The sequence below is a fragment of the Pseudonocardia sp. ICBG1293 genome, assembly GCF_020131355.1.
Lineage (GTDB): Bacteria > Actinomycetota > Actinomycetes > Mycobacteriales > Pseudonocardiaceae > Pseudonocardia.
The window spans coordinates 112,127-166,878 of sequence record NZ_JAHLEL010000038.1; the positions used below are offsets into that span (position 1 = coordinate 112,127).

At 74.4% G+C, this 54,752-nt stretch carries 59 protein-coding genes and 4 pseudogenes (2 of these 63 running past the window's edge); 31 read left to right on the forward strand and 32 right to left on the reverse strand.

The window, feature by feature from the left end:
* Positions 1-410: the 3' portion of a GyrI-like domain-containing protein gene (locus KPF47_RS14235; protein ID WP_224389284.1), read on the forward strand. The gene continues 208 nt to the left of window position 1, outside the view; the window shows 410 of its 618 coding nt (coding positions 209-618); the start codon falls outside the window, past its left edge; the stop codon is at positions 408-410.
* Between the two features lie 67 nt (positions 411-477).
* On the opposite strand, the gene KPF47_RS14240 is transcribed toward KPF47_RS14235, so the two are convergent.
* Both KPF47_RS14240 and KPF47_RS14245 read right to left on the reverse strand, forming a co-directional pair.
* Positions 478-972, reverse strand: coding sequence for a hypothetical protein (locus KPF47_RS14240; protein WP_224389285.1), 495 nt, complete (start codon positions 970-972; stop codon positions 478-480).
* 8 nt (positions 973-980) lie between these two features.
* A complete protein-coding gene (locus KPF47_RS14245; RefSeq protein ID WP_224389286.1) occupies positions 981-1,580 on the reverse strand; it encodes a TetR/AcrR family transcriptional regulator in 600 nt (199 codons plus the stop codon).
* A gap of 85 nt (positions 1,581-1,665) precedes the next feature.
* On the opposite strand from KPF47_RS14245, the gene KPF47_RS14250 reads away from it, so the two are divergent.
* A complete protein-coding gene (locus tag KPF47_RS14250) occupies positions 1,666-1,872 on the forward strand; it encodes a hypothetical protein (RefSeq protein WP_224389287.1) in 207 nt (68 codons plus the stop codon).
* A 5-nt stretch (positions 1,873-1,877) separates the two neighbouring features.
* Here the strand turns inward: KPF47_RS14250 and KPF47_RS14255 are convergent, their stop codons facing one another.
* Complete coding sequence (locus KPF47_RS14255; RefSeq protein WP_224389288.1) at positions 1,878-2,231, reverse strand: VOC family protein; 354 nt, start codon at positions 2,229-2,231, stop codon at positions 1,878-1,880.
* Positions 2,232-2,248: 17 nt separating this feature from the next.
* Between KPF47_RS14255 and KPF47_RS14260 the strand changes: the two genes are divergently transcribed.
* The gene (locus KPF47_RS14260; protein ID WP_224389289.1) at positions 2,249-2,800 is read left to right on the forward strand and encodes a GrpB family protein; all 552 of its coding nucleotides are present in this window, start codon (positions 2,249-2,251) and stop codon (positions 2,798-2,800) included.
* 6 nt (positions 2,801-2,806) lie between these two features.
* Here KPF47_RS14260 and prcB read toward each other — a convergent pair whose 3' ends face one another.
* Entirely contained in the window at positions 2,807-3,598 is a 792-nt protein-coding gene (gene prcB / locus KPF47_RS14265; protein ID WP_224389290.1) for a proteasome subunit beta, read from the reverse strand.
* A gap of 174 nt (positions 3,599-3,772) precedes the next feature.
* On the opposite strand from prcB, the pseudogene KPF47_RS14270 reads away from it, so the two are divergent.
* A pseudogene (locus KPF47_RS14270) lies at positions 3,773-4,630 on the forward strand (NAD(P)H-dependent flavin oxidoreductase); the annotation flags it as partial.
* 126 nt (positions 4,631-4,756) lie between these two features.
* Here the strand turns inward: KPF47_RS14270 and KPF47_RS14275 are convergent.
* A complete protein-coding gene (locus tag KPF47_RS14275; RefSeq protein ID WP_374108859.1) occupies positions 4,757-5,089 on the reverse strand; it encodes a DUF397 domain-containing protein in 333 nt (110 codons plus the stop codon).
* 85 nt (positions 5,090-5,174) lie between these two features.
* On the opposite strand from KPF47_RS14275, the gene KPF47_RS14280 reads away from it, so the two are divergent.
* Positions 5,175-5,471 carry a hypothetical protein gene (locus KPF47_RS14280; protein WP_224389960.1) on the forward strand — a complete coding sequence of 99 codons (297 nt, stop codon included), beginning with the start codon at positions 5,175-5,177 and terminating at the stop codon, positions 5,469-5,471.
* Between the two features lie 21 nt (positions 5,472-5,492).
* Here KPF47_RS14280 and KPF47_RS14285 read toward each other — a convergent pair whose 3' ends face one another.
* Positions 5,493-5,717, reverse strand: coding sequence for a hypothetical protein (locus KPF47_RS14285; protein WP_224389291.1), 225 nt, complete (start codon positions 5,715-5,717; stop codon positions 5,493-5,495).
* Positions 5,718-5,908: 191 nt separating this feature from the next.
* Here KPF47_RS14285 and KPF47_RS14290 point away from each other — a divergent pair, with 191 nt between their 5' ends.
* From KPF47_RS14290 to KPF47_RS14300, 3 genes are all read left to right on the forward strand, one after another.
* Positions 5,909-6,214, forward strand: coding sequence for a hypothetical protein (locus KPF47_RS14290; RefSeq protein ID WP_224389292.1), 306 nt, complete (start codon positions 5,909-5,911; stop codon positions 6,212-6,214).
* Between the two features lie 156 nt (positions 6,215-6,370).
* The gene (locus KPF47_RS14295; RefSeq protein ID WP_224389293.1) at positions 6,371-7,192 is read left to right on the forward strand and encodes a Bax inhibitor-1/YccA family protein; all 822 of its coding nucleotides are present in this window, start codon (positions 6,371-6,373) and stop codon (positions 7,190-7,192) included.
* Positions 7,193-7,339: 147 nt separating this feature from the next.
* Positions 7,340-7,783 (forward strand): hypothetical protein, encoded by a 444-nt coding sequence (locus KPF47_RS14300; protein ID WP_224389294.1) that lies wholly within the window; start codon positions 7,340-7,342, stop codon positions 7,781-7,783.
* 143 nt (positions 7,784-7,926) lie between these two features.
* Here KPF47_RS14300 and KPF47_RS14305 read toward each other — a convergent pair whose 3' ends face one another.
* Positions 7,927-9,147 carry an acetyl-CoA C-acetyltransferase gene (locus tag KPF47_RS14305; protein WP_224389295.1) on the reverse strand — a complete coding sequence of 407 codons (1,221 nt, stop codon included), beginning with the start codon at positions 9,145-9,147 and terminating at the stop codon, positions 7,927-7,929.
* A gap of 114 nt (positions 9,148-9,261) precedes the next feature.
* Between KPF47_RS14305 and KPF47_RS14310 the strand changes: the two genes are divergently transcribed.
* Genes KPF47_RS14310 through KPF47_RS14320 form a run of 3 tightly spaced genes read left to right on the forward strand, consistent with a single transcriptional unit; the run spans position 9,262 to position 12,307 of the window.
* Complete coding sequence (locus KPF47_RS14310) at positions 9,262-9,723, forward strand: pyridoxamine 5'-phosphate oxidase family protein (protein ID WP_224389296.1); 462 nt, start codon at positions 9,262-9,264, stop codon at positions 9,721-9,723.
* A 29-nt stretch (positions 9,724-9,752) separates the two neighbouring features.
* Positions 9,753-11,123 carry a cystathionine beta-synthase gene (locus tag KPF47_RS14315; RefSeq protein WP_224389297.1) on the forward strand — a complete coding sequence of 457 codons (1,371 nt, stop codon included), beginning with the start codon at positions 9,753-9,755 and terminating at the stop codon, positions 11,121-11,123.
* Positions 11,124-11,161: 38 nt separating this feature from the next.
* Positions 11,162-12,307 (forward strand): cystathionine gamma-synthase, encoded by a 1,146-nt coding sequence (locus KPF47_RS14320; protein WP_224389298.1) that lies wholly within the window; start codon positions 11,162-11,164, stop codon positions 12,305-12,307.
* Positions 12,308-12,325: 18 nt separating this feature from the next.
* Here KPF47_RS14320 and KPF47_RS14325 read toward each other — a convergent pair whose 3' ends face one another.
* Positions 12,326-12,553 (reverse strand): hypothetical protein, encoded by a 228-nt coding sequence (locus KPF47_RS14325; protein ID WP_224389299.1) that lies wholly within the window; start codon positions 12,551-12,553, stop codon positions 12,326-12,328.
* 129 nt (positions 12,554-12,682) lie between these two features.
* Between KPF47_RS14325 and ilvA the strand changes: the two genes are divergently transcribed.
* Positions 12,683-13,867 (forward strand): threonine ammonia-lyase, encoded by a 1,185-nt coding sequence (gene ilvA / locus KPF47_RS14330; protein ID WP_224389300.1) that lies wholly within the window; start codon positions 12,683-12,685, stop codon positions 13,865-13,867.
* A gap of 63 nt (positions 13,868-13,930) precedes the next feature.
* Here ilvA and greA read toward each other — a convergent pair whose 3' ends face one another.
* The gene (gene greA / locus KPF47_RS14335) at positions 13,931-14,419 is read right to left on the reverse strand and encodes a transcription elongation factor GreA (protein ID WP_224389301.1); all 489 of its coding nucleotides are present in this window, start codon (positions 14,417-14,419) and stop codon (positions 13,931-13,933) included.
* Between the two features lie 473 nt (positions 14,420-14,892).
* On the opposite strand from greA, the gene mca reads away from it, so the two are divergent.
* Together mca and KPF47_RS14345 are read left to right on the forward strand one after the other, a co-directional pair.
* Positions 14,893-15,840: a mycothiol conjugate amidase Mca gene (gene mca, locus KPF47_RS14340; RefSeq protein WP_374108847.1), complete on the forward strand. Its 948-nt coding sequence runs from the start codon at positions 14,893-14,895 to the stop codon at positions 15,838-15,840.
* A 98-nt stretch (positions 15,841-15,938) separates the two neighbouring features.
* A complete protein-coding gene (locus KPF47_RS14345; protein ID WP_224389302.1) occupies positions 15,939-16,241 on the forward strand; it encodes a hypothetical protein in 303 nt (100 codons plus the stop codon).
* A 61-nt stretch (positions 16,242-16,302) separates the two neighbouring features.
* On the opposite strand, the gene KPF47_RS14350 is transcribed toward KPF47_RS14345, so the two are convergent.
* The gene (locus KPF47_RS14350; RefSeq protein ID WP_224389920.1) at positions 16,303-16,929 is read right to left on the reverse strand and encodes a hemolysin III family protein; all 627 of its coding nucleotides are present in this window, start codon (positions 16,927-16,929) and stop codon (positions 16,303-16,305) included.
* A gap of 116 nt (positions 16,930-17,045) precedes the next feature.
* Here KPF47_RS14350 and KPF47_RS14355 point away from each other — a divergent pair, with 116 nt between their 5' ends.
* A complete protein-coding gene (locus KPF47_RS14355) occupies positions 17,046-17,816 on the forward strand; it encodes an isoprenyl transferase (RefSeq protein WP_224389303.1) in 771 nt (256 codons plus the stop codon).
* 133 nt (positions 17,817-17,949) lie between these two features.
* Here KPF47_RS14355 and KPF47_RS14360 read toward each other — a convergent pair whose 3' ends face one another.
* Positions 17,950-18,375 carry a hypothetical protein gene (locus KPF47_RS14360; RefSeq protein ID WP_224389304.1) on the reverse strand — a complete coding sequence of 142 codons (426 nt, stop codon included), beginning with the start codon at positions 18,373-18,375 and terminating at the stop codon, positions 17,950-17,952.
* A gap of 995 nt (positions 18,376-19,370) precedes the next feature.
* Positions 19,371-19,739 (reverse strand): hypothetical protein, encoded by a 369-nt coding sequence (locus KPF47_RS14370; protein ID WP_224389305.1) that lies wholly within the window; start codon positions 19,737-19,739, stop codon positions 19,371-19,373.
* A 629-nt stretch (positions 19,740-20,368) separates the two neighbouring features.
* Here KPF47_RS14370 and KPF47_RS14375 point away from each other — a divergent pair.
* Both KPF47_RS14375 and KPF47_RS14380 read left to right on the forward strand, forming a co-directional pair.
* On the forward strand, positions 20,369-21,325 hold the full coding sequence (locus KPF47_RS14375; protein ID WP_224389306.1) for a hypothetical protein: 957 nt from the start codon (positions 20,369-20,371) through the stop codon (positions 21,323-21,325).
* Between the two features lie 364 nt (positions 21,326-21,689).
* Positions 21,690-23,060: a PhoH family protein gene (locus KPF47_RS14380; RefSeq protein WP_224389307.1), complete on the forward strand. Its 1,371-nt coding sequence runs from the start codon at positions 21,690-21,692 to the stop codon at positions 23,058-23,060.
* Positions 23,061-23,112: 52 nt separating this feature from the next.
* Here the strand turns inward: KPF47_RS14380 and KPF47_RS14385 are convergent, their stop codons facing one another.
* Positions 23,113-23,937, reverse strand: a complete 825-nt coding sequence (locus tag KPF47_RS14385; RefSeq protein WP_224389308.1) for a class II aldolase/adducin family protein — start codon at positions 23,935-23,937, stop codon at positions 23,113-23,115.
* A gap of 43 nt (positions 23,938-23,980) precedes the next feature.
* The gene (locus KPF47_RS14390; RefSeq protein ID WP_224389309.1) at positions 23,981-25,426 is read right to left on the reverse strand and encodes a GuaB1 family IMP dehydrogenase-related protein; all 1,446 of its coding nucleotides are present in this window, start codon (positions 25,424-25,426) and stop codon (positions 23,981-23,983) included.
* A gap of 134 nt (positions 25,427-25,560) precedes the next feature.
* On the opposite strand from KPF47_RS14390, the gene KPF47_RS14395 reads away from it, so the two are divergent.
* Positions 25,561-26,295: a UTRA domain-containing protein gene (locus KPF47_RS14395; protein ID WP_224389310.1), complete on the forward strand. Its 735-nt coding sequence runs from the start codon at positions 25,561-25,563 to the stop codon at positions 26,293-26,295.
* Here the strand turns inward: KPF47_RS14395 and KPF47_RS14400 are convergent.
* The 4 genes from KPF47_RS14400 to glpX form a co-directional block, all read right to left on the reverse strand.
* Positions 26,226-27,755, reverse strand: a complete 1,530-nt coding sequence (locus KPF47_RS14400) for an ATP-dependent DNA ligase (protein WP_224389311.1) — start codon at positions 27,753-27,755, stop codon at positions 26,226-26,228. The genes KPF47_RS14395 and KPF47_RS14400 overlap by 70 nt on opposite strands.
* A gap of 46 nt (positions 27,756-27,801) precedes the next feature.
* Entirely contained in the window at positions 27,802-29,043 is a 1,242-nt protein-coding gene (locus KPF47_RS14405; protein WP_224389312.1) for an EAL domain-containing protein, read from the reverse strand.
* A gap of 138 nt (positions 29,044-29,181) precedes the next feature.
* Positions 29,182-30,582, reverse strand: coding sequence for a class II fumarate hydratase (locus KPF47_RS14410; protein WP_224389313.1), 1,401 nt, complete (start codon positions 30,580-30,582; stop codon positions 29,182-29,184).
* Between the two features lie 54 nt (positions 30,583-30,636).
* The gene (gene glpX / locus KPF47_RS14415; protein ID WP_224389921.1) at positions 30,637-31,623 is read right to left on the reverse strand and encodes a class II fructose-bisphosphatase; all 987 of its coding nucleotides are present in this window, start codon (positions 31,621-31,623) and stop codon (positions 30,637-30,639) included.
* Positions 31,624-32,157: 534 nt separating this feature from the next.
* On the opposite strand from glpX, the pseudogene KPF47_RS40955 reads away from it, so the two are divergent.
* Both KPF47_RS40955 and KPF47_RS38745 read left to right on the forward strand, forming a co-directional pair.
* Positions 32,158-32,388: pseudogene (locus KPF47_RS40955) on the forward strand (DUF4245 family protein); the annotation flags it as partial.
* A gap of 31 nt (positions 32,389-32,419) precedes the next feature.
* Positions 32,420-32,755: pseudogene (locus KPF47_RS38745) on the forward strand (DUF4245 family protein); the annotation flags it as partial.
* A 47-nt stretch (positions 32,756-32,802) separates the two neighbouring features.
* On the opposite strand, the gene KPF47_RS14425 reads toward KPF47_RS38745, so the two are convergent.
* The 4 genes from KPF47_RS14425 to KPF47_RS14440 form a co-directional block, all read right to left on the reverse strand.
* Positions 32,803-33,972 carry a S9 family peptidase gene (locus KPF47_RS14425; protein ID WP_224389314.1) on the reverse strand — a complete coding sequence of 390 codons (1,170 nt, stop codon included), beginning with the start codon at positions 33,970-33,972 and terminating at the stop codon, positions 32,803-32,805.
* A gap of 229 nt (positions 33,973-34,201) precedes the next feature.
* Complete coding sequence (locus KPF47_RS14430; protein WP_224389315.1) at positions 34,202-34,426, reverse strand: exodeoxyribonuclease VII small subunit; 225 nt, start codon at positions 34,424-34,426, stop codon at positions 34,202-34,204.
* Complete coding sequence (gene xseA, locus KPF47_RS14435) at positions 34,426-35,664, reverse strand: exodeoxyribonuclease VII large subunit (protein WP_224389316.1); 1,239 nt, start codon at positions 35,662-35,664, stop codon at positions 34,426-34,428. The genes KPF47_RS14430 and xseA overlap by 1 nt, the downstream gene beginning before the upstream one ends.
* Positions 35,661-36,278, reverse strand: coding sequence for a lipid droplet-associated protein (locus tag KPF47_RS14440; RefSeq protein ID WP_224389317.1), 618 nt, complete (start codon positions 36,276-36,278; stop codon positions 35,661-35,663). Before KPF47_RS14440 ends, xseA begins: the two co-directional genes overlap by 4 nt.
* Positions 36,279-36,392: 114 nt before the next feature.
* Between KPF47_RS14440 and KPF47_RS14445 the strand changes: the two genes are divergently transcribed.
* Positions 36,393-37,370 (forward strand): 4-hydroxy-3-methylbut-2-enyl diphosphate reductase, encoded by a 978-nt coding sequence (locus KPF47_RS14445; protein WP_224389318.1) that lies wholly within the window; start codon positions 36,393-36,395, stop codon positions 37,368-37,370.
* A 74-nt stretch (positions 37,371-37,444) separates the two neighbouring features.
* Here KPF47_RS14445 and KPF47_RS14450 read toward each other — a convergent pair whose 3' ends face one another.
* From KPF47_RS14450 to KPF47_RS14460, 3 genes are all read right to left on the reverse strand, one after another.
* Entirely contained in the window at positions 37,445-37,993 is a 549-nt protein-coding gene (locus tag KPF47_RS14450) for a L,D-transpeptidase (RefSeq protein WP_224389319.1), read from the reverse strand.
* A 192-nt stretch (positions 37,994-38,185) separates the two neighbouring features.
* Complete coding sequence (locus KPF47_RS14455) at positions 38,186-39,016, reverse strand: DUF6542 domain-containing protein (protein ID WP_224389320.1); 831 nt, start codon at positions 39,014-39,016, stop codon at positions 38,186-38,188.
* Positions 39,017-39,092: 76 nt separating this feature from the next.
* Entirely contained in the window at positions 39,093-40,688 is a 1,596-nt protein-coding gene (locus KPF47_RS14460; RefSeq protein ID WP_224389321.1) for a DNA recombination protein RmuC, read from the reverse strand.
* Between the two features lie 239 nt (positions 40,689-40,927).
* On the opposite strand from KPF47_RS14460, the gene KPF47_RS14465 reads away from it, so the two are divergent.
* Positions 40,928-41,461 (forward strand): hypothetical protein, encoded by a 534-nt coding sequence (locus KPF47_RS14465; protein ID WP_224389322.1) that lies wholly within the window; start codon positions 40,928-40,930, stop codon positions 41,459-41,461.
* Between the two features lie 114 nt (positions 41,462-41,575).
* Here KPF47_RS14465 and KPF47_RS14470 read toward each other — a convergent pair whose 3' ends face one another.
* The 3 genes from KPF47_RS14470 to KPF47_RS14480 all read right to left on the reverse strand — a co-directional run bounded on the left by KPF47_RS14470 (position 41,576) and on the right by KPF47_RS14480 (position 44,079).
* Positions 41,576-42,073, reverse strand: coding sequence for a methylated-DNA--[protein]-cysteine S-methyltransferase (locus tag KPF47_RS14470; protein ID WP_224389323.1), 498 nt, complete (start codon positions 42,071-42,073; stop codon positions 41,576-41,578).
* Positions 42,070-43,563 carry an AlkA N-terminal domain-containing protein gene (locus KPF47_RS14475; protein ID WP_224389324.1) on the reverse strand — a complete coding sequence of 498 codons (1,494 nt, stop codon included), beginning with the start codon at positions 43,561-43,563 and terminating at the stop codon, positions 42,070-42,072. The genes KPF47_RS14470 and KPF47_RS14475 overlap by 4 nt, the downstream gene beginning before the upstream one ends.
* Positions 43,564-43,632: 69 nt before the next feature.
* A complete protein-coding gene (locus tag KPF47_RS14480; protein WP_224389325.1) occupies positions 43,633-44,079 on the reverse strand; it encodes a hypothetical protein in 447 nt (148 codons plus the stop codon).
* A gap of 180 nt (positions 44,080-44,259) precedes the next feature.
* Between KPF47_RS14480 and KPF47_RS14485 the strand changes: the two genes are divergently transcribed.
* From KPF47_RS14485 to KPF47_RS14515, 7 genes are all read left to right on the forward strand, one after another.
* The gene (locus tag KPF47_RS14485; RefSeq protein WP_224389326.1) at positions 44,260-45,774 is read left to right on the forward strand and encodes a cell wall metabolism sensor histidine kinase WalK; all 1,515 of its coding nucleotides are present in this window, start codon (positions 44,260-44,262) and stop codon (positions 45,772-45,774) included.
* Positions 45,771-46,442, forward strand: a complete 672-nt coding sequence (locus KPF47_RS14490) for a response regulator transcription factor (protein WP_224389327.1) — start codon at positions 45,771-45,773, stop codon at positions 46,440-46,442. The genes KPF47_RS14485 and KPF47_RS14490 overlap by 4 nt, the downstream gene beginning before the upstream one ends.
* Before the next feature lie 25 nt (positions 46,443-46,467).
* Entirely contained in the window at positions 46,468-47,541 is a 1,074-nt protein-coding gene (ychF, locus tag KPF47_RS14495) for a redox-regulated ATPase YchF (RefSeq protein WP_224389328.1), read from the forward strand.
* A gap of 83 nt (positions 47,542-47,624) precedes the next feature.
* Positions 47,625-48,086, forward strand: a complete 462-nt coding sequence (locus tag KPF47_RS14500) for an SRPBCC domain-containing protein (protein WP_224389329.1) — start codon at positions 47,625-47,627, stop codon at positions 48,084-48,086.
* A 154-nt stretch (positions 48,087-48,240) separates the two neighbouring features.
* Positions 48,241-48,705 (forward strand): hypothetical protein, encoded by a 465-nt coding sequence (locus tag KPF47_RS14505; protein WP_224389330.1) that lies wholly within the window; start codon positions 48,241-48,243, stop codon positions 48,703-48,705.
* Positions 48,706-48,769: 64 nt separating this feature from the next.
* Positions 48,770-49,102: a hypothetical protein gene (locus KPF47_RS14510; RefSeq protein WP_060713221.1), complete on the forward strand. Its 333-nt coding sequence runs from the start codon at positions 48,770-48,772 to the stop codon at positions 49,100-49,102.
* 156 nt (positions 49,103-49,258) lie between these two features.
* Positions 49,259-49,696: a BLUF domain-containing protein gene (locus KPF47_RS14515; RefSeq protein WP_224389331.1), complete on the forward strand. Its 438-nt coding sequence runs from the start codon at positions 49,259-49,261 to the stop codon at positions 49,694-49,696.
* A 6-nt stretch (positions 49,697-49,702) separates the two neighbouring features.
* On the opposite strand, the gene KPF47_RS14520 is transcribed toward KPF47_RS14515, so the two are convergent.
* Positions 49,703-50,164: a nuclear transport factor 2 family protein gene (locus tag KPF47_RS14520; RefSeq protein WP_060713219.1), complete on the reverse strand. Its 462-nt coding sequence runs from the start codon at positions 50,162-50,164 to the stop codon at positions 49,703-49,705.
* 90 nt (positions 50,165-50,254) lie between these two features.
* Between KPF47_RS14520 and KPF47_RS14525 the strand changes: the two genes are divergently transcribed.
* Positions 50,255-50,815: a TetR/AcrR family transcriptional regulator gene (locus KPF47_RS14525; RefSeq protein ID WP_224389332.1), complete on the forward strand. Its 561-nt coding sequence runs from the start codon at positions 50,255-50,257 to the stop codon at positions 50,813-50,815.
* Positions 50,816-50,821: 6 nt separating this feature from the next.
* On the opposite strand, the pseudogene KPF47_RS40960 reads toward KPF47_RS14525, so the two are convergent.
* Both KPF47_RS40960 and KPF47_RS14535 read right to left on the reverse strand, forming a co-directional pair.
* Positions 50,822-51,645: pseudogene (locus tag KPF47_RS40960) on the reverse strand (MarR family transcriptional regulator).
* An 85-nt stretch (positions 51,646-51,730) separates the two neighbouring features.
* The gene (locus KPF47_RS14535) at positions 51,731-52,213 is read right to left on the reverse strand and encodes a GNAT family N-acetyltransferase (RefSeq protein WP_224389333.1); all 483 of its coding nucleotides are present in this window, start codon (positions 52,211-52,213) and stop codon (positions 51,731-51,733) included.
* A 673-nt stretch (positions 52,214-52,886) separates the two neighbouring features.
* Between KPF47_RS14535 and KPF47_RS14540 the strand changes: the two genes are divergently transcribed.
* Positions 52,887-53,516 carry a hypothetical protein gene (locus KPF47_RS14540; RefSeq protein WP_224389334.1) on the forward strand — a complete coding sequence of 210 codons (630 nt, stop codon included), beginning with the start codon at positions 52,887-52,889 and terminating at the stop codon, positions 53,514-53,516.
* Between the two features lie 88 nt (positions 53,517-53,604).
* Here KPF47_RS14540 and KPF47_RS14545 read toward each other — a convergent pair whose 3' ends face one another.
* Positions 53,605-54,752, reverse strand: the 3' portion of a protein-coding gene (locus KPF47_RS14545) for a TetR/AcrR family transcriptional regulator (RefSeq protein WP_224389335.1). Its footprint extends 70 nt past the window's final position; the window shows 1,148 of its 1,218 coding nt (coding positions 71-1,218); its start codon lies off the right edge, out of view; the stop codon is at positions 53,605-53,607.

A 54,752-nucleotide genomic window follows, 5' to 3' on the forward strand; every position in this document is an offset into this window, starting at 1 on the left:
ACCACGTCGTGATGCCGCTGGAGGGGCTCTGGTGGGCCGAGGACATGGACGCGTTCACCCTGGCCCGCGACAAGAGCCGCTGGTCCTGGACCATGATGATCATGATCCCGGACTGGGTGCCCGAGGCGATGGTCGACGACGCCGTCGCCACCGTGCGGCGGAGGAAGGCGCCGCAGCGGATCGACGATGTCCGGTTCGCGACGCTGTCCGAAGGGCGCTGCGTCCAGGCCCTGCACGTCGGCCCCTACGACGACGAGGCCCCGCTCCTGCACCGCATCCACACGGAGTTCGTCCCGGAGCACGGGCTGCGCATGACCGGCCGCCACCACGAGATCTACCTCGGTGACCCGCGCCGGACCGCCCCGGACATGCTGCGCACCATCCTGCGTCAGCCCGTCACCGACGCGTGACCACCGGGTGCGGAGCGCAGCGTCCGCGAGACGGGCGCCGCGCTCCACAGCCGGTGAGCACCCTCGCTCAGGCCGGGCGGTAGCGATAGCGCGCCAGGTACACGCAGTACCCGACGATCCCGGCGACCAGCAGTGCCAGCACCACCCAGACCGGCCCGACCGGCAGCCGTGGGGGCTGGACGCGGGTCGCGTACACCGCCGTCACCGGGACCGCGGTGAGCAGCAGCAGCGTCCCGCCGAAGATCCGTCCCATGTCCTCGGCGAGCATGTGGCGCAGCCGCCCGACCCGCTGCGGCGCCGTCCAGTACTCCCGGTGCGGCACCGAGATCCGCGTCAGCGACCCGGTCGTGACCAGGCGGTGGAGCCCCGCGCCGATCCCGGCCACGAGCAGCCCGAACAGCGTCCCGAGCGTCAGGAACCGGGTACGGCTGCCGAACGCGGTCGGCGCGCCCGTGGGGTCGAAGTGCAGCGGCACCCCGTCGTCGGGCAGCTCGCCGGCTGCCCACACCAGGGCGAAGGCGTAGAACACCGAGCCGGCGAGGAGCGGGAACCAGGGGCGCACGGCCCGGATCATTCCGGGTCGCCGACCGGCCCGCGCGCCGTGGCGGGGGCGAGCCGGTCGAGCATCGCGGTCAGCGTGCGCCGGGCCCGGTCGACGGGGGCGCCGTGCAGCGCGACCTCCGTGCTGAGCCCGGAGGTGAGTGCCAGCAGCGCGTGGGCGTCGGTTTCCGGGGTGGCGGAGCCGGCGTCGGTGACGACCCGGACGGTCAGGGCGTGGATCTCCTCGTCGCCGTCGGTCAGGATCGCCCGGGCCCGCTCGTCGACCTCGCGGGTGGCGAAGGCGGCGTGGATGCGCAGCGCGTCGCGGGTCCGCGGGTGCGCGCCGAGCAGCTCGTCGAGGATCGTCGCGAGGACGGTCCGCTCGTCGCCGCCCGCGGCCCGGGCCCTGGCCTCGATCCGTGCCTCCATCTGCCGGTGCGACCGGTCCAGGGCGTGCAGCAGCAGCGCGTCCTTGCTGGCGAAGTAGTGCTGCACGCGGCCCATCGAGATGCCGGCCTCGGCCGCGACCGAGCGCAGCGAGACCGCCTCGGTGCCCGACCGGGCGACGAGCGCGAGCACGGCGTCGGCGATCTCGGAGCGGCGGGCGTCGTGGTCGACGGAGCGGGGCACGACGCCACCGTAGCAATGCGGTCGCATTGACAACGCACGCCGGGGACTGTTGCAATGCGAGTGCATCGCAAACCAGGGAGGGCATGTGAAGACGGCACAGAACATCGCCGGGTTCCTCGGGGTGGTCCTCGGCGTGATCCCGCTGCTGCAGTACCTGATCACCGGCCGGATCGGCCTGTGGTCCTTCGTGGTCGGCGACGCGCCGGCGCTGCCGTGGGCCTACCCCGCGGTCCTGCTCGTGGTCACCGCGGTCGTGGTCGTGGTGGCCGACCGGCGGGAGAAGGCGGGCTGATCCGGTCAGTCCTGCCGCGGCGAGCCGTAGCGCAGCAGGTTGTTGTCCGGGTCGTGGTGGGCGCCCTCGCGCAGCCCGTAGGACGTGTCGACCGGGGCCACCTCGCGACCACCGGGCACCGCCGACCAGCGGGTGTGGAGGGCGTCCGCGTCGTCCACGTGCAGGTAGGCGCAGCCCGCGGTCCGCGCCGGGTCGTGGTCGGGCAGGAGCGAGACGTGCAGCTCGACGCCGCCGAGGACGGCGAAGCCGTAGCCGTCGTCGGAACGCTCCACGGTGAACCCGAGCGCGCGGTAGTGGTCCAGCCACCGGTCGAGATCGGTGGTGGCGAAGACCGGGGCGACCGAGCGCAGCGTGGACACCGAGGCAGTCTGCCCGCATGCTCGCCACCGTGACCAGTCGCGAGGAGCAGCTGAGCCGGGCTCTCGTCCACGGGATGCGGCCGGTCCTGGTGGAGCTCGCCGAGCCCGACCCGGAATGGCCCGCCGCCTTCGACGCCGCGGCCGCCCGGCTGCGCGCGGTGCTGGGGGAGCGGGCGCACCGGATCGAGCACATCGGCTCCACCTCGGTGCCGGGCCTGGCCGCGAAACCGGTGATCGACGTCGTCGTCGCGCTCGAGGACCCCGACGACGAGCCGGCCTACCTGGCCGCCCTGCTCGCCGAGGGCTACGACCTGCGGGTCCGCGAACCCGGGCACCGCTGCCTGCGCGGCGCCGTCGGCGACCTCGCGGTGAACCTGCACTGCTACCCCGACGGCAGCCCGGAGATCACCCGCTACCTGGTGTTCCGGGACCGCCTGCGGACCTGCGCCGAGGACCGGGAGCGCTACGAGGCCCACAAGCGCGGGCTGGCCGGGCGCGTCTGGCCGGACATGAACCTCTACGCCGACGCCAAGGGCCCGGTGATCGAGGAGATCATCGCCCGGGGCTGAACCCCCTCAGCCGCCCGGACGTTCCGCCCGCTCGGCGAGCATCCGTCCGGTCGCCGCCCGGACCTCGTCCTCGCCGACCTCCTCGGCCCCGCGCGCGGTCACGGTGATCAGGTTCGGGAACAGCGAGCGGGTCAGGTCGGGACCCGCGGTGGCGGTGTCGTCGTCGGCGGCGTCCCACAACGCGTTCACCGCGAGCGCGATCGCCCCGGCCCGGTCGACGCCCGGGTCGTGCCGCTTCTTCAGCGACGCCTCGGCGAACTGCGAGCCCGACCCGATGCCGACGTAGCCGGACCGGGCGCGCTTGGTGCTGCCGGTCGGGTCGTAGGTGACGATGCGCACCGGGTCGGGGTCGGTCGGGTCGTAGCCGACGAACAGCGGCAGCGCGACGAAGCCCTGCATCGCCGCGCCCAGGTTCTCCCGCACGATGCTCGACAGCCTGCGGACCTTGCCGTCCTGGCTGATCGGGGCGCCCTCGACCTTCTCGTACTGCTCCACCTCGGCCGCGAACAGCTTCAGCATCTGCAGCGCGTGCCCGACCGAGCCGGCGAACCCGGCGGCGGAGGTGTCGTCGATGCCGACGACCTTCACCAGGTCCTTCTGCGCGATCAGATTGCCGGAGGTGGCGCGCCGGTCCCCGGCGAGCAGCACGCCGTCGGCCCAGGTCAGCGCGATGATCGTGGTGCCGTGCGGGACGTCCAGGTCGGCCGGCACCCGCCGGTCGGGGTCGCGCGGGAGGTGCGAGGGCAGCAGCTCGGGGGCGTGCGCACGCAGCTGCTCGAGGAACGAGGGTCCGGTCATGAGGGGGAGCGGGCTCCTTCGCACTGCGGGACGGGGTCGGACCCGATCCTTCCCGCCCGCGGCGCGCCGGTCCACCCGCGGTGGAGTGGCACACTCGCGACGGTGAGCGCACGGAGCCGGGCCGAGTCCTTCTGCACCCGTCACGGGCTGCGCGTGCCCGTCCTGGAGGCCCCGATGGCCGGGGCCTGCCCGCCGGAGCTGGCGGCCGCGGTGGCCGCGGCGGGCGGCATGGGCGCGGCGGGCGTCGTCAACGACACCCCGGAGACGATCGCCGGCTGGGCCGCCCGCTTCCGCGCGCTCGCCGGGCCGGCGCCGTTCCAGCTCAACCTCTGGGTCCCCGACCCGCCCGCCGACGACGACGTGGGCCTGCAGACCGCCTACCTCGACACCCTCGGGGGTACGCCCGCCCCGGCGGGCGGCCCCGGGCCGTCGTTCGACGAGCAGCTGGCCGCCGTCGTGGCGGCCCGGCCCACGGTCGTCTCGACCATCATGGGGCTGCTCACGGCCGAGCAGGTCACGGCGGTGCACGGGGCCGGCTGCGCCTGGTTCGCCACGGTCACCACCCGTGCCGAGGCCGTCGCGGCGCAGCGGGCGGGGGCCGACGCGGTCGTGGTGCAGGGCATGGAGGCGGGCGGGCACCGCGGTACCGCCGACCCCGCGGACGCCGAGGCCGTCTCGGTCGGGCTGCTCGCGCTCCTGCCCTGGGTGGCCGATGCGGTCGACGTCCCGGTGGTCGCCGCGGGCGCTGTCGGCGACGGCCGGGCGCTCGCCGCCGCGCTCACCCTCGGCGCGAGCGCGGTGCAGGTGGGGACGGCACTGCTGCGCAGCCCGGAGGCCGGGATCGACGAGGGCTGGTCCGCCCGGCTCGACGGCCTGGACCCCACCGGTACGACGACCACCCGCGCCTACACCGGACGGCTGGCCCGCGGGATCGCCACCGACTTCGTGCGCGCCTGGACGCTGCCGGGCGCTCCGCCCCCGGCCCCCTACCCCCATCAGCGACGCCTGGTGGCCCGCTACCGCGCGGGCGAGCCCGGCGCGGTCGACCGGGTCAACCTCTGGGCCGGGCAGGCCGCGGGCCGCGCGACGACGGACCCGCGTCGGAGGTGGTCGGCCGGATGTGGCGCGATGCGGAGGCGCTGCTGCCGTGAGCCCGGCTCAGTCCCGGGTGGGGTCCACCATGTCGTCGAACTCCCCCTTCTTGGCGCCGTCGACGAACGCCGAGATCTCGTCCGGGGTGTAGACCAGCACCGGCCCCTCGGGGTCGCGGGCGTTGCGGACGGCGACCTGGCCGTCGTCGAGTACGGCGAACTCCACGGTCCGCCCGTCCGTGGTCCCGGCCGGGCGACGCCACGTCACGGGGCCCAGATCTGCTGCGCGCGTGCCGTTCGGGTGGGTCATGGGGGACCTCCGGATGTGTCCGCTGCGTCCGTTTGACTGCGGAGAGTATCGAAAAGACTGTGCAGGCGATCTTGCATCCGCACGTGTCATCCGTGACGATGGAAGGACCGACACGCCGAGGGAGCCAGGAAATGCGCCGGTCGACGCACGGATCTGCCGTCGGGTGGACCTCGTCGTGACCGCCGGACGGCTGAACGACGACGGCGGCCCCGACGTCCTCACGTTGACGTCCGTTCTCGACGGTCGTGCACACAAGGTGACCGACTCGGAACTCTGTGCGCCGCACTCGATGCGCACCGGCCGGTACGCGGCGCTGTGCGGGCACCTGGTGGCCCCGGCCCCGCTCGTCGAGGCCGCCGGGGTGCCGTGCGGCCGATGCGTGCAGCTCGACCCGACGCCCCCGGCGGAAGAGGCGACCCGACGACCCGGCCGCCGTCGCGGCTGGGGTCTGCGCCGGATGCTGCCGGCCTGAGCCGGCACCGCACCCGATCCGTCAGCGGGCCAGTCGCTCCGGGTCGGGCTGCTCGTGACGGCGCAGTGGTCCCCGCGTGCGTCGCTCCAGGTACCGGCGTCCCGCGCGGGTCAGCTTGCTGAACGTGTTGGGGCCGCGACGGCGCTCGACGGCATCACCGATCTTGCCCAGTAGCCACGCCAGCAGCGGCGCACCGACCGCCAGCAGCAGCCACACACGCAGATGCCGGGAGAGCAGGACCCACATGGCCGGACCGTCCTTTCGCCAGGTCGCGACGGGGCACCGTCGCCGGACGCGCCGACAGTAGTGCGGCCCGCCGTGCCGCGCCCGTTGCGAGGTGACGGCCCGTGACCGACTCCGTACGGGATCGTTGTACGACGTGAGGGTGGGTCCGGCTGCCCCCGGCCGGGCGCCCGCTTCTGCGAGGAGGTAGGCCCGTGTCCGCTCCGGGTTCCGGCAGCGTGGTGGTCGTGGCCGTCGCGCTGCTCGTCGTCGCCGTCCTGGTCAGTCCCGCCGGTCGCCGCGCCGCGGTCGCCGCGCTCGGCTCGGTCGGGCGCTGGCCCGCGTTGATCCGCGCCGAGATGCGCGGTGACGCGCCGCTGTCCGGCGGGCGGGCCGACCCCGTCGACCCCGCCGATGCCGACGACCGTCGCTTCGACACCACGCCCGAGCTGCCGGCGGTGCGGGCCGAACCGCTGCCGCCGACCTCGACGTTCCCGCAGGTGCGACACCCGCGGAGGTGATCACCACCCGTTGTGGGGGACGGGACTGCCGCCGGACGGTCCGGACGCGGTAAATTTTCTTTTACCAGCGGGAACCCCCGGCGCTCCCTCGGCGTTGCACACGTGTGAGGGCCTGCCAGAGGTGGGCCCCGCACACGTCCGTCGAGGAGGATCCAGGTGCGCTCCACGAGCAACCCGGCGTTCCGCAACCTGCCCACACAGCAGCAGGGCGGCTACGCCACGTTCGACCGCTCGGGTGGCGGCATGATGGGCGGGGGCGCCGCCATGGCCGGCTCCCAGTCGTCCTACGTCGACCCGACCCAGGCCACCCAGGACACGGGCCGGCCGATCACGGTCGACGACGTCGTCCAGAAGACCGCGATCAGTGCGGGTCTCGCTCTGGTCGCCGGCATCCTGACCGTGATGTCGGGGCTGTACATCCTGGCCCTGCCGGCGTTCATCGTCGGACTGGTCGTCTCGCTGATCGTCATCTTCAAGCAGAAGCCCAGTGCTCCGCTCACGCTGGTCTACTCGGGCGCGATGGGTGTCGCCCTGGGTGGCATCACCGGGATGATGCAGCAGAGCCCCGCCATGCAGGGGATCGGCATCCAGGCCGTCATCGGCACCGCCGGTGTCTTCTTCGGGATGCTGGTCGTCTACAAGACCGGCGCCGTGCGGGTCACGCCGCGCTTCACCAAGTGGATGATGGGCGCCCTGATCGGCGTCGTCGTTCTCATGCTGGCCAACCTGGTCGCGAGCTTCTTCATGGAGGGCGGCTTCGGCCTCCGTGACGGCGGCCCGCTGGCCATCCTGTTCAGCATCGTCGTGATCGGTGTGGCGGCGTTCAGCCTGCTGCTCGACTTCGACGCCGCGGACAACGCGGTCAAGGCCGGTGTCCCGGCGAAGTACTCCTGGTACCTCGCGTTCGGCCTGATGACCACGATCGTCTGGCTCTACATCGAGATCCTGCGCCTGCTGAGCTACCTGCGTCAGGACTGACCCGGGCACCCACGACCCGGCCCGTGAGGGCCGGGTACGGCCGGAATCGCCCCCTCCGGTCGTGCGCGCCGCGGACACCTCAGGTGTCCGCGGCGTCGTCGTGTCCGGGGGTGGCCGGATCGGTGCGGGCGTCGTAGCGTCGGTGCCGTGCCCGGGAACGACCCGGTCGTCACCGGGATCGCCGTCCTCCTGGGGATCGCGTTCGGGCCCGCGGTGCTGGTGGGGCTGCTGGTACGGCTGCCCCGCCTGGTGCGACGGGTCGCCGCGCGGCACCGCCGTCCCGGGCCACCGCGCCCGGCCGGGCCGCCGCTGGAGCGGCTCGTCGCCGACCTGCGACGCCTCGACCGGCTGCGTCGCGGGCCGCAGCCCGCCGTCCGGGTCCGGCGGCTGGCGCTGCTGGCCGCCTACGACGACGTCCTGCTCGACGTCTGCCGCGCCGTCGGCATCGAGGATCCGCCGTTGCGCGCCCCCGTCGAGGCGGGCGGGACGCAGGGCGCCCTCGACGCCGCCCGGGAGCTCGCCCGGCTGCGCACCGAGGCCGCGATCGAGGCCACCGGCGTCCGCATCGAGCCGCCCGGCCACGCGGCCTGACCGGTCGTCGTGGCCCGCGCGGGCCCGTCACGACCTCCGCGGCGGGGCGACGGCGACCCGGCGGGTGGACGGCTCCCGGGGGCGGAACGGGGACGGGCCGGCCCGCGCGAGGCGGACCGGCCCGTTCGTCGGACAGGGGTGGGTCAGGCGAGGTTCTCGATGACCAGGGCCATGCCCTGGCCGCCGCCGACGCACATCGTCTCGAGCCCGTACCGGCCGCCGGTGCTGCGCAGGCCGTTCATCAGGGTGGTGGTGATCCGGGCGCCGGTCATGCCGAACGGGTGGCCCAGCGCGATCGCACCGCCGTGCACGTTCAGCTTCGCCTCGTCGATACCCAGGTCGCGGGCGCTCGGCAGCACCTGCGCGGCGAAGGCCTCGTTGATCTCCACCAGGTCGATGTCGTCGATCGTGAGCCCGGCGCGGCGCAGGGCCTGCTGCGAGGCCTCGACCGGGCCGTAGCCCATGATCTCCGGCGACAGCCCGGTGACCCCGGTCGAGACGACCCGGGCCAGCGGCGTGACCCCGAGCTGCTCGGCCTTGGTGTCGGACATGACCACCAGCGCGGCCGCGCCGTCGTTGAGCGGGCACGCGTTCCCGGCGGTGATCCGTCCGTCAGGACGGAAGACCGGCTTGAGCTGCGAGATCTTGTCGTAGGTGGTGCCCGGACGCGGGCCGTCGTCGGTGTCGACGACGGTGCCGTCGGGCAGCGTCACCGGGGTGATCTCGCGCGCGAAGAAACCGTCGGCGATCGCGGCCTCGGCGCGGTTCTGGGACTGCACCGCGAAGCGGTCCATGTCCTCGCGGGACACGTCCTTGTACCGGGCCAGGTTCTCCGCGGTCTGCCCCATCGAGATGTAGGCGTCGGGCAGCAGGCTCTGGTCGCGGGGGTCGGTCCAGCTGTCGGCGCCCTTCTCCGCGGTCTCGGCGGTGCGGGCCTCCGCGTCGGCGAACAGCGGGTTGTGGGTGTCCGGCCACGAGTCCGAGGTGCCGCGGGAGAAGCGGGAGACGGCCTCGACACCGGCGGAGACGAACACGTCGCCCTCGCCGGCCTTGATCGCGTGCAGCGCCATCCGGGTCGTCTGCAGCGACGACGAGCAGTACCGCGTGATGGTGGTGCCGGGCAGCGAGTCGTAGCCGAGCTGGATCGCGACGATCCGGGCCAGGTTGTTGCCCTGCTCCCCACCCGGCAGGCCGCAGCCGAGCATCAGGTCGTCGATCTCGGCCGGGTCCAGCTGCGGGACCTGGTCGAGGGCGGCGCGGACCATCTGCACGGCCAGGTCGTCCGGGCGCATCCCGGCCAGGGACCCCTTGTTCGCGCGGCCGATCGGGGATCGGGCCGCGGCGACGATCACGGCTTCGGGCATGGGGACGTCCTCCTCCATCGCAGGTACCTCTCGGTCCGGACCGTACTCGTGGGTAACAGGTGATCGGGAGACGGCGTGACGAAACAGTCAGGGGTGCCCGGCATCCTGTGCCCCATGACGTCGTGGGGAGACTTCCGGCGGGCCGAGCCCGCGTTCGCCGACCTGTCCGAGCGGATCCTGCGGCGGGGGATCGCGCTCGTGATCGCGACGCTGCGCGCGGACGGCTCGCCGCGGGTCTCGGGGATCGAGGTGGTGCTCGACGACGCCGCCGGCGACACCGAGCTCTCCTTCGGGTCGATGCCGGGTGCCCGCAAGGGTGCCGACCTGCGGCGCGACCCGCGGTTCGCGCTGCACGCCACACCCGCCGACCAGTCCGGCGGGGACCTGGGGGACGGCGACCTGAAGGTGTCGGGCCGGGCGGTGCTGCAGGGGCCGCTGTCCGGCCCGGTCACCGGGGACGCGTTCCGGGTGGACCTGGCCGAGGTCGTGTGGACCGGGCTGAACGAGGACCGGAACCGCCTGGTGGTGCGGTGGTGGACGCCCGGCGGCGGGGCGCACGAGGTCTCGCGCGGGTGAGTGCGGGCGGGCGGTGCGAGGATGCGTCCATGCGTTACGTCGAGCACGTCGTCGACCTGGTCGGGAACACACCCCTCGTCCGGCTGGGAGCGACGGCCGAGGGCATCGCCCCGCCGGTCCTGGCCAAGGTCGAGTACCTGAACCCCGGCGGATCGGTGAAGGACCGCATCGCCCTGCGGATGGTCGAGGCCGCCGAGGCCTCCGGCGAGCTGCGTCCCGGCGGCACGATCGTCGAGCCGACCTCGGGCAACACCGGCGTCGGGCTCGCCATGGTCGCGCAGCGCAAGGGCTACCACTGCGTGTTCGTGTGCCCGGACAAGGTGGGCGAGGACAAGCGGAACGTCCTCAAGGCCTACGGCGCCGAGGTCGTCGTCTGCCCGACGGCGGTCGATCCCGAGCACCCGGACTCCTACTACCGGACCTCCGACCGGCTGGTCCGCGAGATCGAGGGCGCCTGGAAGCCCAACCAGTACGCGAACCCGGCCAACCCGGAGTCGCACTACCACTCGACCGGCCCGGAGATCTGGGAGCAGACCGAGGGCCGGATCACGCACTTCGTGGCAGGGATCGGCACCGGCGGCACCATCTCGGGAATCGGCCGCTACCTCAAGGAGCGGTCGGACGGGGCGGTGAAGATCATCGGCGCCGACCCGGAGGGCTCGGTCTACTCCGGCGGCTCCGGCCGTCCCTACCTGGTCGAGGGTGTGGGCGAGGACTTCTGGCCGACCACCTACGACCGCGACATCTGCGACGAGATCGTCGCCGTCTCCGACGCCGACTCCTTCGAGATGACCCGCCGCCTCGCCCGCGAGGAGGCGCTGCTCGTCGGCGGCTCCTGCGGGATGGCGACCGTCGCGGCCCTGCGGGTGGCCGCGACCCTGCCCGCGGACGCCGTGGTCGTCGTGCTGCTGCCCGACGGCGGCCGCGGCTACCTCGGCAAGGTCTTCAACGACCGCTGGATGGCCAGCTACGGCTTCCTCCCGCCGTCGCAGGGCGCGACCATCGGCGACGTGCTGCGCCGCAAGGACGGCGCGCTACCCTCCCTGGTGCACGCCCACCCGAACGAGACCGTCGCCGACGCCGCGCTCTACCTGCGCGAGTTCGGCGTCTCGCAGATGCCCGTGGTCAAGGCGGAGCCGCCGGTCATGGCGGCCGAGGTCGCCGGGTCGGTCAGCGAGCGCGACCTGCTCGACGCGCTGTTCACCGGGCGGGCCAAGCTCTCCGACCGGCTCGAGGACCACATGTCCGACCCGCTGCCGACCCTCGGTGCCGGTGAGTCGGTGCAGGACGCGATGGAGGCGTTCGCCAAGGCCGACGCCGCGCTGGTGCTGGAGGACGGCAAGCCCGCGGGCGTCGTCACCCGGTCCGACGTGATCGCCTTCCTCGGCGGCAACGCCTGATCCGGCCCGCGTGGGCGCCGGGAGTAGCCTCGGCGCCCATGCAGGGCTTCTCCACGCGCGCCATCCACGCCGGCCAGGTGCCGGACCCGACGACCGGTGCGGTCACCACGTCGATCCACACCAGCTCCACCTACGCCCAGGACGGTGTCGGCGTGACCCGCGGGGGCTACGAGTACTCCCGCAGCGCCAACCCGACCCGGACCGTGCTGCAGGAGCAGCTGGCGGCGCTGGAGGGCGGGCGGCACGCGTACGCGTTCGGCTCCGGGATGGGCGCCACCGACACGCTGCTGCGGATCCTGCTGAAGCCCGGTGACCACCTGGTCATCCCGCACGACGCCTACGGCGGCACCTTCCGCCTGGTCGACAAGGTGCTGTCCGGGTTCGGTGTCGAGCACACCCCGGTCGACCTGGCCGACCACGACGCGCTGCGTGCGGCGCTGCGCCCCACGACGAAGCTCGTGTGGTGCGAGACGCCGACCAACCCGCTGCTCGGCATCGCCGACATCGCCGCCCTGGCCGGGGTCGCGCACGCCGCCGGGGCGCAGCTCGTCGTCGACAACACCTTCGCCTCGCCGTACCTGCAGACGCCGCTGGCACTGGGCGCCGACGTGGTCGTCCACTCGACGACCAAGTACGTGGGCGGGCACTCCGACGTCGTCGGCGGCGCGCTGGTCACCGACGACGACGCGCTGGCCGAGCAGATCGCGTTCGTCCAGAACTCCACCGGCTCGGTGCCCGGCCCGTTCGACGCCTGGCTGACCCTGCGCGGCGCGAAGACCCTCGCGGTGCGGATGGAGCGCCACTGCGACAACGCCGAGCGCATCGCCGAGATGCTCGCCGCGCACCCCGCGGTGTCCTCGGTGCTCTACCCGGGCCTGCCCGGGCACCCGGGCCACGAGGTCGCGGCCAAGCAGATGCGCCGGTTCGGCGGCATGGTGTCCTTCCTCGCCGCGGGCGGGCGCGACGCGGCGCTGCGGATCTGCGCGGGCACCCGGCTGTTCACCCTGGCCGAGTCGCTCGGTGGGGTGGAGTCGCTGATCGAGCACCCGGGCGAGATGACCCACGCGTCCACGGCGGGTTCGATGCTCGAGGTGCCGGACTCGCTGGTCCGGCTGTCGGTCGGGATCGAGGACGCCGACGACCTGCTCGACGACCTGCGCGCCGCCCTCGACGCCGTGCGCTGAGGCCGGCGCCGGCGCGGGTCAGCTGCGGGACTGCTCCGGGGACGGCGCGGGCTCCCGGACGACGGGCGGTGGCGGGACCACCAGGTCACCCGGGTCCACGCAGCCGCCGACCAGCGACCACGTGCCGTCGCCGCGGGCCTCGTAGCGGCCCGGGTCCGCGCAGCCCGCGTCGTGCACGGTCGCCACCGCGAGCGAGGCCAGTGCGGCGGCCAGCAGCAGGGGTGCTGTCGTGCGCAGACGCGTCATTCGCGAGTCCCTCCCGACACCGGGCGCGCAGGAGACGTCACGCCCGGTGAGACACCGGCGAGGTTACCCGGGGCAGTGCGAGACTGCCGGAATGGCCGCCCCCGTCATCCCCCGGTCACCGCCGACGACGTGCTCTCCGCCCGCGAACTGCTGTCCGGGGTCGTGCGCACCACGCCCGTCGCCGGTGCCCGCGCCCTGTCCGACCTGACCGGAACCCCGGTCAGGCTCAAGTGCGAGAACCTGCAGCGCACCGGGTCGTTCAAGATCCGCGGTGCCTACACCCGGATCGCCCGGCTGTCCGACGACGAGCGCGCCGGTGGCGTCGTCGCGGCGTCGGCGGGCAACCACGCCCAGGGAGTCGCGCTCGCGGCGCAGCTGCTGGGCGTGCGGGCCACCGTGTACATGCCCGAGCGCGCGGCGCTGCCCAAGGTCGACGCGACCCGTGGCTACGGCGCCGAGGTCGTGCTCACCGGGCGCACCGTCGACGACGCCGTCGAGGCGGCCGTCGCGGCCGCCGAACGGTCGGGTGCGGTGGTCGTGCACCCCTTCGACCACCCCGACATCATCGCCGGGCAGGGCACCGTCGGCTGCGAGATCCTCGAGCAGGTCCCCGACGCCGGCACCGTGCTCGTCTCCGCGGGCGGCGGTGGGCTGCTCGGCGGGACCGCGGCGGTGCTGCGTGCCGCCCGGCCGGACATCCGGATCGTCGGGGTACAGGCGGCGGGCGCCGCGGCCTGGCCGTCGTCGCTGGCGGCGGGTGAGCCACTGCCCGTCGGCGGGATGCGCACCATGGCGGACGGGATCGCCGTCGGTCGACCGGGGGACATCACGTTCGCCCAGGTCAGCAGCCTGATCGACGAGATGGTCACGGTCTCGGAGGACGCGTTGTCCGCAGCCCTGCTGCACTGCCTGGAGCGGGCGAAGATGCTGGTCGAGCCGGCCGGCGCCGCGTCCGTCGCGGCGCTGATGGAGCATCCGGACCGCTGGCCGGGTCCGGTCGTGTGCGTGCTGTCCGGCGGCAACGTCGACCCGCTCGTGCTGCTGCAGGTCATCCGGCACGGGCTGGTCGCGTCGTCCCGCTACCTCACGCTGCACCTGCGGATGCCCGACCGTCCCGGCGCGCTCGCCGAGCTGCTGGCGCGGGTCGGGCGGCTCGGGGCCAACGTCACCGACGTCGCGCACTCGCGGATCAGCGGTGCGCTGGCGGTGGGGGAGGTCGACGTGGAGCTGAGCGTGGAGACGCGCGGGCCCGAGCACCGCGACGCGATCGTGGCCGACCTGCGGGAGGCCGGGCACGCCGTCGCGACGCCGTGAACGGGCCCGGACACGCGAACGGGCCCGGCCGACCGGCCGGGCCCGTTCCGCGGGCGGGGTGGATCAGCCGGTGAAGGCCTCCACCGACACCAGCGTCACCTTCATGCTGCCGCCGTCGGGCAGCTGGTACTCGCGGGTGTCGCCCGGCTTCGCGCCGAGCAGCGCCGCACCGAGCGGGGAGTTCGGGGAGATGACCTGCAGGTCGCCGTGGCTGCCCTCCTCACGGGAGCCGAGCAGGACCTTCTCGGTCTCGTCGTCGTCCTCGTAGCGGATCTCGAGGACGGTGCCGGGGGAGGCCTCGTCGGAGCTGGACGGCGTGGTGCCGACCTGGGCGGTGCGCAGCAGCTCCTGCAGCTGGCGGATCCGGGCCTCCTGCTGGCCCTGCTCCTCGCGCGCGGCGTGGTAGCCGCCGTTCTCCTTCAGGTCACCCTCCTCGCGGCGGGCGTTGATCTCCGCGGCGATGACGGGCCGGTTCTCGATCAACCCGTCCAGCTCGGCCTTCAGCCGGTCGTAGGCGTCCTGGGTCAGCCAGGTGGCCTGGGTGTCCGTCACCGTCATCAACTCCTCCAGGAAAGCAGGACGTGTCGCCGCCGGGACGCCTGGCGCCCGGCGGGCACACGGGGGTGGCGGCTCCGAGCAGCACGCCCCGAGTAAGGAAAAACACGACCCGCCTGCGGGTCGTGTGGGGCTCACCTTACCACGGAGCGTGCCGCTCGTCGCAGCCTTTCGATGAACGGGCACCGGTCCCGGATAGTTCCCTGTGTAGCAATATTCGCAGGTAGCAGGGTTACCGTCGGGGCCGCTCCGCTCCGGCGGCCCGCACGTCGACCGCCCGTCGCAGGCCGGTGCCCGGGTGGGAACAGATGGTGCCGGTGACGGCGTTGCCGCTGCCGGAGCCCGTGCTCGGCGCGGTTCCTGTCGGTCCCCTCTGCCAGGATCGTCCCTGAGCACGACCTCGCCGCCCGGCGCCGGCCGACCGACCGGCGCGGGACCCGAGTCCGGTGACCGTGGAGGAACCCGCCCCGATGGCTACGCAGCACACCCCGTCCGCCCCGCGTCCGGCCCAGCCGCCGGCGCCCGGCGAGCGTCCCCGGCTGATGACGGTGCACGCCCACCCCGACGACGAGTCGTCGAAGGGCGCGGCCACCACCGCCCGGTACGTCGACGAGGGTCACGAGGTCATGGTCGTGACCTGCACCGGCGGCGAGCGGGGCAGCATCCTCAACCCCGCGATGGAACGGCCCGACGTCCTGGAGAACATGACCGCGGTCCGCAACGCCGAGATGGCGCGCGCCGCCGAGATCCTGGGCGTGCAGCACGTGTGGCTCGGCTTCGTCGACTCCGGCCTGCCCGAGGGCGACCCCAAGCCCCCGCTGCCCGAGGGCTGCTTCGCCCTCGGCGACGTCGAGGAGCAGACCGCCGCGCTGGTGAAGGTCATCCGGGAGTTCCGCCCGCACGTGATCGTCACCTACGACGAGAACGGCGGCTACCCGCACCCGGACCACATCCGTACCCACGTGATCTCGATGGCCGCGTGGGAGGCCGCCGGCGACCCGGCGCGCTTCCCCGAGGCCGGCGCCCCGTGGCAGCCGCTGAAGCTCTACTACGGCCACGGCTTCTCCAAGGCCCGGCTGGAGGCGTTCCACGACGCGATCGTCGAGTCCGGTCAGGAGTCGCCGTACGCCGAGTGGCTCGAGAACTGGAAGAGCGACCGCCCCGACCCCGGTACCCGGGTCACCACCAAGGTCCCGTGCTCGGACTGGTTCGCCCGTCGTGACGACGCGCTGCGGGCGCACGCCACCCAGATCGACCCGGAGAGCCGGTTCTTCTTCACCCCGCTCGAGGTGCAGGCCCGGGTGTGGCCCACCGAGGACTACGAGCTCGTGCACTCCCTGGTCGAGACCGAGGTGCCGGAGGACGACCTGTTCGCCGGCATCCCGGTCGAGGCGGGGGAGCGCCGTCGCGCCGGGTGAGGGCGCACGGGGCCCACGGGTAGCCTGGTCACCGGCCCGTCCCGAAGCTGCGGGGTGGTGCCGGTGACCCGGGAACCGGAGTACGGAGGCGCGCGGCGGTGCAGGTCGAGAACGTGACGGCTGTGGTGAACCAGGTCGTGACGGGCCTGCTCGTCCCGATGCAGGACCGGCCCCCGCCCCCCGGGCAGCTGCCGGAGTTCGGCAATGCGGCGCCCGCCGGGCTCGCGATCGTGCTGCTCCTGCTCCTCGCGACGGTGTTCCTCATCCGGAACATGAGCAAGCGGATCACCCGGCTCCCCGAGTCCTTCGACGACGGCGCCGACGGCACGGGCGGTGCCGACGGCACCGGTTCGGCGTCGGGTGCGGTGGCCGATCGCGACGCCGGGCCGACCCGCTCCTGAGCCGTCGCGGTCCCGCCGGGCTGCACCCGGCGCCGCGGGGACGCGTGCCGGCGCCGGTGGGTCAGCGCAGCAGGACCAGCCAGATCGCGACGTGGTGACAGGCCCACGCCAGCACCGTCGCGGCGTGGAACAGCTCGTGGTAGCCGAACGTCGCGGGCCAGGGGTCGGGGCGTCGTAGCGCGTACACGACCGCTCCGACGGTGTAGAGGGCCCCGCCGGCGAGCAGCAGCACCAGTGCGGCGACCCCGCCCCCGGCCAGGAGCCCGGGCAGCACGAACACCGCGACCCAGCCGAGCGCGACGTAGATCGGCACCCCGACCCACGCCGGCGCGGTCGGCCAGGCGAGCTTGAGCGCGACCCCGGCCAGCGCCCCGCCCCAGACGACGGCCAGTACCCACGTCGCGGTGGAGGCGGGCAGCGCGAGCACCGACACCGGCGTGTAGGTCCCGGCGATGAACAGGAAGATCATCGAGTGGTCGAGGCGCTTCATCAGCCGTCGCCGGGCCGGGTCGGCCCAGGTGCGCCGGTGGTACAGCGCGCTGATGCCGAACAGCCCGAAGGTGGTCAGCGTGTAGACGGCGGTGGCCACGGCCGCGGCGGCCCCGACCAGCGCGCCCGCGACGCTGATGAGCGCGGCGCACGCGAAGACGGAGCCGACGAGGCTCCACAGGTGCAGCCAGCCCCGCATACGGGGCTTGAGCGGGGCGGACGGGGCGATATCCACGCAGCCCGACGTTACGTGGCGCGACAGCAGGGGTCCCGTCCGGCGGACGAACGCCACACCCCGGACTAGGCTCCCTGCACGTGGCCCTCCGAGACCTGCTCTACACGGTGTACGAGCGCAGGATCCTGCGTCAGATCGCGGGGGCAGAGCAGCCCAGGCACGTGGCGCTCATCCTCGACGGCAACCGTCGCTGGGCGCGGGAGGCCGGGCTGGCCGATCCCGCCGAGGGACACCGCGTCGGGGCGGCGAAGATCGCCGAGATGCTCGGCTGGTGCTCCGAGGTCGGAGTCGAGGTCGTCACGGTGTTCCTGCTGTCGACCGACAACCTGGACACCCGCTCGCCGGAGGAGCTCAAGGACCTCCTGGAGATCATCGCCGGGGTGGTCGACGACCTGTCCGGTCCGGACACCCCGTGGCGGCTGCGGGTGGTCGGCGCGATGGAGCTGCTGCCGAACAGTCTGGCCGAGCGGCTGACCGCGGCCGTGGCCCGCACCAGCGACCGCGGGGGCATCCAGCTCAACGTCGCGGTCGGCTACGGGGGCCGCCAGGAGATCGCCGACGCCGTCCGCAAGATGCTGCTGACCCAGGCGGAGGCGGGGCGGACCATCGAGGAGCTCGCGGAGTCGCTCGACGTCGACCACATCGCGGAGCACCTCTACACCTCCGGACAGCCCGACCCGGACCTGGTCATCCGGACCAGCGGGGAGCAACGGCTGTCGGGGTTCCTGCTGTGGCAGTCGGCCCATTCGGAGTTCTGGTTCTGCGAGGCCTACTGGCCCGAGTTCCGGCGCGTCGATTTCCTGCGCGCGCTGCGCGACTTCGGCGCACGACACCGCCGTTTCGGCGGATGAATTCAGATCGACCGTAACCTCCAGCCGACTCGCTCGTTATAGGTGCCCGGAAATGGGGCCGGCGGGCCCGGGGAACGGGAAAGGCCCCGGGAGCGGGCTCCCGGGGCCTTCCGCGCGTCGCTGACGCGAGGTCTTACTTGCCGTGGTGCTTGCCACCGTCGATGTCGACCTTGTCGCCGTTGTCGGCGGCGTTGGTGCAGTCGACGCTGTTGTCGGACTTGACGCCCGACTTGTTGTACGCCTCGCTGAACAGGCCGCCCAGGGCGCCCTGGACCAGGCTGTTGCCGTTGAGGGCGGTCCCGCAGGCCTGCGGCGAGACGTTGATGTTGTTGTTGGACAGGTTCACCAGGCCGGCGCTGTTCTTCTGCGCGACACCCTCGGAGTCCTCGACGGTCGAGGCCTTGGCCTTGTTGCCGCTGAAGTAGCTCTCGTGGGACTTGGTGTTACCGCTGTCCTTGATGTAGGTGTCGCCGCCGTGCTCACCCGCGAACGCGAGCGGGCTCAGCGCGACGAGCGACGCGGCGCCGGCCGCGGCAACGATTCCAGCCTTCTTCAGCACAGTCCGTCTCCTGTTAGTCGGAGAGTGCGCCCGACCAAGGTGCGCGACTCTCAGTACCTGTCGACGCTCGAACCGGGGAGCCCGCATCGACTGCGTGTCAATCTAACGGACGCTTTCCCGCTCGACAATCTGACCCTGCGTAATTCTTGTGCGACGCCGGCGAACCATTCGTGTACCTGGGGATTCGTCGCCGCAATCGCAGCGCGGTCGGCGTGGCGTGCGGGCGTGTCGGGGCTGCGCCGGTCGGGGCAGCGGGGCGCGCGCCGTTCGGGGGAGGGTGCGGCCGGTCGCCACGGCGCCGGGATCCGGCTGTGTGGCCCGCCGGGCCGGTGGACGTCGGCCGGACGGGCCGGGCGAGGGGGGACGCGGGCCGGGCCGTAGGCGACACGACGCCGTTCACGCGCGAGGCGCAGCGGGTGGTGACGGGGGCCCGGGGTCCCGGACGGCGGCAGGGCGTGAGGCGGCGGGTGCGGCGGAGCGGAGGGGCCTGGTCGACCGGTGGGCGGCGACCTGTGAAGGGCGGCGGTGTGAGGAGGCCCGGACGGCGGGCGGCCGGCGGCGGGCGCCGGGCCGACGCGTGGGCGGCGGGGCGTCAGGGGCCGTCGGGTCGACGTGCGGGCGGCGGGGCATGCGGGGCCGACGCGCGGGCGGCGGGGCCGTGCGGGGGCCGCCGATCCGATCCGCGGACGGTGGGACGTCAGGGGCGCTGGTCGCCGGGCACGACCGGAGGGCAGGACGGTGCGAGGGCGGCAGCGCGGCCGGGTGTCAACGCGTCCCGTTCGGACACGAGCCAGGATCGTGTACGGAGCGTGGTCGGTTCGCCGAGGACGCGGAGTAGCGCGCGGAGCTGTCGACACGACGGAGTGGTCGATGTCGCGACCGCGCGGGAAACGGTGACCGCGACGGGATCGCGGTCACCCGGGAGTGGATTCGGGAGTGGACGCGAAAATGCCCCGGAGTAGAAGCTCCGGGGCATTCTCAGATCTGCGAGGAGATCAGCCGATCGAGTCGCCGGCGCCGGCCTCCTGGCCGCAGTTGTCGGACTGGTCGGTGACCGAGTCGCCCGACTTGGCCTTGGCGTCGCCCAGGATGCCCAGGGCACCGGTGACACCGTTGAGGGCGGAGGCGTCCTCGACCGGGACCTGCACGCCCAGCACGTTGACCGGGACGTTATTGTTGCAGGCCTGGACCGGCACGTTGACGTTGTTGCCGTTCAGGCCGGCGATGAGGCCCTTGGCGTCCTTGTCGATGACGTTCTCGGCACCGTGGTGGTGGCCGCCCTTGTGGCCGTGGTCGCCGTCCTTGTCGCCGGCGAAGGCGAGCGGGGACAGGGCGAGCAGGGACGCGGCGGAGGCCGCAACCACGATTCCAGCCTTCTTCAGCACAGTTTTCTCCTGTTGAGTCTCGAGTCCGCCCGAAGCCGGTCTCACGCGTGCCGGCACGCTGACGAGGGGGAGCCCGTACCGACTGCGAGAAAAGCTACCGGTGTTATTCCTGCGAAACAAATCCCGTGACCCTATCGGGGTACACTTTCACGGACGGTTCCGATACTCCCTAAATCGGTTGTCCCGGCCCGGCGTGGCCGAGCCGTCATCCGCCGGTTTCGTGCACTCTGCGTGGTCGGATACCTCCGAACGGACGCGTCACCGGGCGCCTGCGCCGTCGTTCCGCTGCGGACGCGCCTACGCTCCGGGGATGGACCTGCTGCACGCGACGGCGGAGCTCGCGTCGCGGGTGGACCGGTTGCGGCCGGGCGTGCTGGACGGCCCGCCGCCCTACCCGTCGGTCGCCCGGCGGGTGGCCGCGGAGCCGGCCCCGGACCCGGCGGTGCTGGTCCGCACGGCCGGCCGGCTGCGCGGCGAGGTCGCACGCGCCGGGCTGCCGGACGGCCGGCGCCGGTACCTGGACGCGCTCCTGGTCTCGCTGCGGTGCCAGGCCCGGTCACTCGCCGGCCACGACCTCGGGTACGTCGAGCAGGTCCGCGACCTGTTCGGTGTCGTCCCGCGCCGCAGCGAACCCGACGAGCTGCGCGAGGCGCACCGCCGGCTGGCCGACGTCCTGCCCGGCCGGGGTCCGCTGGCCGCCCGGATGCGGGACCACCGGGACGCCGACGTCGTCCCGGGGGGACCGGCTGGCGGGTGCGGTCACCGCCGTCGTCGCCGAGCTGCGCCGTCGCACCCGTGAGGGGCTCGGTCTCCCGGCGGGCGAGCACGCCGAGGTCGATCTCGTCGGGGCCCGCCCCTGGACGGCGTTCACCCGCTACCGCGGCCGGCTGCGCAGTCGGATCTCCGTCGCCACGGCCGGACGGGTACGGGCCGGGTCGCTGCTGCCCCTGCTCGCCCACGAGGCCTACCCGGGCCACCACGTGCAGTACTGCCGGGCCGAGGTCGCCGCGGCACGACACCCGGAGCTGGCACTGCGGCTGGTCCACAGTCCGCAGGGGCTGGTGGCGGAGGGGGCGGCCGAGGCCGCCGTCGATGTGGTGCCCGGTCCCGGCTGGGGCCCGGTCGCGGAGCGCGTCCTGGCCGGTGCGGGCGTGCACGTCGACGGTCCGGCGGCCGAGCGGATCGAACGGGAGCTGGACCTGCTCGGCCGGGTCCGGCTGGACGCGGCCCTCCTGCGCCACGTGGACCGGGCGGGCCCCGACGAGGTGCTCGCCCACCTGTCGCGCTGGCTGCTGGTCGACGACGAGCGGGCGAGGCGGATGCTCGACTTCCTCGACCACCCCCAGTGGCGCACCTACCCGGTGACCTACGCCGAGGGTGGACCGCTCGTGCGCGCCCGGCTCGCCACCGCCCCGGACGGGCCCGTGGCCGCGTTGGCGACCCTGCTCGACTCCCCGGTCCTGCCCGCGGATCTGGTCACCGACGGTGGCACCCCCCGGGGCGACGACGGCCGCGGGGCGATGGTCGCGACAGCCGGGGTACTCCGTCCGCCGTGCCCGCACTGAGCCGAACGGCTCGCCGCCGAACGAGGTGTCGCCCGCCGATCCGACGCCGGACGGTATCGATCACACGATGAACGGCACGTTACGACTGTTCCATCAGGGGTCAACGCAGGGATCCGACGGAGAGTTGCTATTGACCGCACGAGGGTGACCACTAGTAGCGTCCATGACGACGGGCTGTACCCGATGCGGCCCGTTCGGGAGGCCCTGGAGTGGTGTCACACGCACCCGAGAGGGCCGGCACCCGGCCCTTGCGGGCGTGCCGGCCGGAGGACCGCCATGGTCCCTCCGCGTCGTCGCGGCCCGCACCGGGGCCGGCCGGCCCGACGCAGAGCAGATGCGGTGCCGCGTCTGCGAGGGAGCACCCGTGACCGATCGTCGTCCCGCCCTCACCGACCCGACCTCCGCACCGCAGGGGTCCGTCGGGGACGCACCGGCAGGTACCACCCGCTGCTACGTGCTCGACACGTCCGTGCTGCTGTCCGACCCCTGGTCGCTGCAGCGCTTCGACGAGCACCAGGTCGTCCTGCCGCTCGTCGTCATCAGTGAGCTGGAGGCCAAGCGTCACCACCCGGAGCTGGGCTGGTTCGCCCGGACCGCGCTGCGCCAGCTCGACGAGCTGCGCGTCCGGTACGGCCGGCTCGACGCACCCGTGCCGATCGGCGACGCCGGCGGCACCCTGCACGTCGAGCTGAACCACTCCGACCCCACGGTCCTGCCGGCCGGGTTCCGCACCGACTCCAACGACTCGCGGATCCTGGCCTGTGCGCTGAACCTGAAGGCGGACCCGTCCGTGCCGCCGGACGTCACGCTGGTCACCAAGGACATGCCGTTGCGGGTCAAGGCGGCCGCGGTCGGCCTGGACGCCGACGAGTACCACGGCCAGGACGTGCTGTTCTCCGGCTGGACCGGGATGACCGACCTGGAGGTGACCCCCGACGACGTCGACGCCCTGTTCCGGGACGGCGTCATCGACCACGACGAGGCGCGCGACCTTCCCTGCAACACCGGGCTGCGGCTGGTCGGGGCGTCGAACGCGCTCGGGCGGGTCACCGCGGACAAGCGGGTCAAGCTGGTGCGCGGGGACCGGGAGGCCTTCGGGCTGCACGGACGCTCGGCCGAGCAGCGGGTCGCGCTGGACCTGCTGCTCGACAACGAGGTCGGGATCGTCTCGCTCGGCGGGCGGGCCGGGACGGGCAAGTCGGCGCTCGCGCTGTGCGCGGGTCTGGAGGCGGTGCTGGAGCGACGGCAGCACCGCAAGATCGTCGTCTTCCGGCCGCTCTACGCGGTGGGCGGGCAGGATCTCGGCTACCTGCCCGGCAGCGAGGTCGAGAAGATGCAGCCCTGGGCGCAGGCGGTGTTCGACACCCTGGGCGCGATGGTCAGCCAGGACGTCATCGACGAGGTCATCGCCCGTGGGCTGCTGGAGGTCCTGCCGCTGACCCACATCCGGGGCCGGTCGCTGCACGACACCTTCGTGATCGTCGACGAGGCGCAGTCGCTGGAGCGCAACGTGCTGCTCACGGTGCTGTCCCGGCTCGGGACGGCGTCGCGGGTCGTGCTGACCCACGACGTGGCGCAGCGCGACAACCTGCGCGTCGGGCGGCACGACGGTGTCAACGCCGTCATCGAGAAGCTCAAGGGGCACCCGCTGTTCGCGCACGTCACCCTGACCCGCAGCGAGCGCTCGCCGATCGCCGCGCTGGTCACCGAGATGCTGGAGGGACCCAACTCCTGACGACCGCACACGGCCCCCGTCGGCAGCCGCCGACGGGGGCCGTGTCGTGTGCTCAGTCGAACAGGTCCGGGTCGGTGCGGACGACCTCGTCCCACAGCGGCTGGTAGGAGAACCAGCCGGCGTAGGGCGTGCCGGTCTGCTCGGCGGTGAACCGCGCGTTCGCGTGGTCGACCAGCGTCGGTGTCCCCGCGGCCTCGGCCAGCAGCTGCGCCTGGCAGTTCCGCTCGGTCGAGATGAACCACCAGGCGGCCTCGGCGACCGTCTCGCCGACCGAGAAGATGCCGTGGTTCTGGTGGAACACCATCCGTCGGTCGGTGAGTCCCCGGGCCAGCGCGCGTCCGGCCTCGGGATCGAGCACGACCGCGCCCGCACCCTCGTGGACGACACCGTGGTTCTCGTAGAGGGCGCACGCGTCCTGGGTGATCGGGTCGAGCGGGCGCCCGAGCGAGGACCACGCCTTGCCGTACACCGAGTGGGCGTGCGCGGCCGCCACGACGTGCGGGTGCGCCTCGTGCACGGCCGAGTGGATGACGAACCCGGCCTGGTTCACCGGGCGGTTCCCGTGCCGGACCGTGCCGTGGTGGTTGACCATGACCAGGTCCGAGACCCGGATGTGCCGGAAGCTCATCCCGAACGGGTTGACCCAGAACATCTCCGGGTCCTCCGGGTCGCGCACCGTGATGTGCCCGGCCACGCCCTCGCCGAAGCCGAACCGGCCGAAGATCCGGAACGCGCCCGCCAGCTGCTGCTTGCGGTGCAGCCGCTCCTCGGCGGAGGTGGCGAACGTCGGCGGCGTCGGCAGGCCGCCGGTACCGCCGCCGTCGAGGGCGGCGGTACCGGAGCTGCGGGTGGACGTGTCCTGCGTGGGGGCGGCCATCTCCCGACCGTGCGCCGGATCACGCCCCGGGTCAAGCGGTGGGTCAGAGCCCGTGCGGGGTGCCCTCGGTGAACCCGGCTGTGGTCTGCACCCCGACCAGGGAACGCTCGTGCAGCTCGTCCACCGAGCGGGCGCCCGCGTAGGTGCAGGCCGAGCGGACGCCGGAGCAGATCTCGTCGAGCACGTCCTCCACCCCGGGACGCTCCGGGTCCAGGCGCTGCCGGGACGAGGAGATGCCCTCCTCGAACAACGCCTTGCGGGCCCGGTCGAACGCGTTGTCACCGCGGGTGCGGGCGCCGACGGCGCGCTTGGACGCCATCCCGAACGACTCCTTGTACGCGCGACCCTGCTCGTCGCGCAGCAGGTCACCGGGCGACTCGTAGGTGCCCGCCAGCCAGGAACCGATCATCACCGAGGCCGCGCCCGCGGCCAGGGCCAGTGCGACGTCGCGCGGGTGGCGCACCCCGCCGTCGGCCCAGATCACGGCGCCGCGCTCGCGGGCCGCCGCCGCGCACTCGGCGACCGCGGAGAACTGCGGGCGTCCGACGCCGGTCATCATCCGGGTCGTGCACATCGCGCCCGGGCCGACACCGACCTTGACGATGTCGGCGCCGGCGTCGACCAGGTCCGCGACGCCGTCGGCGGTCACCACGTTGCCCGCCGCGACCGGCACCGCCGCCCCGGCCTCGTCCACGACCCGGCGCACCGCACCCAGCGCGTCGAGCATCTTCTCCTGGTGGCCGTGCGCGGTGTCCACGACGAGGACGTCCACGCCGGCGTCGAGCAGCGCCTTCGCCTTCACCGCGACGTCGCCGTTGATGCCGATCGCGGCCGCGGTGCGCAGCCGGCCCGCGCCGTCGAGGGCGGGCGAGTAGATCCCGGCGCGGATCGCGCCGAGCGGGGTGAGCAGGCCGGCGAGCCGCCCGTCGCCGTCCAGGCCCAGTGCGACGGTCTTGCGGCGGGTGTCGAGCTGCTCGAACACCTCCCGCGGCTCGGTCCCCAGCGGCAGCACCAGCGGGTCCGGGTCGAGCACGTCGGCGAGCCGGGTGAAGCGGTCCACCCCGGCACAGTGCGCCTCGGACACGGTGCCGACCGGGCGGCCGCCGTCGTCGACGACCACCACGGCGTCGTGCGCCCGCTTGGGCAGCAGGTTCAGCGCGTCGGCGACCGCGTCGGAGGTGCGCAGCACCAGCGGGGTGTCCCACACCGGGTGCCGGGACTTGATCCAGGACACGATCCCGGCGACGGCGTCGGTCGCCACGTCCTGCGGGAGCACCGTCAGCGCGCCGCGCCGGGCCAGCGTCTCGGCCATCCGCCTGCCGGCGACCGCGGTCATGTTCGCCGCGACGACGGGAACGGTGGCCCCGGTCCGGTCCGGTGCGGTGAGGTCCACGTCGAAGCGGGAGGTCACCGTGGAGCGGCGCGGGACGAGGAAGACGTCGTCGTAGGTCAGGTCGTGCTCGGGCCGGCGGTCGTCGAGGAAGCGCACGGTATCAGGACTGTACGCCCCCGACCGTGTCGTCACGTGCGCGTCACCTGTCGACAACCGTCGGGCAACCACCGCTGCCTACCGTCGGGTACATGCCGGTGCCGTCGCCGAACCCCCGTGTGCGTGCTGCCGACGTGCGCCGGCTCCGTGACCTGCTGCGCATCGCCGTGGCCGGGCGCGGGATCCCGGGGGACCTGCTGCCCGGCGAGGACGAGCTGATGGTGCGCCACGGTGTGCCGCGCGCCGCCGTCCGGGCCGCGCTGGGGCTGCTGTGCGAGGAGGGGCTGCTGGGGCCCGGGCCGACCGCGCACCGGATCCTCGCCCGCCCGCACTACCCCGGGCGGGCCGCGGTCACCGGTACGGGCACCCGGCTCCCGCGCTGGCTGGAACGCACCGGGATCGCCGCGCCCGACGTGCTCGCCGAGTGGCTCGGCGTGCCGGTCGGGGCACCGTGTCTGCGCACCGAGTGCGTCTCGGCGACGGCCGGTGGCGGCGCGGTGCTGGAGACCCACTACGTGACGACCGCGGCCGCGGCGCGGCTGCTCGCGGTGCCCGGGACCGGTCCCTTCGACCCGCAGCTGTCCGAGGCCGGGCTGCGTCCGGCGTCGGCGGGCACCCGCTCCGGGCCGGTGCCGGCCGACCCGGACTCCGCGATGCTGCTCGGTGTCGCTGCCGGTGCCCCGTTGCTGGGCGCCGAACGGACCCTGACCGGCGAGGACGGCCGCGTCCTCGCGGTCAGCGTGCTGCGGGCCGACCCGGCCGGGGCGGTGCCCGCGGCCCGCGACGCCGCCGCCTCGGCTCAGCCGGACAGCAGCGCCCGCACCGCGTCGAGGGTATCGGCCTCGTCCGGGGTCTTGTCCGGCCGGTAGCGCAGCACCCGGGCGAAGCGCAGCGCCACCCCGCCCGGGTAGCGGGTGCTGCGCTGTGCACCGTCGAGCGCGATCTCCACGACCAGCTCCGGGCGCAGGTGCACCACCCCCGGCTCCCGGGACGTCTCGTACTCCGGGAACGTGGCGGTCTGCCAGGCCAGCAGCTCGTCGGTCATGCCCTTGAACGTCTTGCCGACCATGACCGGCCCTCCGCCGTCCGGGTCCCGGGCACCGAGGTGGATGTTCGACAGCGATCCGGTGCGCCGCCCGTAGCCCCACTCGGCCCCCAGCACCACCAGGTCCAGCGTGTGCACCGGCTTGACCTTCTGCCAGGCCTTCCCACGCCGGCCGGCCGCGTACGGCGCCGCCAGGTCCTTCACCACCACGCCCTCGTGCCCGGCCGCGAGCGCCTCCTCCAGCACCGCGGCGGCCTGCTCCGGGGACGGCCGCCGCGCCCCCGGCATCCGCAGCGCCGCGTGGGCGTCCGCGGCGAGCAGCCCGGCCAGGGCGTCCAGCCGGGTCGCGGTGGGCTCGTCGACGAGGTCGCGGCCGTCGAGGTGGAGCAGATCGAAGAAGAACGGTGACAGCATCACCTCCCCGCCGGACTCCTCGGTGCCGAACCGGCTCATCGTGTCCTGGAACGGGCGGGGACGGCCGTCGTCGTCGAGGGCGAGGGTCTCGCCGTCGAGCGCCGCGGTCGCGCAGGGCAGCCCGCGCACCAGCTCCACGAGCTCCGGCACACCATCGGTGATCTCGCGCAGCGTGCGCGTCCACACCCGCACCCGGTCGCCGTCGCGGTGCACCTGGATCCGCGCGCCGTCGAGTTTGTGCTCGACGGTGACGTCGGTGCCGAGCGCGTCGAGCGCGGCGTCGAGCGAGTCACCGGGGGAGGCGAGCATCGGGCGGACCGGCCTGCCGACCTCCAGCGCCACCCCGCCGAGCGCCTCCTTGCCGCCGGACAGCGCGGTCGCCGCGGTCTCCGGGAGCCGGCCGGAGAGCATGAACGCGCGCCGCACGGCCGCCGCCGGTACCTCGGCCGCGGCGGCGACGGCGTCGACCATCAGGCCCTCCAGCGCGCCCTGGCGCAGCTCGCCGGTGAGCAGCCGGTGCAGGAACCGCTGCTCGTCGGCCGTGGCGGCGCCGTACAGCCCGGTGAGCAGCTCGCGGCGCCGGGCCGCCGAGCCCGCCCCGGCGGTGCCGGACAGCGCGTCGAGCAGCGCGTCGACCCGCTCGACCGTCAGCGACGGCTCCGCCGCCGCCGGGACGTCGACGGCCGACAGGGTGCGCCATCCGGTACCGATCCGGCCCTGCCGGGGCACCCCGGACAGCCAGGCCACGACCGGCACGACCTCGCCGGGAGCGGCGGCGCGCAGCAGCCCGGCGAGCGCGGCGGTCTTCTCCTTCCGCGCCCGGGTCGCCCCGACCGCGGCCGAGGTGGTGACGACGTCGGTGAACAGCACCGGGACAGTGAAGCAGCGACCCCCGACAGCCGCGCGTCGTCGCCGCTCAGGCGGTGCGCGCGGCTTCCGGCACGGGGCGGGGCGGGGAGACGGGCGAGGGCAGGATCGCGCGGCGCCACAGCTCGGCGACCGGCACCACCCCGCGGCAGGTGCCGTCCGGGGCCACGACGACGAGGTCGTCGTAGCCGCGGGCGGGGTCGCCGGACAGGCTGAGCTCCATCGCGCGGTGCAGCGGCGTGCGCTCGTCGACGGTGCGGGGCGGGTCGGCCAGGCCGGACGCGGGCTTCTCGGACCACAGCGCGTGCCCGAACCTGCCGGCGAGCTGGAGCAGGACGCGGCTGCGGTCGAGGTACCCGACCGGGCGGTGCGCCCGGTCGACCAGTACGACCCCGGCGACGTCCGGGCGGGCGCGAAGGGCCTCGCGGGCGGCGTCGCCGAGGGCGTCGTCGGGCAGGGTCACGGCGGGCACGGCGAGCCCACGCACCGGCGGACCGGACGGGACGGGCGCCGGACGCGGTGCGGAGGGTGCGGGGTCGGCCGGTCGGTCGGTCGCGGGCGACGGCGGCGCGGACGGCTCCGGCGCCGAGCGGAACAGCGACAGCAGCTCGGCGCGGGTGGCCGGGTCGGCCTCGGGGGCCGCGCGGGTCCCGCCCAGCAGCGGCCCCTGGGCGATGGCGACACCGATCGCGAAGAGCCCGGCGAGCCGCCCGGGGTCGCGGACCCCGGTCGCGGCGACGGGTGCCCCGACCGCGCGCGACACCTCGATCACCGCGCGTACGGCGGCGCGGGTCCCGGCGTCCGGAACCCCGTCGGCCAGGTCGGGCTCCAGCTTCACCACGTCCGGCCGGACGGCGGCCACGAGCTCCGGCCCGAACGCACGTCCGGCGCCGTCCAGCCCGATGCGGAACCCCCAGCGGCGCAGCTCGGCCAGCGCCGGGACGAGGTGCTCCGGCGGTGCGGCGGCGCTCAGCGGTGGACCGACCTCCAGCAGCGGCGCGACCGGGTCACCGGCACCGAGCATGGCGCGCAGCCGGGCACGGGCGTGCAGGACGGTGTCCGCGGCGACGTCGACCTGGACCGGCAGCGACCCACCCCACGAGCGGGCGGAGGCGACCGCCGAGACCGCGGTGCCCGCGTCGAGCTCGGCGGTCCGGCGGGCGTCCCAGCCGCGGTCGCGGGCGGTGACGGCCACCGCGTCGTGACCGTGGCGCGGCACGACCTCGACCCCGTTGCAGCGGCCGGAGCGCAGATCGTGCACGGGGACGTACGCGAAACGCTGGTCGGGCATGGGTCAGGTCCGTTCGGGTGACAACGGTGGACGAGTGAACACACGGTGTCACGTCCATGTGGACCGAACGGGGACCCGGAGATGAACAGCAGATGGACTGACCCGGTGCGCCCGGCCGGTGACCGGGCGCAGCCGGGATCAGGAGCGCTTCTCCCCGCGGGTCATCGCCAGCACGTCCAGGGCGCGGTCCAGCTCGTCCTCGGTGAGCGTCCCGTTCGCGACGTGCCCGCGTTCGATCACGACCTCCCGGATCGTGCGCCGCTCCTTCAGCGCCTGCTTCGCGACGGCCGCCGCCTCCTCGTAGCCGATCCTCGAGTTGAGCGGGGTGACGATCGACGGGGAGGACTCGGCGTACTCGCGGGTGCGGTCGAGGTCGGCCTCCATGCCGTCGACGACCTTGTCGGCGAGCAGCCGCGCCGCGTTCGCGATCAGCCGCGCGGACTCCAGCACGTTGCGGGCCATGACCGGCATCATCACGTTGAGCTCGAGGTTGCCCTGGCTGCCGGAGAACCCCACGGTGGCGTCGTTGCCCATGACCTGGGCGCAGACCATCATCGTGGCCTCGCAGATCACCGGGTTCACCTTGCCCGGCATGATCGAGCTGCCCGGCTGCAGGTCCGGCAGGTGGATCTCGGCCAGCCCGGTGCGCGGCCCGGAGGACAGCCAGCGCAGATCGTTGGCGATCTTGTAGAGCGACACGGCCACGGTCCGCAGCGCGCCGGAGGCCTCGACCAGCCCGTCGCGCGAGCCCTGGGCCTCGATGTGGTCGGTGGCCTCGGCGAGCTGTTCCAGACCGGTGGCCTCGCGCAGCTTCGCGACGACGGCGCCGCCGAACCCGTCCGGTGCGTTCAGCCCGGTCCCGACCGCGGTCCCGCCGATCGGCAGGACGGCGAGGCGGGGGAGCGCGTCGCGGACGCGGTCGGCACCGTAACCCGCCTGGCTGGCCCAGCCGCCCGCCTCCTGGCCGAGGGTGATCGGGACGGCGTCCATCAGGTGGGTGCGGCCGGCCTTCACGACCTCCGACCAGTCCGCCGCGCGGCGGCGCAGCGCCGCCTCGAGGTGCTCCAGCGCGGGGACGACCTCGGTCGCCAGCGCCTCGGTGGCGGCGAGATGGATGGTCGTCGGGAAGACGTCGTTGGACGACTGCGAGGCGTTGACGTGGTCGTTCGGGTGCACGTCCACACCCGCGCGGGACGCCAGCGAGGCGATCACCTCGTTGGCGTTCATGTTCGACGACGTGCCCGACCCGGTCTGGAAGACGTCGACCGGGAAGTGGTCGTCGTGCCCGCCCGCGGCCACCTCGTCGGCGGCCGCGGCGACGGCCCGCGCCTTCTCGGCGTCGAGGACGCCCAGCTCCCCGTTCACCCGGGCCGCGGCCGCCTTGACCAGGCCGAGCGCGCGGATCTGCGCGCGCTCCAGGCCGCGGCCGGAGATCGGGAAGTTCTCCACCGCACGCTGGGTCTGGGCCCGCCACAGCGCGTCGGCGGGGACCCGGACCTCGCCCATGGTGTCGTGCTCGATGCGGAAGTCCTCGCTCATGGGCGAAGGTCTACTCCTCCACGACCCGTTCCGCAGTGTTAGGTGAGGCTCACCTCACGGCAGCGGCGGGGCCTCGCCCTCGACGCCGTCGAAGTCGACGGAGGAGAACTCGCGCAGCTTGGTGAGGCGGTGGTAGCCGTCGATCAGCCGCACGGTGCCGGACTTGGAGCGCATCACGATGGACTGGGTGGTCGCGCCACCGCCCCGGTAGTGCACACCGCGCAGCAGCGGACCGTCGGTGATCCCGGTGGCGCAGAAGAAGACGTTCTCGCCACGGACCAGCTCGGCGGTGGTCAGCACCTTGTCGAGGTCGTGACCCGCGGCGAGGGCCTTCTCGCGCTCGGCGTCGTCGGTGGGCCACAGCCGGCCCTGGATCTCGCCGCCCATGCACTTCAGCGCGGCCGCGGTGATGATCCCCTCCGGGGTGCCGCCGACGCCGTAGAGCATGTCCACGCCCGAGGTCGGACGGGCTGCGGCGATGGCACCGGCGACGTCGCCGTCGGAGATGAAGGCGATGCGGGCACCGGCCGCGCGGATCTCGGTCACGATCTGCTCGTGGCGGGGGCGGTCGAGCACACAGACGGTGACGTCGGCGACGTCGATCTCCTTGGCCCGCGCGACCCGGCGGATGTTCTCCGCGACCGGTGCGGTGATGTCGATGGCGTCCGCGGCCTCCGGCCCGACCGCGATCTTCTCCATGTAGAAGACGGCGGACGGGTCGAACATGGCGTCCCGCTCGGCGACGGCGAGCACCGCGAGCGCGTTCGGCATGCCCTTGGCCATCAGCGTGGTGCCGTCGATGGGGTCCACGGCGACGTCGCAGAACGGGCCCTCGCCGTTCCCGACCTCCTCGCCGTTGAACAGCATCGGCGCCTCGTCCTTCTCCCCCTCGCCGATGACGACGACGCCGCGCATCGACACCGAGGAGATGAGCTGGCGCATGGCGTCGACGGCGGCACCGTCACCGCCGTTCTTGTCGCCCTTGCCGACCCAGCGCCCCGCGGCCAGCGCGGCGGCCTCGGTGACCCGGACCAGCTCCATCGCCAGGTTGCGGTCGGGCGCCTCACGACGGCGGGGGGCGGGGCTGGCGGGCTGGCTCACGGATACGTCTCCATTCACGGGCGGCGTGCTCGTCGGCGACGTCCCCTCGTCCGGGTTCCGCGGACGTGCGGGGAGGCGCCCGGCGATCCTCGCACGCCCGACGTCGGGGGAGCAGCGATGAGCGACCGACGCCATGCCTGGGACGATGGACACGTGAGCGCACGACCTGACCCGGGAACGCCGTCGCCGGACCCCGCGGAGCCCGCCGGGCCCCCGGCCGTCCCGGACCCGGCCGAGACCTCCGGCGCGACCACCGGCTCCGGCGCGGCCGCCGACCGGGCCCGGGGCGCCGATCCGGACCGGGACCCGGCCACGGCCGCCTCCTCCGCTGCGGACCCGGACCCGGCTGCCTCCCCGGCGCCCGACGCGGCCCCGGCCGCACCGGGACCCGGCGCCTCCGCGGGATCGGCCCGGTCCGGACGGCCGCAGCCGCCGCCGGTGACCCGCCGGATCCCCGAGGCCGGGCCGCAGGCGATGCACAAGCCCGGGCGCGGCGACGCGTCGGTGCGTGACCTGATCTGGGCCTGCCTGATCCTCGTCCCGGTCGCGCTGCTGATCTTCTCGGTCGGCGGGTCGTGCTCGTTCTCGCCCGGCGGCCCGACCGAGGACGCCGCGTCGGCGCCCACCGTCGACGCGCCGGCGCGGATCGCCGAGTACGCCCGCGGGTCGGCCTTCCCGCTGCGGCTGCCCGACACGGGGTTCCGGGTGAACTCCACCGACCGCGGCCCGGTCGAGGGGGGGTGGCACCGCCGTGCGGATCGGCTTCGTCACGCCCGACGCGGACTTCCTGAGCCTGGTCCAGACCGACGGCTCGGTCGAGGGCGTCCTCGCCACCGAGTCCGGGTCGGCGGGCCGCGGCGACGGCCCGCCGACCCGGCGCGGCACCGTGCAGGCAGGGGGCCTGACCTGGGAGGTCTACGGCGCCGAGGGAGGCGAGCCCTTCCGGGTCGCGACGCTGCCCGGTCGGCCGGAGGTCCGGGCGCTGGTGACGGGTTCGGGCTCGGACGAGCAGTTCCGCACCCTCGCCGAGGCTCTCGTGGCGGCGCCCCCGGTCGCCCCGGGAGGATCCTGAGCGGCCCGTCCGAGTCCGTCGCCCGGGGCGCCCGGCGGCCGCCGGCCTCAGCGGCCGAGAACGGTGTCGAGCCAGTCGAACGTGCGCTGGTGGAACAGCGAGAGCGCTCCCTCGTGGCAGTGCTCCCCGCCTCCCTCGTCCTCACGGAAGCGGATCAGCTCCTTGGGCGAGGTGAGGTCGTCGTACACGCGCTGCGGCTGACCCCGGAAGAACTGGCCGTTCTCCGCCTCCAGGACCAGCGTCGGGCACGCGATGAGCCCGGTGACCCCACTCATCGTGTAGGGCCCGGCCGCGTCGAGGAGCTCGTCGAAGTCGCGTACCCCGAAGGTCCACAGCCCGTTGCGCACCGCCCAGCGCACACCCGTGTCCCGGGCCATCAGCGCGGCCAGCCCGCCGGGGGTCGTCGCGGCGCGGTCTCCGATCGCGGAGAGGACCGGCCGGAAGTCGTGGACGCCGTCGTGGAGCACCGCGGCCGCCAGCCGTGGCTCGAAGGCCGCGGCCCTGGCCGCCAGGTACCCGCCCAGGCTCATGCCGATCAGGGTGAGGCGCTCCGGATGGACCTCGGGCAGGGCGAGGGCGAGATCGACGACCGGTGTGACGACGGCCTCCCAGTCCGGGCGGAAGTGCAGTCCCCGGTCCCGGATGCTCCGGCCCTGACCGGGGCCGTCGAAGGCCAGGACGTTGTACCCGCGGCGCAGCGCACCGGCCGCGAGCGCGAAGTAGTCCTCCTCGAGGGTGGAGTCGTAGCCGCCGTGGAAGAGCACGGTGGGCCGGCGGACCGCGGAGTCGTCGACCAGGAACAGGTAGCCCGGCAGCGACACGTCCTCGTAGGGGATCTCGACGGCCCGGACCGGGGTGTCGAAGAGGGTGACCGCGTCCGCGAACGTCTGCTGTGACGCGGTGGCGAGCCGGGCGGACTCCGTGTCCTGCGCGGGGTTCTCGCGCCGGTAGAAGTCCGCGGTCCGGTAGTAGTTCGAGGCGCGCAGCAGTGCCTCCCGGGCGCTGACCCGGTGGCCGGCCGCCAGTGCGTCGCGCCCGATGAGCTCGACGCGGGCCGCGGTCGCGGCCCACTGCGCGTGCCAGGCGTCCTCGTCGCCCTCCGGGATGTTCCGGCAGGTCACCAGGACCTCGCCGAGGTCGGCGCCGGCGTAGGCCGCGTAGCCGGCCGCGCGCAGGGCCTCGAAGGAGAAGGACTCGTCGTCGAAGAGGAACCTCATCGCGACCTCCGGTCAGATCATGGAACGGAACGGGATCGTTCCGTTTCTCACGATAGCCACGGCCGGGGAGGGACGTCCAGGGAACGGGTCGCGGAGCGATCGACCACCCCGGCCGGTGCGGTCGTCGCCGCGGACGGCCCCGCGGACGGCCCCGCGGACGGCGCCGCGGACGGCGCCGCGGACGGCGTGCCGGCGTCGGGACCGGCGACCGCGGGCCGGGGGGACGGCGTCAGGCGCCGGCGTCCCGCTCCGCCTCGTCCAGCTTCTCCTCGATGCGGGTGCGGGCTCCGGCGAGCTGGTCGTCGCAGCGCCTGGCCAGTGCCTCGCCGCGCTCCCACAGCGCGACGGACTCGTCCAGGCCGAGGCCGCCGACCTCCAGTGCGCGCACGACCTCCACGAGCTCGTCGCGGGCCTTCTCGTAGTCCAGGGTCTCGACTGCCGGTCGTTCGCTCATCAGGTCTCCGGGTCGGGGGTGGGGATCACGGTGGCGGCGACGGCGCCGTCGGCGACCCGGATCCGCAGGCCGGTGCCGGCGGGCGCGTCGGTGACCGACCGCAGCAGCGGGGGCACGTCGTCGCCGGTGCGGCCGGAGAGCTGCACGATCGCGTAGCCGCGGTCCAGGGTCGCAGTGGGGCCGAGCGCGGTGAGCCGGGCCCGCAGGTGCTCGAGCTCGGACGACGAGCGGTCCAGCCGGCGCAGTACCGCGCGGTGGGCGGCGGCGCGGGCGTCGGCGATCTCGCCCTCCCGGGCGGTGACCATGCGGATCGGGTCGGCCAGCACCGGGCGCCGGCGCAGGTCGTCGAGTCGGTGCTGCTCGCGGTCGACCCAGCCGCGCAGGGAACGGCGGGCCCGGTCGCGCAGTCCGGAGATCCGCGCGGTCTCCTCCGCCAGGTCGGGCACGAGGCTGCGCCCGGCCTCGGTCGGGGTCGAGCAGCGGACGTCGGCGACGTGGTCGACCAGCGGGGTGTCCGGCTCGTGCCCGATGGCCGACACGACCGGGGTCCGGCAGGCGGCGACGGCGCGGCACAGCGTCTCGTCGGAGAAGGGCAGCAGGTCCTCGACGCTGCCGCCACCGCGGGCGAGCACGATGACCTCGACGTCCGGGTCCCGGTCGAGGGCCCGCAGCGCGCCGACGACCTGCTCGACGGCGAGCCCGCCCTGCACCGCGACGTTCTCGATCCGGAACCGCACCCCGGGCCACCGCGAGGTCGCGTTGCGGACGACGTCGTGCTCGGCCGCGGAGTCGCGCCCGGTGACCAGGCCGATGGTGTGCGGGAGCAGCGGCGGGCGCCGCTTGAGGGCCGGGTCGAACAGCCCCTCGGCGGCGAGCAGCCTGCGCAGCCGCTCGATCCGGGCCAGCAGCTCGCCGAGCCCGACCGCGCGGATCCGGTCGACGCGCAGCGACAGCGTGCCGCGGCCCAGGTAGAACGACGGCTTGCCGTGCACGATCACCCGGCTGCCCTCGGTCACGGCGCCGCCGGCGTCGCGCACCAGCGACGACGGTGCCGTCAGCTGCAGGGAGATGTCGGCGGCCGGGTCACGCAGGGTCAGGAACGCGGTCCCGGAGCGGGCGTTGACCTGGGCGAGCTGGCCCTCGACCCACACCGCGCCGAGCCGGTCGACCCATTCGGCGATCTTGCGGGCGACGGTGCGGACCGGCCACGGGTCCTCCTCGGAGGTCGTGGTGCTCAACGGTTCTCGGACACTGTCGCGATCCGGTTCGTCAGCATCGTGACGTACGGCGGCCGGTTCTCGTGCGCGGTCTCCCAGGCGAGCAGGTCCGCGAGGTCGTCGAGGCTCAGCGTGCGGAGCTTCCCGCGCAGCTGGGGCACGGTCATCGTCGGGTACTCGGGCAGCACGGCGGGCGCCGTGGCGCCCGCCTCGGCCCGGTTCGACGCCGCGGCCGGGCGGGCCGGGGCGGGCGACCGGTCGATCGGGATGCCGGTGCGGGCGGGCCGCAGCGAGGACACGGTGCCGTTGCGGCCGGCCGGGGACGCGGCGGCGGGCGGCAGCGGCGGAGCGATCGGCTCCGGGTCGGGCAGCGAGAGGTCGGCGCCGTCGGCCAGGTCGTCGTCGAAGGTCGCCCAGCTGGGGACGTCGTCGGCGGGGCGCAGGGTGCCCAGCGCGCGGTCGCCCTTGATGGCCAGCTCGGTGATCCGCTGCTGGAGCCGCATGGACACCTGCAGCGCCTGGCTGACCGCGGTCACCGGCAGCTCGATGGCGTGCCGCGGCAGCTCACGGGCCTGCTCGACGGCGGTCACGACGAGGCCGGCGGCGATCCGCACGGGGAACGGCAGCGGAGACATGCACGCCATTGTCCCCTGATCCGCGGTCCGGTGTCGCGCCGGGCGCGCCCGGGGCCCGGTCGGGCCGGTCACGTACGGCTGCCCGCTCCCGGGCCGGTCCGTACCCTGGGGGTCATGTCCGGTTCTGCCAAGCAGGTCCTGCTCGCCAAGCCCCGCGGCTACTGCGCGGGCGTCGACCGCGCCGTCGAGGCGGTGGAGCAGGCGCTCGACCAGTACGGCGCCCCCGTGTACGTCCGCAAGGAGATCGTCCACAACAAGCACGTGGTGGAGACGCTGCGCGAACGTGGCGCGATCTTCGTCGACGAGGCGTCGGAGGTGCCGGAGGGCGCGCACGTGGTGTTCTCCGCGCACGGCGTCTCGCCCGCGGTCCGCGACGAGGCCAAGGACCGGAACCTGCAGACCATCGACGCGACCTGCCCGCTGGTCACCAAGGTGCACCAGGAGGCCAAGCGGTTCGCCCGGGAGGAGTACGACATCCTGCTCGTCGGGCACGCCGGGCACGAGGAGGTCGAGGGCACCTCCGGCGAGGCGCCCGAGCACATCCAGCTCGTCGAGTCCGCCGCCGACGTCGACAAGGTCACCGTCCGCGACCCGGAGAAGGTCGTGTGGCTCTCGCAGACCACGCTCAGCGTCGACGAGACCATGGACACCGTCCGCGCCCTGCGCGAGCGCTTCCCGAAGCTGCAGAACCCGCCGTCGGACGACATCTGCTACGCCACGCAGAACCGCCAGGTCGCGGTCAAGACGATGGCGCCGCGCTGCGACCTCGTGCTCGTCGTCGGGTCGCGGAACTCGTCGAACTCGGTGCGGCTGGTGGAGGTCGCGCTCGGCGCCGGCGCCGGCGCGTCCCACCTGATCGACTACGCCCGTGAGATCGACGAGTCCTGGCTCGACGGCGTCACGACGGTGGGGATCACCAGTGGCGCGTCGGTCCCGGAGATCCTGGTCCAGGGTGTCGTCGAGTACCTGGCCGAGCGCGGTTTCGGCTCGGTCGAGGAGGTCGACACCGCCGAGGAGACGCTGACCTTCTCGCTGCCCCGCGAGCTGCGCCCGCCGCGCGGCCGGTCGCTGGGGCTGACCCCGGTGAACTGACCCGCGCCCTGCACGACGGAGGCCCCGGACCGATGCGGTCCGGGGCCTCCGTCGTGCGCGGTCGGGGTGGGCGGTCAGCCCGCGGCGCGGTCCGCCTGGACCTGCTTCGCCGAGACGACCTGCACCTGGTCGCCGATCTGCAGGGTGTCGAACCACAGCTTCGCGTTCTCCGGGGTGAGCCGGACGCAGCCCGCCGACGGGGTGTCGGTGCGGCCCTCGTGGAAGGCGATGCCGCCGTCCTGGAAGAACACCGCCCACGGCATCGGGGCGGGCTCGCCGTTGGTCATCGTGTACTCGCCGCTGCGGTGCAGCTGCTCCTTGCGGTAGACCCGCAGGGAGTGACCGATCGGGGTCTCCTTGCCCGGGCCGCCGATGGCGACCGGGACGGGCCCGTGGGTGATCCGCCCCTCGGTGAACAGCCAGGAGCGCTGGGTGTCGAGGTCGACGCAGGCACGCGCCGTGACGGTGCACGGGGTGCCCGCCACGAGCGGCTGGTCCCGGAAGGCCTGCGCGGCCGGGGTCCCGGCGATCGCGGTGCCGACGCCGATCAGCGCGACGGCCACGGTGACCAGCGCGATGACGATCGCGGGGCGCGTCCTGCGGGGGCTGCGGGTGGTCGACATGGGTCTCCAGTGGTTCCGGCGTGCGTCGGGGAGCGGCGGGGTCACGCCCTGCCCCCGACAGGGAAGACGCTCGGGAGGGCAGTGGGTTGCTCCCATTGTCCGGTCCGTCGCGACCGGCGCCGTCCGCGGGGTACGTTCCGGCCGTCCACCTGGGGGGATGTGTCCGGACCGCGGGGAGGCGGCGGCCGACCCTCAGCGGGTGTCGCGGCGTGTCCGGCCGGTCGCGCCGCGTGCCGAGCCGCGGGAGCTCTCGGACCGGGACGACCCACCGCTGCCGGATCCGGACCGCGCGGAGCGTGCGGCCGAGCCGGTGGACCGGGACACCGAGCCGGTGGACCGTGATGCCGACCCGGTGGACCGCGCGGCGGAGCCGGAGCGGGGGACCCCGGTGCTCGTGGACCCGGTGCGGCCGGCGGAGCCCGTGCGCCCGGAGCTCCCGGTGCGCCCGTCCGGGACGGAGCCGGTCGCCGAGCCGGTGCGGGCGCCGCCCGAGGTGCGGGACCGCGCCGCGGTACCGGTGGCGCCACCGCGCGGGGGCCGGGTCCGCGCGCCCGGGCCGTCCGGGTCGTGTCCGCCCGGGTCACGGCCCACACGGTGCCGGAGCCGGCCGACGGCGTCGTCCGGTCCGAGGCGCTGGCGCAGCGCGCGCAATCCCGCGAGGAGCAGCACGACCAGGGTGGTCACCGCCATGGCCGGGAACGCGTTGATCAGCGGGGCGCCCGCCATGAGCAGGCTCTGCGCCGCGCCGCCACCGGACGGGGCACCGATCAGCATCGCGACCAGCGGGACGACGACCGCCAGCAGCAGCGGCGGCTGCACGGCGGGCAGGAACAGCCCGCGCCGGCGGACCCAGGAGACCGCGAGCACGCAGCCGAGCAGGTAGCAGACCTCGAACACCCGGCCGACGGTGCCGATCCGCAGCAGGTCCACCAGGACTCCGAGGGCGGTGGCGCCGACGGCCAGGCCGGCCGCGGCGAGCGGCGGGATGCCGAGGACCGGGGGGAGCAGGGACCGCTCACGCACCGGCCAGCCTCCGCGTGCGGGGGCGGACCCCCGGCCGGGCCGGCGGGCCGAGCTCGATCGGGCCGTGGTCACCCGGTCAGCCTAACCCCTCCCGCCACGGTGCTCCGGGGGCGTCGTCGCGTGCCGCGTCGCCGTCGCCGAACGTGCCCGGATGTGCGCCGTCGGGTCGGCCACCGCCGGATCGGGTGCCCTCCGACCGGCTCTGGTCGGGCCGCCCCAGGTCCTCCAGCGACACCAGCGAGTCCCCGGCGGAGGCGACCAGCTCGGGGGCGGAGACGCCGCGCGGGGTCCGGTCGACCGTCGCCGGGGTGGTCAGCTCGGTGTCGGACACCTGCAGCTCGGTGAACTTTCTGGCGCTCACCAGGACCCGGGCCTCCAGCGACGAGACGGTCCGGTTGTAGCTGTCCACCACCGCGTCCAGGCTGCGGCCGAGCTTCGCGACGTGCGTGCCCATCGTCGCGAGGCGACCGTGCAGCTCGCGTCCGAGCCGGTGCACCTGGGCGGCGTTGCGCGCCAACGCCTCCTGCTTCCAGCCGTAGGCGACCGTCCGCAGCAGCGCGACCAGGGTGGTCGGCGTCGAGAGCACGACGTTGCGGCCGAAGGCGTACTCCAGCAGCCCCGGGTCCGAGCGCAGCGCCGCCTCCAGGAACGGGTCACCCGGCACGAACAGCACCACGAACTCCGGGGTCGGCTCGAAGGACTCCCAGTAGGCCTTGGCCGCGAGCTGGTCCACGTGGGTGCGGAGCTGGCGGGCGTGCGCGGCCAGGCGCTCGGCGTGCACGTCGGGATCGGCGGCCTCGACCGCCTGCAGGTAGGCCGCGAACGGCACCTTGGCGTCGACGACGACCTGCTTGCCGCCCGCGAGCCGGACCAGCATGTCCGGGCGCACCCCACCGTCCTCCCCGGCGGCGGACACCTGGGTGGAGAAGTCGCAGTGCTCGAGCATCCCGGCCATCTCCGCGACCCGCTGCAGCTGCATCTCCCCCCACCGGCCGCGGACCTGGGGCGCGCGCAGGGCGTTGACCAGTGCCTTCGTCTCGGTGCCCAGCCGCTCCGAGCTCACCGCCATCGCCTTCACCTGCTCGCGCAGCCCCGCGTAGGCGGACTCGCGCTCCTTCTCCACCGTCCGCAGCTGCCCCTCGAACCGGCCCAGCGCCGTCGCCACCGGGTCGAGCAGCTGCTCGACGGCCTTCGCCCGGGCCGCCTGGTCGCCGTCGGCTTTCGCGGCCAGCGCGGCGGTCGCCTCCTTGAGCCGGCTCTCGGCCAGCGCCACGAACGCCTCGTTGTTGCGGGCCAGCGCGTCCTGCGACAGTGCGGCGAAGGAGTCCTTCAGCTCGGCCTCGCGGCGGGCGGTCGCGGCCTCGGCCCCGGCCCGGGCCTCCCGCTCTGCGCGCAGCGCGGCGGTGGCGCCGGCCGCGTCGGACTCGGCGCGCCGGGCCCGGTTCGTCGCGTCGTCGAGGGACTCGTGCAGCTCCTCGACGCGCTCCAGCAGCGCGGCCCGCTCGGCACGCAGGCCCGCCGCGTCGGCCCGGGTGGTGGCGGCGGTGTTCGCCGCGGCGCGGGCGGCCTCGGCCGCCTCGGCGCGGAAGCGGGCCGCCGTGACCGACCGGACCACGACGGCGGCGACCGCCGCACCGAGCAGCGTTCCGAGGAGCAGGCTGAGGACGTCCACCCGGGAAGCGTGCACCGCGCCCCTGACAGTTCCGCATCCCCGCAGGTCGGACGCGTGTCCGGCCGCGGGCGCACACGGGGGACGGCCGGGGGCGCCGCGGGTTGCCCCGGCGAGGCGCACGACACGCCGGGCGAACCGGTTCGCGATGCACACGTCTTCTCCGGTGTCGGACCTTCGGGGGGCCGACGGTCCGGGCCGGGGGGCCCGGACGCCCTGTGAGAGTGAGAGAGGTACCTGTGATGACCACCCGACTCGCCCGCACCATCGGCCGCCGCGCCGCCACGTCCACCGCGGCCCTGGCGGTCGCCGCCGCCGTCCTGGTCCCGGCCGGGGTCGCCGCGGCCGCACCCGCGACGCCGGCGGGGGACCCGGCGCCCAGCGCCTGCCGCCCGGCGAACCAGCGCGCCGTCATCGAGCCGGCGCCCGCGAGCGCCGGGCACCGGCACTACTCGGTCGTGCTCAGCGCGGCTCCCGGCACCGCGCCGTGCCTGCTGTCCGGCTCGCCGTCGGACCTGGTCTTCAGCCTGAACGGCTCGCCGCGCGCCTCCGAGGTCGCGGTGCCCTACGGCGACCAGACCCGCGCCGTCGAGTTCGGGCCGGGGGAGCCCGTGGCGTTCGACGTGCAGATCCGCAACTCCGCCGGGCCCGCCACGGCGAACGAGCTGCAGTTCTCGCTGCACGGTCCCGGCGGTGACGTCCCGGGCAGCTTCCTCGCGCAGGGGCCGATCGGCGTCGACGCCGGCATCCAGGTCGGACCCGTCACCGCGCGCTGACCACCGCGCGTCGCCTGCGGGGCCGCGGCCCGGGCACCGGACCGGTCGTCCACCGACCGGAACGGCGCCCGGGCCGTACCGGCGTCGCGGCGGTCCGCGGCCGCCGCGCGGGGCTCAGACCGCCTCGTGGTCGAGCAGCCAGCGCTTCACGGCCAGGCCGTAGCGGAAGCCGCCCAGGGTCCCGTCGGTGCGCAGCACCCGGTGGCACGGGACGAACAGCGCCGCCGCGTTGTGCGCGCAGGCGCCCGCCGCGGCTCGCACCGCCGCAGGCCGGCCGGTCTTCCCGGCGTAGCCGGCGTAGGTGACGGGAGCCCCCGCCGGGACCGTCCGCAGCACGTCCCAGGCCAGCTCCCGGTAGGGGCCCGACCGCTGGCGGACGGGCACGTCGTCGATCACCGACAGCTCGCCGCCGTGGTAGCGGTCCACGGCCTCGCCGACCGCACCGAGGTCGCCCTCGGCCACCGTCGCCGGGGCCAGCGAGCGGTGCACCAGGGGGAGCAGCTCGTCGACCGAGGCGGTCCAGCCCGAGGCGAGGACGTACCCGTCGTCGTCGACGACGGCGGTGAACGGCCCGGCCGGGGTCTCCCGTGTGGACCACGTTGCTGTGCTCATGCGCTCCTCCGAGCAGTGGTGGTGGCGGCGGACGTCGCGGCCCGCCAGAGATGGGTGGCGGCATAGGACCGCCAGGGGGCCCAGGCGCGGGCGCGTGCACCGAGCGCCGCCTCGTCGCCGGGGAGTCCGAGTGCCACGGCCCCGCGCCGCACCGCGAGGTCGGAGGCGAGCAGCTCGTCCGGGTCGCCCAGGACGCGCATGGCCAGGTACCCGGCGCTCCAGGGGCCGATCCCGGGCAGCGCGCACAGCTCGGCGCGCAGCCCGTCGGGATCGCGCCCGGGGTCGAGGACCAGCGCGCCGGAGGCGAGCGCGGCGCACAGCCCGCGCAGCGACGCCGCCCGCCGGGCCGGCCCCGCGACGTCGGCGTCGGCGAGCGCCGCCGGTTCGGGGAACAGCAGCTCCGGGCCGTCCCCGTCGCGCAGCTCGGCGGGCAGCGGTGTGCCGTGCACCGACGCGAGACGGGCCGCGGCCGTGCGGGCGGCGGCGACCGACACCTGCTGGCCGAGGACCGTGCGCACCGCCGTCTCGGCCGGGTCCACGGTGCCCGCCAGCCGGATCCCGGGGGTCGCGGCGACCAGCGGGGCGAGCGCGTCGTCGGCGCCCAGCACGGCGTCGACGGCGAGCGGGTCGGCGTCGAGATCGAGCAGCCGGCGCAGCCGCGTCACCGCGGGCCCGACGTCACGCGGGTCGGACGCCCGCAGCGTGGCGACGACGGCGCCGGCCCGCGCGGTCAGGTCCAGCGCGACGGCGGCCGGTCCGTACGGCAGCGCCAGCGTGCGCCGGTAGGTGCCGCCGGTGACGCTCTCGACCCCCTCGACGGCGCGGGCCGCGAGGTGGTCGAGCAGTCCGTGCGGGTCGAACGGGGACCGGTAGGGCAGTCGCAGGACCAGCGCTCCCGGCGGGCCGGGCTCGCGGGTCCGCGTCCGGCGCGCGGCCTCGGCGCGCAGCTGCGACGGCGGCACGCCGTAGACCGCGCGGACGGTGTCGTTGAACTGACGGACGCTGCCGAACCCGGCGGCGAAGGCGACGTCGGCCAGGCCGAGCGGGGTGGTCTCGACCAGGATCCGGGCGGTGTGGGCGCGCTGCGCACGGGCCAGGGCCAGCGGTCCGGCGCCCACCTCGGAGGTGAGGATCCGCCCGAGCTGGCGCGGCGAGTAGCCCAGCCGCGAGGCGAGACCGGGCACCCCGTCGCGCTCCACCACGCCGTCGGCGATCAGGCGCATGGCGCGTCCCGCGGCGTCGGCGCGCAGGTTCCACTCCGGTGAGCCGGGGACGGCGTCGGGCAGGCACCGCCGGCAGGCCCGGTAGCCCGCGGTCTGCGCGGCGGCCGCGGTGCGCAGGAACTCCACGTTGCGCGAGCGCGGCGGCGGCACCGGGCAGGACGGGCGGCAGTAGATGCCGGTGGTGCGCACGGCCGTGACGAACTGGCCGTCGAACCGCGCGTCCTTGGCGGCGACGGCGCGGTAGCAGGAGTCGTGGTCGAGCAGCACGACACCGACGATGCCACCCCGCGCCCGTCGTCACTGGCGGAAATCGGTCACCGGTGTCGGCGGTCCGCCCTACGGGCAGAGCGCGCCCGACATCCACCCCTGCTCGCAGGCGAACCGGACCTCTTCCTCGCGCGAGGCGTCCCGGTCGGGCACCCCCGACGGGCGCTCGCGGGTCCGTTCCGGGGTGGTGCGCGGCGGGTCCGCCGGCGCCCGGGTCACGGCCGGGGCGGGCTCGGCCGGGGCGGGGTCGACCGGCTCCGGGGCCGTGGTTCCCCGCTCCCGGGTGGTGCCGCCGGTGTCGTCACCGACGACCGGCGCGCTCCCGCTCGTCGGTTCCGGTGCCGGGGCGGCCGGCGGCGGGCCGGGTACCGCCGGGGCGGGGACGGCGGGCGGTGCCGGGGGCACCGCGGGCTCCTCCTGCCCGGCTGCGGTCAGCGACACCGCGGACACGGTCCCCGCGGTGGTCATGACCGCGACCCCCGCGGCCAGCAGGGCGTGCATTCCGGGCAGGCGCACGACGTCCCCCTCGGTCTCGGTCGTCGAAGCTCGGCCCGGACGGATGTAGTGCACGGCCGTCCGGGTGACGGGAGCGGATCGACGATGGCTGTACGTCACCTGTGCGTCGTGCGACGGAGTATGCCTTACGCCCAACGGAGCAACGACGGCGACGTTCGGTGATCGTTGCGGGTGGGAGTCGTGCGCCGGTCCCGCGGTGGGTACGGGATCATCGTCGTCGGCACCGTCGAACTGGAGGCGATCATCGCGACCGAGGCCGTCGGATCCGGCCCCGGGCCCCGTCGCGCCGGACGGGCGACCGCGGCCCGCACCCGCATCGTGGGGTGGGTGCTGCTGCTCGTGCTGGCCTCGCTCGGCGTCGTCACGCTGCTGACCTGGATGCTGCTCATCGACGAGACCGACCGCCGGATCGACGGGGCCCTCAACTCCGAGATCGCCGAGTTCGCCCGCGTCACCGAGACCGGCATCAACCCGACCACCGGCGAGCCGTACTCCTCGGTCGACGAGATCCTCCGGTCGGTGATCGCGGCGAACGTCGCGCGGCCCAACGAGAAGTTCCTCGGCTACCTGGACGGGCGCTTCCGCTGGGAGTCCCGCCGGACCAGCCCGCGGGTACTGCTGCGCGAGGACCCGGCGTTCGCCGCGCTGGTCGCCGACGTCCGCCGTCCCACCCGCGGGTCCTACCTCAGCACCGCGGGCGAGGTGCGCTGGTCGGCGCTGCCGGTCGGGCTCGCCGGCGACCCGCAGCGCGGCGTCATCGTGATCGGCTACTTCACCGAGCGGGAGCACGACTTCGCCCACGAGGCCGCGCGGCTGATGGGGCTGGTCGGGTTCGGCACGGCGTTGCTGTCCGCGGTCGGGGCGTGGCTCGTGGCCGGACGCATTCTGCGGCCGCTGCGCGACGTCGCGGCGACCGCCAGGACGATCACCGGGCGGGACCTGTCGCGGCGGGTGCCGCAGCGCGCCCGGGCCCGGGACGAGATCGCCGAGCTCGCCACCACGCTCAACGCGATGCTCGACCGGGTGCAGAGCGGGATGGTCTCCCAGCGGCGGTTCGTCGACGACGCCGGGCACGAGCTGCGCACCCCGATCACGATCGTCCGCGGGCACCTCGGGGTGCTCGACCCGCACGACCCCGACGACGTCGCCGAGACCGTCGCCCTAGTCGACGACGAGCTCGAGCGGATGAACCGGCTGGTCTCGGAGATGCTCGCGCTGACCCGGGCCGAGCAGCCGTCGCTGCTGCGGACCGAGACCGTCGACGTGGGCGCGCTGACCAGGGAGCTGTTCGAGAAGCTGACCGGCCTCGCCGACCGGGACTGGCGGCTGGAGTCGGTGGCCACGGTGCGGTGCCGGATGGACCCGCAGCGGATCACGCAGGCCGTCGTCGCGCTCGCCGACAACGCGACCCGGTTCACCGGGGACGGCGACCGGATCGCGCTGGGCTCGGAGGCGGTCGACGGCCGCCTGCGGATCTGGGTGGCCGACTCCGGGCCGGGCGTCGCCCCGGAGGACCGGCACCGCGTGTTCCGGCGCTTCGCCCGCGGCGACGACGCACCCCGCTCCGACGGGGCCGGGCTCGGGCTGTCCATCGTCGAGGCCATCGCGACGACGCACGGCGGCCGTGTCCTGCTCGAGAGCACACCCGGGCACGGTGCGACCTTCACGCTGGACCTGCCGAGGAGCGAGACGTGAGCAGTCGGATCCTGGTGGCCGAGGACGAGCCGCGGATCGCGTCGTTCGTGAAGAAGGGCCTGGTCGGGGCGGGGTTCGAGGTCACGGTGGTGGCCGACGGCGCGGGCGTGCACGACCACGCCGTCACCGGGGGGTTCGACCTGCTGGTGCTCGACATCGGGCTGCCCGGGATGGACGGGTTCGAGGTGCTGCGCCGGCTGCGGGCCGCGGGCAGCGCCGTCCCGGTGATCATCCTGACGTCGCGCGACAGCGTGCACGACACCGTCGCCGGGCTGACCGGCGGCGCCGACGACTACATGGCCAAGCCGTTCCGGTTCGAGGAGCTGGTGGCCAGGATCCGGCTGCGGCTGGAGCGCGCCCGGCCCGTCCCCGACCCGGACGTGCTGACCTTCCACGGGCTCGAGCTCGACCCCCGGACCCGGCACGTGAGTGTGCACGGGCGCACCGTCGAGCTGTCGGCGCGCGAGTGCGCGCTGGCCGAGACGTTCCTGCGCCACCCGGGCCAGGTGCTGTCCCGTGACCAGCTGCTGCGGCTGGTGTGGGGGCCCGACGGGTCGGGGGCCTCGTCCAACGTCGTCGACGTCTACGTCCGCTACCTGCGCCGCAAGCTCGGACCGGAGTGGATCGCGACCGTGCGCGGCTCGGGCTACCGGCTCGAACCGGGCTGAGCAGGGCCGACTACCCTGGTCGTCCGTGTCCCTCACCCTCGGCATCGTCGGCCTGCCCAACGTCGGCAAGTCGACCCTGTTCAACGCGCTGACCCGCAACGACGTGCTCGCCGCGAACTACCCGTTCGCGACGATCGAGCCCAACGTCGGCGTCGTCCCGCTCCCCGACGAGCGCCTGGGGAAGCTGGCCGGGATCTTCTCCTCGGAGAAGATCATCCCGGCGACGGTGTCGTTCGTCGACATCGCCGGCATCGTCAAGGGCGCCTCCGAGGGCGCGGGCCTGGGCAACAAGTTCCTCGCGAACATCCGCGAGTCCGACGCGATCTGCCAGGTCGTCCGCGTCTTCGACGACCCGGACGTGGTGCACGTCGACGGCCGCATCGACGCCGCGAGCGACATCGAGACCATCGCGACCGAGCTGGTCCTGGCCGACCTGCAGACGCTGGAGAAGGCGATCCCGCGGCTGGAGAAGGAGGCGCGCACCCAGAAGGACCGCAGGCCGGTCCTGGACGCCGCGAACGCCGCCGCCGCGATCCTCAACGAGGGCCGGACGCTGTTCCAGGCCGACGCCGACACCGAGCTGCTGCGCGAGCTCACGCTGCTCACCACGAAGCCGTTCCTCTACGTCTTCAACGCCGACGAGGCCGTCCTCACCGACGACGCGCGACGCAAGGAGCTCACCGAGCTCGTCGCCCCGGCCCAGGCCGTGTTCCTCGACGCCAAGGTCGAGGCCGAGCTGCTGGAGCTCGACGACGCCTCCGCCGCCGAGCTGCTGGAGTCGATCGGGCAGGACGAGCCGGGCCTGGCCCAGCTCGCCAGGGCCGGGTTCTCCACCCTCGGGCTGCAGACCTACCTCACCGCGGGACCCAAGGAGTCGCGCGCCTGGACGATCCCGCAGGGCGCCACCGCGCCCCAGGCGGCCGGCGTGATCCACACCGACTTCGAGCGGGGCTTCATCAAGGCCGAGATCGTGTCCTTCGACGACCTGGTGGCCGCGGGGTCGATGAACGCCGCGAAGGCCGCGGGGAAGGTGCGCATGGAGGGCAAGGACTACGTCATGCAGGACGGCGACGTGGTCGAGTTCCGGTTCAACGTCTGAGTCGGTCCGCTCCGGCGCCGGTCCGCTGGGCCGCCGGACGGCACGACGGAACCGGGCGACCGGGCCGCGGGTAGGTTCGCGGCGTGGGCAGAACGGATCGCGCCAGTCTCCTCATCCACGTCGACCGGCCGACCGTCTTCGCGGCTCTGACCACCGAGGAGGCGCTGCTCCGCTGGTTGGCGCCGGCGGGGATGCGGAGCCGGTTCGAGCGGTTCGACATGCGCGAGGGAGGCTCGTACCGGCTCGTCCTGACCTACGACGACTCCTCCGGCTCGCCCGGGAAGTCCTCCGCCGACTCGGACACCTCCGACGTTCGGATCGCCCGGATCGTGGACGGCGAACGGATCGTGCAGGAGGTCGACTTCGAGTCCGACGACCCCGCCTTCCACGGGACCATGCGGATGGAGTGGAACCTGCGCGCCGTCGAGGAGGGGACCGAGGTCGAGGTCGTGGCCCGGGACGTCCCGGCCGGAATCGGCGCCCGGGACCACGCGGAGGGGATCACCTCGTCCCTGGTGAACCTCGCCGCCCTCCTCGAACCGTGACGCGGCCCGTCCTCTCCCCGCGGGGGAGGCGGGGCCCGCGCGGTCATCAGAAGGGGTGACGATCCGGCGCCCGCACTGACCGCCGTCGCGACACCCGCGACACTGTGGGCCGCGCGCGGGTGCGCGCGGCGGGAGCGACGGGCCGGGGGTCGGGATGGGCGGGAGCCGCTTCGCCGTCGTGGTCGTCGTCGCCGTGATCGCGGTGACCAGCGCCTGTGCCGCCGCGTCCGGGGCCGAGCGGGCCGACGCCGGGCCGGCGGCCGTGTCGCCGTCGGCGTGGTCCGCACCCGCCACCGGTGTACTGCCCCGGGCCGGAGCCGGTGCCGCCGCGGCGGGCGCGGCGGTGGACGGGGCGATCGCGGCGACCCGCCGGGCGGCCGGGTCACGGGCGACGGGCACACGGGCAGCCGGGACACCGTCGGACGGGACGGGCCGGGCGTCGGCCGACGGCGACGACTGCGCCGGGCGGGCGATGGCGGCCGGCAGGTTCGACCCGTCGTGCGCCGCCTACCAGGGGTACCTGGACCCGGGCACGTCCGCGGGCCGTGCACCCACCAGCGGTGAGACGCAGATGCAGTACCTGTGCGAGCGGGGACTGGTTCCCCGTAGCGACTGCTGACGGGGTCCCCAGGCCGCCCCGGGTCGCCGTCGTCGCCACCCGGTCGCGGCTACCCTGGCGGAGTGTGAACCTCCTGCAGAAGGCGGCCCGGGCCGTCAACACCGTCGTCACGCCCCTCGCGCGCTCGGGCAGGTTCGGTCCGATGACCGAGATCAGCTACCGCGGACGCCGATCCGGCACCGAGTTCCGGCTCCCCGTGGCCTTCCGGCCCGCGGGCGACGGCGGTGTCATCCGGGTCGAGCTGCCGGACCGAAAGAACTGGTGGCGCAACTTCACCGGCGAGGGCGCGCCACTGCGGGTCCGGGTGGACGGTGCGGAGCGGACCGGGCACGGGGTGGCGGTGCGGGACGGGCGGCAGGTCCGGGTGGACGTCCGGTTCGACACGGCCCGGCCCTGACCGCCGCTCTCCCGACAGGTTGTCTCATATCGCGACGCCGGAGTGTGTCCCACGCCACTACCGTCGGATCGGCCGTGACGATCACCCGGGCCCCGGGGCGTGACGGTTTCCGCGCCCGTCTCCGGTGACGCGGCCCGACCGACACGGGGGAAGCACATGGCCGAGCAGGTCCACCGGTTGATCTACCGCAGCCACAGCACCGTGCCCGGTGACCGTCGCGACGAGGTCCTGGCCGAGATCTTCGACGTGGCCCGGTCGAAGAACAAGAAGGCCGGTGTCACCGGGGCGCTGCTGATCTCCGACCACCGGTTCGTCCAGGCGCTGGAGGGCGACGAGGCGGTGGTGACCGGGCTGTTCGAGACGATCAGGGAGGACGACCGGCACACCGAGGTGTCGGTGGTGGAGTCGACGCCGGTGGCGGGCCGGGTGTTCTCCCGCTGGTCGATGGCCCGTATCTCGGCGAGCGGGCGGTCGGACATCCCGCTGCACGACGTCGACGGTCGCATCCGGCCCGCGGCGCCGGATCAGCCGGACCGCGAGCAGCAGGAGCTCCTCACTCGGATGCGGAACACGATCGGCGCGGACTCGGTCTGACCCGGCTCACCGCAGCGGGATGTCGACGCCCCGCTCGGACTCGGGGCGCGGGCCGTGGATCCGGCGCTCCTCCTCGGTGATCGCGACGTCGTTGATGCTGGCCTCGCGGCGCCGCATGAGCCCCTGCTCGTCGAACTCCCACAGCTCGTTGCCGTAGCTGCGCCACCACTGACCGTCGGCGTCGCGGGACTCGTACTGGAACCGGACGGCGATGCGGTTGTCGTCGAAGGCCCACAGGCTCTTGCGCAGCGCGTAGTCCTGCTCGCGCTCCCATTTCGCCCTCAGCAGCTCGACGATCTCCTCCCGGCCGGTGGCGAAGGTGTCCCGGTTGCGCCACACCGAGTCCGGTGTGTAGGCGCCCGCGACGCGCTCCGGGTCGCGGGTGTTCCAGGCGTCCTCGGCGGCCTGGACCTTCTGCCGTGCGGTCTCCGGGGTGAACGGCGGGTACGGCGGACGACCCTCGGTCATGGCTGCCTCCTCGGGGAATCGAGAACGTGCGTTCTCGACCGGTGCCGGTAAGGTAGGGAACGATCGTTCTCGATGTCAAGGAGGTCATCGGTGCCTGCGCCCGTCTCCGAGGAACAGGCCCGTCTCGACCGGGACGGTCTGCTGGACGCGGCCGAGCTCCTGTTCTACGAGCACGGCATCCGGGCCGTCGGGATGGACCGGGTCCGGTCGGCGTCGGGGCTGCCGCTCAAGCGGATCTACCGCGACTTCGCCACCAAGGAGGACCTCGTCGTGGCGGTGCTGCGGCGCCGTGACGAGCGCTGGCGTGGTGACCTGGCTGCGTACGTGACCCGGGTCGCGGAACCCCGTGCGCGGCTGCTGGCCGTCTTCGACTGGCTGGGGGAGTGGTTCGCCGGCCCCGGGTTCCGCGGCTGTGCGTGGATCAACGCCTACGGCGAGCTCGGCAGCGCCTCGGAGTCGGTCCTGCACGAGGTGCGGCGGCACAAGCAGCTGTTCCACCGGCAGCTCGGACAGTGGACGTCGGCGGCGGGGGTGGACCCCGTCGAGCCGGTCAGCCTGCTCGCGGAGGGGGCGATGGTGACCGCCGCGATCGGGGGGAGCCCGGAGCCGGCGCGACAGGCGCGGGCGGCGGTGGAGGCGATGCTGCCCTGATCGGCGTCACGGCGTCCACGCCGCCGCCATCACCACGGACAGCGGCTCCAGTGCCGCGACCAGCTCGTCGAGCTCGGCGGTGGACAGGGCCGCGTACGGCGGCGCGGCGAGCTCGTCGGTCACGGCCTCGACGCGCGCCTTGACCTCCCGGCCCGCGTCGGTGAGCCACCCGGCGTCGTCGACCAGGCCACGGTGCCGCAGCCCGGCCATGACCTCGGCCAGCCGGGCCCTCGGCAGGTGGTGCACACGCCCGAAGGTCTCCGGCGGGTGGATGCCCATGTCCAGCGCGGACAGGATGTGGGCCTCGGTGCCGCCGATCCGCTCGGCGAGCAGCGCGGTGACGTGCCCGTCGCCGCGGTGCTCGCGCAGGGTCGCGGCGGACTGCCACAGCCGGGTCAGCGGGTCGGTGGGCACCGGCAGGGTGCGCATCCCGGCCGGCCCTCGGTGGGGGCGCCCGCCGCGGCCTCGGTGAGCAGGTCGGCGGCGCGGGCCGTCGCCGGGGAGCCGACCCGCTCCGCCCCGAGCAGCCGGTGCAGGGCCGACACACTGCCCCGCCGCCACGCGGCGAAGGAGTCCTCCGGCGGGATCGTCGCCCAGGCGCCGGGGATGTGCCGCGCGGCCTCGCCCTCGGCGAAGCTGTAGAAGGCCGCGTGCACGACCTGGGCCGGGACCCGGCCGAGCGGGGCGGCCCGGCTCGCGAAGTAGCCGTCCCAGTAGGTGCGGTGGCCCAGCGCGGCCAGCTCCTCGTTCGGCTCGTCGGCGAAGTAGGTGACCAGGCAGATCGGTTCGAGCAGGTCGTGCATGCGGCGTGCGGTGTGTGCGGTCGACATGTCGGGTAGGACCCGCCGTACGCCCGGAACTGATCGCGGGCCGGTCACCCGGGGCGCGGGGGTGCCCGCCGATACCTCGCCCGGGTCACGTCCGTGGTCGTCGGCCCGCCCGGTCCATCCGCGCGTGCACGGCCCCGCCGTCGACGGTCACACCCGCCCCGAGCCCGTGCAGCGCCGCCACCGCCGCGGTGTTGTCCGCGGTCGTCTCCGCGACGACCGGGCCGTCGGCCCGGTCCACGAGCATCCGCAGCACCGCACCGCCGACTCCGCGGCCCCGCCACGACCGGGCCAGCCAGATCCCGGCCTCCTCGCCGCCCCCGACCGGTTCCAGCCGCGCCGCCCCGGCCACGGCCCCGTCGACGACGACGGCCCAGGTCCGCTCCATCGGTTCCGCCGCCGCGACCGACCGCTCCCGGTGGAACGCGAGGAACGCCGCCCGCCGCCGGGGCGTCCAGCCGGGCGGGCCGGGCACCGGCGGCATCACCTCGAGCGGATCCGCCCCGTCCGCGGCCGCGTCGCACAGGGCCGCGAGCAGGGGTTCGTCGAGACGCCGCAGGTCCAGGTGCACCGGCCCAGGATCGCGGTCACCGACGCGGTGCGACACCGGTTTCCGGCAGCGCCGGGCCGGGGTCACCGCCACACCGATCGGCGGCGCCCGTGGGCTCCGTAACCCGGCTGCGGAGTGACACGCATCCTCGGCGTTACTCCGGACGGACCACGTCGTTGAGTCCCATGAGGGGTGCTCCCGGACGGCGACAGGCTGGTGCCAACGACTGTCCAGGCCTCGGACGTGCCGCCGTTCGGCGATCGATACACACCCGGCGGCGTCGCCCCGCGCGACGAACGGTCCAGTGCGGCCGCGCCGTACGGCCCATCGCCGCAGGTGGGCGGGGCATTTCCCGGGCGTCGGCCCGGTCGCCGCGGTGACCCCGGGGGCTAGAGACGCCCGTTCACGCCCATCGTTGCGTCGCTGTGATCCATCCCACTTCCGTGGCGTCATCTGTAACGATCGGCGAGCTGTCGATCTTCCACGGAGAGCAGTTAAACGACACCTGACGGATAGCACTCTGTGTAGTTGATCAACGGCGAACGGTCGGTCGTCCGTACGAGAAACGGACATATGACGCCTCGAACGAGGGGGTGCTCTCGGTTCCGTGATCGGCGTCCGTACGTTCTGCGGCACCGGCCAGTGACGGAGTGTCAGTGTGACGGCCGGATCACCTCGCCACAGAAGGAGTGCCATGAACGCCCCCGAGACGACTCCCGCCCGTCGTAACGCCCGGCGGATCGCCACCGCCGGCGTCCTGTCCGTCCCGCTGGTCCTGGGTTCGGCCGGGATGGCCTTCGCCGGGGACTACGGCGACGGCGGCAAGCACCACGACAAGGGCCGCGACTGCGCGCCGTCCTCCGCCAGCCAGAAGGGCGGCCTGCTCGGCCTCGACGCCGCGGTCGACCCGCAGCTCAACGTCGGCGGCATCCTGAACCAGGGTGCGGTCTCCCAGCAGAACACCACGCTCGACCGGTCCAACTCCGGCATCGTGCAGAACGGCTGCGGTGCGGGCGACGCCGTGCAGATCGACGACCTCGTCGGCCTGGGCCTGGACGTCAGCCCGTCGGCCAACATCGGCGGCATCCTCAACTCCGGCCCGGTGCAGCAGTCGACCACCACCGTCGACGACTCCAACAGCGGGCTCCTGCAGTCCGGTGGCAAGCACGGCGGTGGCGGGCACGCCTCGCAGCGCGGCGGCCTGATCGACGTCGCGGCCACCGTCAACCCGTCGATCAACATCGGCGGCCTGCTGTCCGGCGGCCCGGTCTCCCAGTCCACCACCACGGTCGACCAGGGCAACTCGGGCATCGTCCAGGGCTGAGCTCCGCGGGACCCCCGCGAGGCGCGTACCGCCCGGGCCGCTTGACCCGGCCCGGGCGGTACGGCCGACCGGTCCCTCCGAGCGGAGCTCAGAAGTCCCGGCGGACCAGCATCCGCCACGCCCACCCGGCCGCGACCTCGGGTGGGGGCAGCGGCTCGCGTTCCAGCCAGCTGGCCGCGACGCCGAGCAGCGTCCAGGTCAGGCCGGCGGCGAACACGTCCAGCGGCATGCCGAACTCGTCCTCGGCGACGCCGAGCCGCAGCGTCGTGTCCGCGACGACCGCCTGCATCCGCCGCCGCATCCCGGCCGCGGCGTCCGGCGCCGCGGCCCCGGACAGCGCCTGCCGGTACAGCGGGGCGTGCTCGGCCAGATGGAGGAACCAGCGCAGCAGCGCGGCGGGCGGCTCGGGACCGATGTCGTCCATCGCGAGGTCCGACAGGTCCGCCCCGGCGTCGGAGGCCCGGGTGGCGAGCGCGTCGGCCAGCAGCATCTCCTTGTCGGTGTAGTGCTGGTAGAAGCTGCTGCGGTTCACCGACGCGTGCTCCGCCACGTCGGCGATCGTGATCGACTCGAGCGAGCGCTCCCTGGCCAGCGCGAGCAGCGCGTCCTGAAGACGTCGTCGCGTGCGCACGGCCCGGGGATCCACGCTCACCATTCTGCCGAACGGGTGACACCCGGTTGCGAGGACCCGTCGTGTCGCCTCCCGGTCAGGGTGCCCGGTTGCACGGCGCCCCCACATCCCGGCCCGTTGGTCCTGGGCGATCCGCTGCCCGGCCTCGAAGCCCTGCCGGTAGCGGCCCTGCCCCGGGTCCACCCAGCCCGCGACGAGCGCCGCATCGGTGTAGGACTGCTGCGTGCCGACCACCAGGTACGCCGGCCAGGCCGGGGCGTCGGGCGCCGGGGCGGGCAGTGTCGGGTCGGGCACCAGCGTGACCTCCTGGCCGTCGAGGAAGCCCTCGGCGAACCGCTGCGCGTCGGCCCGGGCGCACGCCGGCGTCGAGGTGGTGTCCACGCCGATCACCGTCACCGTCACCGGCCGCCCCGCGACGTCCACCACGACCGTCCCCGGGTCCACGACCCGCTGCACCCGCCCGAACAACGTCGGAGGGCCGGTGAGCGGGCCGAGCGCGGTGGGCCCGGGGTCGGCGGCCGCAACCGGTTCGTCGGCCATCCGGCCGATCGTCAGACCCCCGACGACGCCGAGGACGACCAGCACGAGCACGGCCAGCAGCGCGA

Bases quoted from the DNA above. Each gene is read 5' to 3' on its own strand.
- KPF47_RS14430 (WP_224389315.1), bottom strand. From the start codon at position 34,426: ATGAGCGAACGACCGGCAGTCGAGACCCTGGACTACGAGAAGGCCCGC.
- KPF47_RS14350 (WP_224389920.1), bottom strand. From the start codon at position 16,929: ATGCGGGGCTGGCTGCACCTGTGGAGCCTCGTCGGCTCCGTCTTCGCG.
- KPF47_RS14425 (WP_224389314.1), bottom strand. From the start codon at position 33,972: ATGAGGTTCCTCTTCGACGACGAGTCCTTCTCCTTCGAGGCCCTGCGC.
- KPF47_RS14440 (WP_224389317.1), bottom strand. From the start codon at position 36,278: ATGTCTCCGCTGCCGTTCCCCGTGCGGATCGCCGCCGGCCTCGTCGTG.
- KPF47_RS14470 (WP_224389323.1), bottom strand. From the start codon at position 42,073: ATGAGCACAGCAACGTGGTCCACACGGGAGACCCCGGCCGGGCCGTTC.
- KPF47_RS14325 (WP_224389299.1), bottom strand. From the start codon at position 12,553: ATGACGCGTCTGCGCACGACAGCACCCCTGCTGCTGGCCGCCGCACTG.
- KPF47_RS14385 (WP_224389308.1), bottom strand. From the start codon at position 23,937: ATGGCCGCCCCCACGCAGGACACGTCCACCCGCAGCTCCGGTACCGCC.
- KPF47_RS14410 (WP_224389313.1), bottom strand. From the start codon at position 30,582: ATGAGCGAGGACTTCCGCATCGAGCACGACACCATGGGCGAGGTCCGG.
- KPF47_RS14540 (WP_224389334.1), top strand. From the start codon at position 52,887: ATGAACGCCCCCGAGACGACTCCCGCCCGTCGTAACGCCCGGCGGATC.
- glpX (WP_224389921.1), bottom strand. From the start codon at position 31,623: ATGGAGCTGGTCCGGGTCACCGAGGCCGCCGCGCTGGCCGCGGGGCGC.
- prcB (WP_224389290.1), bottom strand. From the start codon at position 3,598: ATGACCGGACCCTCGTTCCTCGAGCAGCTGCGTGCGCACGCCCCCGAG.
- KPF47_RS14465 (WP_224389322.1), top strand. From the start codon at position 40,928: ATGACCACCCGACTCGCCCGCACCATCGGCCGCCGCGCCGCCACGTCC.
- KPF47_RS14320 (WP_224389298.1), top strand. From the start codon at position 11,162: ATGCAGGGCTTCTCCACGCGCGCCATCCACGCCGGCCAGGTGCCGGAC.
- mca (WP_374108847.1), top strand. From the start codon at position 14,893: ATGGCTACGCAGCACACCCCGTCCGCCCCGCGTCCGGCCCAGCCGCCG.
- KPF47_RS14520 (WP_060713219.1), bottom strand. From the start codon at position 50,164: ATGACCGAGGGTCGTCCGCCGTACCCGCCGTTCACCCCGGAGACCGCA.
- KPF47_RS14405 (WP_224389312.1), bottom strand. From the start codon at position 29,043: ATGCCCGACCAGCGTTTCGCGTACGTCCCCGTGCACGATCTGCGCTCC.
- KPF47_RS14275 (WP_374108859.1), bottom strand. From the start codon at position 5,089: ATGACACGTGCGGATGCAAGATCGCCTGCACAGTCTTTTCGATACTCT.
- KPF47_RS14260 (WP_224389289.1), top strand. From the start codon at position 2,249: ATGCTCGCCACCGTGACCAGTCGCGAGGAGCAGCTGAGCCGGGCTCTC.
- KPF47_RS14315 (WP_224389297.1), top strand. From the start codon at position 9,753: ATGCGTTACGTCGAGCACGTCGTCGACCTGGTCGGGAACACACCCCTC.
- KPF47_RS14310 (WP_224389296.1), top strand. From the start codon at position 9,262: ATGACGTCGTGGGGAGACTTCCGGCGGGCCGAGCCCGCGTTCGCCGAC.
- KPF47_RS14305 (WP_224389295.1), bottom strand. From the start codon at position 9,147: ATGCCCGAAGCCGTGATCGTCGCCGCGGCCCGATCCCCGATCGGCCGC.
- KPF47_RS14515 (WP_224389331.1), top strand. From the start codon at position 49,259: ATGGCCGAGCAGGTCCACCGGTTGATCTACCGCAGCCACAGCACCGTG.
- KPF47_RS14450 (WP_224389319.1), bottom strand. From the start codon at position 37,993: ATGTCGACCACCCGCAGCCCCCGCAGGACGCGCCCCGCGATCGTCATC.
- KPF47_RS14285 (WP_224389291.1), bottom strand. From the start codon at position 5,717: ATGTGGGTCCTGCTCTCCCGGCATCTGCGTGTGTGGCTGCTGCTGGCG.
- KPF47_RS14445 (WP_224389318.1), top strand. From the start codon at position 36,393: ATGTCCGGTTCTGCCAAGCAGGTCCTGCTCGCCAAGCCCCGCGGCTAC.
- KPF47_RS14505 (WP_224389330.1), top strand. From the start codon at position 48,241: ATGGGCGGGAGCCGCTTCGCCGTCGTGGTCGTCGTCGCCGTGATCGCG.